This is a genomic window from Microbulbifer flavimaris, assembly GCF_001641755.2.
Classification (GTDB): Bacteria; Pseudomonadota; Gammaproteobacteria; order Pseudomonadales; family Cellvibrionaceae; genus Microbulbifer; species Microbulbifer flavimaris.
Window position 1 is genome coordinate 346,029 of record NZ_LRFG02000002.1, and the last position, 57,671, is coordinate 403,699.

Below are 57,671 nucleotides of genomic sequence, written 5' to 3' on the forward strand. Positions count from 1 at the left end.
TGTAGAGGGAATTGGTAAAGTAGACCCGTTTGCCATCACGACTGATCTCCACCATCTGCGGCCCGCCCAACAGCGGGCTGTCTGATTTGGGGTGCGCCTTTTTGTTGACGACTCCGCCGATGGCAACCTTGCCGGAAAGCTTCGGGTTGAAAGGATCGGAAACGTCGTACTGCAGCAGCTCACCGGTGCCCCAGCAGGACACGTACAGGAAACGGTCATCGAGGGAGAGATCGATATCACTCACCAGCGGTGGCACAGCGGCGAAAGGCTTTAACGCCGGAGGCAACTGCTCCTCTTTCACGGGCACCGGTGGGATCGTGATGACCTTTTCCATTTGCCACTTTCCGTCCTTCTGGTGCCATACCCAGATGGAGGCGGAGAGGTCCTCGGTACTGATAACGACACCGGCAAACCCGTAGCTCTTGCGCGGATCGTGGGCCGGGCGTAACTCCAGCACCATTTGATGCTCGGCACCCAGGTCAATGGTCTGGGCTAGTTTGCGCTTGCGCAGGTCCCAGAAATGCAGGCGGTGCCCGTATTTATTTGCGAGTAAATCTTCCGGTACCAGTCCGTTTTCAAACTGGTGTGGCTTGGCCCACTCGCTGCTGACCAGCACGTCCTCCGCCAGGTGCCACCAGAAATCGTAGGCCAGCTCCTGGTCGCCACGATCTATCTCCCACGGGCCTTTCACTTCGAAGCTGAAGTGATCCAGCATGAAGATACCGCCGGGACCATCTTCGCCACTGGCGGTACCCATGGCACTGACGTAGATCGCATCCGGACCACAGTGCACGGTATGGGGACGACTGTAGCCGGACTTGGCCATCACTTCTTCCGGCTCAATCACCTTGGTAATCTGCGGATTGGTCGGGTCCGGTTTGGTATCGATGATATAGAGGCGCGAGCTGCGAATACCGGGCACCACCAGATAGCGGCGCTCAAGGTGCGGATGGGGAGCAAAAGGACACAGGGCCGAGCTACAGGCATTCCAGCCGAAGTGGTGCAATTCATCGCCAACGTGTGGCAAATCCATTTTGTTGAGCACCGTGCCATACGAATCCGAACTCTCATCCAGGTCCACAACACAGATGGCATCCGGCTGATCATTACGCCCGTAGTTCAGTGCAGCAACATACGCGTGGCGCTCCGGCGGTGCCTGCATTGCCATTTTGGGGGAGGGATAGAAAGAGGGGTCGGGTTTCCAGAGCGCCATGTCTTATCCTCGAATGGTCTGAACAGACAGGATTGATCGAAGCGCAAGCAGTATAGGGAACACGCCGTTGCTATAGACGACGACAGATAATTCACAGGCAACAATGGGCGCGCACGTTACCCAATGACCGAGCCCTCCGGTATTGACCGATGCTGGCCACTGCCGTTTTTTATCGGTCTAGCAAGCAGACAAAAGCAGCAAGCCGGGCAAAGCCCGGCAATTCAACAGGTAACAAACGACCGGTGACTCGCTACGGTGTTGAAACAGCGACGGCCGGAGCGCGTTTTTTCCATTGCCTTTTTTCCCGCGCCTTACGGCGTTTCTCCCGACGCCTGTACCAGAGGGTGAGCCCGGTAACCGACAGTATCAAAGGACTCAGGCCCAGTATGCACCAGAGTACCCGGCTCCAGACTCCGGCAAAGTCCCCGAAATGCAGGCGGCGGTAGCTGTCGACCACTTTGACACCAAGACTCTGCTCCCTGATATCCGCTGCCGCCTGAAACTCGCCGCTGTGCGCATCGAAGGTCACACTGCTGGCATACTGGCTCAGCAGCGGGTTTCCGCTGGGCACGTCACCCCAGAAGGTGATATTCACTCCCGGCTCCCACGGCATGGTGATATAAGTTGGCTCGAAACCGGCGATGTGCTCACCGGCCTGATCATGCAAGGCCTGTAGCGAGAGCCTGTCGCTGTATAGTCGCTGCTCCATGACCTGATGCGCGTGGCCATCGGCGTGCTCTTCCATTTCATGGGCAAAGTGCGTGATATTCCACCAGGCCCCGGTGAAGCCGAGAATGAGTAAAACCGGCGCACCAATAGTGCCAACCAGTTTATGCAGGTCAGAAAAATAGACCATTAGTCGCGCATCCCAGCACAGGGTGAAAAATCGCTTCCAAAAATTGCGATACAGAATCAGGCCGGTGATTCCCAGCAGGCACAAGAGAATCGAAAACACACTACTGATCAACATACCCCAGTCACCTAGCAGCAGCGTATAGTGCAGGTCCAGCAGCCAGTCGGTCAGGTGATGCGTCAGGCCCATGGGTGGCCGCAACGGCTCACCGGTGTACTGATTCAGCAGAGCATAGGTCCATTCGTCCGTGCCACGTTCCATGGTGTAAACCAGATCTGCCCGCCCCCTATCCTGAAATAGCGCCCATCCGACAATTTCATGATTGGGAAAGCTGCTGTTCACCGAATCAGCCAACGCATCCAGGCTCAGGCGCTCGCGACCCGCGGCATCTACCCGAACCCGATCTTCGATCAACAGTGCGTCAATCTCATGCTTGAACACCAGAATGCTGCCGGTGATACAAATCACCAGCAGTGGGACAAAGGCAATCAGGGCCATCCAGCCGTGCAATTTAAACAGGATTTTATTCATGCTTTTTTCGGGGTCATCAAACCAAAAAGGGAGTGGCGGGAATTCCGCCACTCCAATGCTGAGTCAATCAACGTTGTGGATACTCTGAATCAGTGACGCCAGTTAACGGAGGCGCTGAAATTGCGCGGTGCACCGTAGAAAGCCTGATCCCAGTAGAGGCTGTTTATAAACTTTTCGTCAGTCAGGTTGGCGGCATTCAGGGCAAAGCTGAGATTCGCGCTATATGCATAGCTGGCAAATGCGCTGACATTGGCATAGCTCTGCTGGCGCACAGTGATGCCGTAAGCCGTTGTGCGTTCGATATCGTCCTGCCAGTTAACACCGGCACCGACTTTCAGCTGCGGCATTGCCGGCACTCGGTAATTGGCATAGGCGCGCAATACCCGCTTGGGAACGAAGCTGCGAGCTTCATTACCCTCACGATCCTCGATATCCAGCTCGGTATAGCCCAGACTCGCCTGCAGGCCCTCGCTCAGCTGGCCAACCAGCTCCAGCTCATAGCCCTGGCTCTCATAGTCCCGCCCCTCGTAAATCGTTGCACCGAGGTCTGCATCAAAGTACGCGGACTCCGAGACATTCCGGTGTTCGGCGCGGAACACTGCGGCTGTGGCAACCAGTTTGCCGTCCATCAGCGCGGCCTTGACCCCCAGTTCGTCATTTGTCCCCTCAGCCGGATCCAGGCGCTTCAGATCGGCACCAATATCCCGATTGGGCATAAAGGTTTCGGTGTGACTCACGTAAGCCGAGACAGCGTCAGAGAAGGCGTAAACCAGACCGGCATAGGGCAGGACCTCTCCGCTAGCCCGCGCACCGTGATCCTCTCCGTAACTCTCACCCTCACTTTTCCAGTCGGTGACCCGCGCACCTGCGATCAGGGACAGGCGCTCAGCGAGCCTGAGGCGGGTGGCTGCGTACAGTGATTGCTGGCGATCACTCCAATCGCTACCGCTGAGCCCATCTGTAAATACAGGGCGCACCGGTGTTACGCCCGTCCACTCGGTAAAATCGCCAATGGCGGGAAACCCGTTGGTGTAATCGAACAGGGAATAGTCTTCTACTGAACCCTCGGCCCAGTTGTAGCCGACCAGAAGATCGTGATCCCGACCGGCGAGGGGAAAGCTTCCTGACAGGCGCAGATCGAGCAGGTCACGGCTCTCCTCGAGCCCATACTCGCTGGCGTAGCCGATCAGGCCTGCGTCGGTCGCTGAGTCGGGCAGGCTGTACTGGTAGAAGAGCTCGCTATCCCCCTCCACCTCGGTGTGGGTGTAATAGGCCCTCGCCTCCCAGCCGTTTGCGAACTCATGCACCAACTCCGCAAATGCGGTGGTGTCGGTATTGTCCCAGTAGGACCACTCGGCAGAAGTGCTGGCGGACACGTCGTAATCGGTCTGGGTGCCGTCGGTATAGTGCATCGGCAGCGCACCCCACAGCGGGCTGTCAGCATTGCTCTCCTGATGACTGATTCCGACAGTGGCCAGGGTGGATGCACCGAGAGCCCAGTCCACCACACCGTAGGCGACGTTCTTCTGCATGCCATAGCGGTCCAGGTAGGACTCCCGGTCTTCGCCGGCGACCACAAAGCGCCCGCGGACACCGCCCGTGAGGGTGCCGGAGACGTCGGCATCCAGCCGCTCCTTGTCCCAGGAGCCGGCAGTCGCGCCAAGCTGCAGGTTGAAATCATCGGTGGGGCGCTTGCGCACCAGGTTGATGGTGGCAGAGGGGTTACCTGCGCCGGCCATCAGGCCACCGGCGCCGCGCACTACTTCAATGCGTTCGAAGATGGCGGTATCGATTTCGCCATTGCTGTTACCGTAGGTGGCGGGAACACCGACGCCGTCCAGCTGGAAGTTAGTGATATCAAACCCGCGCGCGGTGTAGTAAGTGCGGTCGGTTTCGACACTCTCCACCATGATACCCGGAGTGGTTTCCAGCGCCTCGTTCAGGCTGTCGATTTCGAAGTCATCCATCAGCGCGCGACTGATCTGCGAGACCGACTGCGGTGTCTCCAGTGCACTCAGGCCCAGGCCCGTCGCGGTGCTCATTTCTTCGGCCAGGTAGCTACCCGCCTGCTCGCCGGTTACCTCGACGGTTTCCAGGCGCGCATCGGATTCTGCGGCAATCGCAGCATTCGTTACACAGAGTGCGGTCGCCAGCAGCGCCCGCGGGAAGATCCTTGTTGCCTTATTCATCTCAGTTCCCCTGTATTTGCCCCAAGTGAGTGGAGGCGAGTCTAGCCATACCGCAAACTTAATGCAACTCATTATCATTTGCATTGCCATAATTACAACAGTGAGCGACAGAGGGCCCAGGAGGGGGAAAGGTGGCGACAGGGGCGGGACCGAGAGGGAAATAAAAAAAGCCGGGCAAAGCCCGGCTCACGAAGTCATGGGAAAGCCGCCGGTTCAGTCGGCGTTTTTCAGGTGACGATCAAAGAAGTCCCGAATCATGCTGTACTGGTGAATCCGGGTCTGCTTACCGCGCAGGCTGTGCTTCTTACCCGGGTAAGTCATCAGTTCAAACTGCTGGCCGTTGTCCTGCAGCTCCTTGATCAACTTGGTGGTATTGGTGAACAACACGTTGTCGTCCGCCATGCCGTGGTAGATCAGCAGTGGCCCTATGAGGCCCTCTGCGTATGGGAATACGGAGGCGGCCTCGTAGGCCTTGGGAACCTTGTTCGGGTTACCCATATAGCGCTCAGTGTAATGCGTGTCGTAGAGCCCCCAGTCGGTCACCGGCGCACCGGAGACACCGGCCTTGAAATGATCGCCAGCCTTGAACATGGTCATCAGGGCCATATAGCCACCGTAGCTGTGCCCGAATACACCGATGCGCTCCGGGTCGACAAATGGCAGCGTGCGCAGGAATTCCACGCCCGCCACCTGATCGTCCACCTCCACGGATCCCATGGCCTTGTAGATGGGGTTTTCAAACTCAGTGCCCCGGTTGGCGGAGCCGCGGTTGTCCACGGTAAACACCACGTAGCCCTGTTGGGCCATGTACTGGTTGAACAGCCGGTCCCAGCTGTTAGTGACCAGCTGCACGTGCGGTCCGCCATACACGAACACCATCACCGGGTAGCGCTTGGTAGGATCGAAATCCGCCGGCTTATACAAGCGGTAGTAGAGCTGGTGCCCCTCCGGTGCACGGAAGGCACCAAATTCCGGCTTGATCCAGTCTTGCTTGTAAGCAAACAGCGGGTGATTCTCATCCACCCGGTTCTCCTCGATCCAGGTAATACGCTCGCCATCCGTGTCGTGCAGGCTCACCTGCTTTGGAGTCTGCACGTTGGAGAAGGTATCGATATAGCCGGAGGCATCATGGGCAAACTCGACCGAGTGCATGCCGGCGCGCTGGGAAATACGGCGGGGAGAGTCCTCTCTGGCTGACTGGAGATCAGTGACATACAGGTGACGTTCCATCGGCGTATTTCTGCGACCGGTGAAGTACACGCGTCCCTTTCCTTCGTCCACCGCTTCCAGCGCGTCTACGGTCCAGTTGCCGGTTGTCAGCTTCTGCAGCAGCTTGCCAGTCAGGTCATAGAGGTACAGGTGGCGGAAGCCATCGCGCTCCGAGGACCAGATAAAACGATCGCTGTCTTTCAGGAAATACAGGTCGTCATGCAGATTGACCCAGGTGTCGCTCTTCTCTGTCACCAGGGTGCGGCTGTCGCCGGAATCGATATCAACCAGGCGCAGTTCCAGTGTCTGTTGGCTGCGGTCCTGCCATTGATAGCTGAGCAGATTGTCCCGCGCCCACTTGACCCGCGGAATGTAGATGTCTGTCTCTTTGCCGAGATCGATCCACTGGGTTTTGCCCGTATCGATATCCAGTACACCGAGCTGGATCTTTACGTTCGGGCGCCCCGCTGCGGGGTAACGCTGCTGGATCATGTCGATACGGTCTGCGTAGATCTCGCTGCGGGTTACTTCATCTACCGGACTCTCGTCCACACGCAGGAAGGCGATATGTTTTTCGTCCGGTGACCACCAGTAACCGGTCATCCGATCCATTTCTTCCTGGGCGACGAACTCCGCCATACCGTTTTTGATCGGTCCCTCACCATCGGTGGTGAGCTGTCGCTCCTTCCCGGTCTCGAGATCGACAATGAAAATATCCTGCTCGCGGATAAAGGATACATAGCGGCCCTGCGGGGAAACCCGCACGTCGGTTTCAAACGCTTCGGTCTCCGTCAGGCGACGCGCCTCACCCTTGGCGAGTTCGTAGTAGAAGACATCACCGGCCAGGGGAAACAGCAGAGAATCCCCCTTTTCCGACCAGGTGTACTCCATGATGCCGGTGCCATAGATACGCTGGCGCTCACGACGGGCCTTCTCCTCGTCGGACAGGTTTTCCTCGCCCTGGTGCAAGCGGTCAGAGTCGACCAGCATCCGGGTTTCACCATCGGCGATGTTGTATTCCCACAGGTCATAGCGGTCGTAATCCTCCTCGCGCCCTTTCAGGAAGGTGACACGCTGGCCATCGGGGGAGTACTCCAGCGCGCGGGGGGCGGTGCCGTCGAGGGCGGGATCGGAGAACATCCGCTCAATGGTGAGCTGCTCGGCAGAAGATTGCGCGGCAATCATCCCCCCGAGCAGACAAAGAATCTTCTTATTCATAGTGCTCTCGTTTTCTACTTGCGGTGTGTCGCCAGGGTTTTCACGGACACGAGCAGCACAGTTTAATCGGCGACGGATTTGGCGGCCAGTTCGCTGACAAGAGGTCCCACCGCCCCACATCACGGCCGCAGTTGAAGCCTTCGCACTGCGCTGCTGTAATCACCGAATCACTCGGCCTTGAGACATTAAAGAAATGAATATCTCATCGAAGGACCTGAACCTGCTGGCGCTGTTCAAGGTGCTGTATGAAGAGCAGAACCTCTCGGTTGCCGCCCAGCGCATGGCCCTGAGTCAGCCGGCGCTGAGCCACCGCCTCAACAAGCTCCGCGATGAACTCGGGGACCCGCTGTTTGTACGGGCCGCGAGGGGACTCACCCCAACCCCCAGGGCCCACGCACTGGCGCCGGAAGTGGCTCGACTGGTGGCCGAGATCGAGGATTTTTACCAGTTCAATGAAGGGCGGGATTTCCTGTCGCAGCCGGACATCATTCACATTTACAGCACGGATTACGTGGAGCAGCTGTTGATGCCGGCGCTCATTCACCGCATTGCCGAACAGGCGCCCCAGTTGCAACTGGTCACCCACAACACTCGTGGGCAGCTACCGGCGAGGGAGCTGGAAAATGGCAGCTGCGACATCGCCATCGCTGGCTTTTACACCGACCTCCCCGGCACTTTTTACCAGCAGGCACTGCACTCTGAGGAATTCGTTGTGCTGGCCAGCGGGGCCAATCGGAACATCAAAAAGCAACTTACGCTGAAGATTTTCCTGGAGTGCCGGCACCTGGTGACGACATTGACCGGTGATCTGAATGGCGTAGTAGACCGCGCACTGCAAGCTCAGGGGAAAAAGCGCAGAGTGATCGCCGGACTGTCCAGCTTCCTCGCCCCGCCGGCTGTGGTCTGCGGTACCGACATGCTACTCACCTGCCTGCGTAGCATCGCCGAGGAGGCCTGCGAGCGCTATCCGGACCTGAAAATCTACCCGGTGCCGCTGCAACTGGAACCAGTGCAGGTGGTGCAGACCTGGCACCAGCGCACCCACCAGGACCCCATGCGCCAATGGTTGCGACAGCAGATCAAGGAAACACTCAGCACCTAGCCACTAACTGCACTCTGCGCATCTACATTCCGGTGGATTGCGACTCTCCGCCATCCACACCTGCCCGAGAGCATAGTCGCAAACCGCCACGCCATCGCCCTGTACTAACGCCTCGCCAAACGAGCACTCCAGTGATCATTGCGTGCTTCAACGCCCTCAGCGGTCTGGGCACTTTCTGCATGATCCGACAAGTCCACCCGGGCAGCTGGCGCCCGACCGGATTTATCCTCGCCAAAATAGAGCGTCTGGTGGGGGAATGGAATCTCGATACCCTCGCGATCAAATTTGAGCTTGATGCGGCGATTGAATTCCCGCCCCACTCGCCACTTCTCGTGCGCCAGGGTTTTTGTCCGCGCTTTGATCATGACTGCACTGTCTTCGAATGCGTCCACACCCAGCACCTCAAGCGGCTCCAGGATAAGCGCACCGAACTCGTCACTCTGCCGCATTTCCTCATCCACGGCATGCAGGCATTCAATCACCTCGTCGGTGTTCTCGCGATAGGCCACGCCGATATCCAGCATGTAATAGCTATAGTTCTTCGTCAGGTTATCAACCACAGAAATCTCACTGAAAGGAATGGTGTGGACAGTGCCGTCCAGTGCCCGCAACTCGATCTTGCGCAGTGAGATATTGGTAACCTCGCCGGTGCGGCCACCAACCGTCACGATATCTTCCACCTGCAGAAGATCCTCGAGCAGAATCGTAAAACCGGTGAGGAAGTCCTTGACCAGGGTCTGGGCACCGAAACCGATCGCAATACCGAAGACACCGGCACCGGCCAACAGCGGCATGACATCCACATCGAACTCCGACAGGAGCACCAGTATGGTCAATACCGTCAGCACAAATAACAGCAGGTTTCGGATCAGCGGCACGAGGGTTCGCACGCGGGCATTGGCTGACAGCATTTGCCCACCGAAATAATGCTCGATCACACTATTGATCGTCTCCCAGAGCGCACAGAACACCGCCAGCACGAGAAACAGTGACAACGTGACCTGGGCCATACTCTGCAGGGTTTCCCTGGAAATAAACGCAACCAGAGCACCACCAAAGAGCTCCACTACGGTATAACCAAACAGGATTACGGCCATGGCATAACCAAGCCAGCGCTGCAGCCTGAACAACACTGAAAAGCGTGAACGCGCAAGTCTCAGTCGCTTACGCGCCGGTCGCAGCTTTCCATCAATAAATGAGGCGATGTGATTATTGAATGCTACGCCCAGTAGCAGAATTGCAGAGGCGATGACCAGTAGCAGTAACTTCCCCGCTTCATTGGCAGAAAGGCCAATCCCATTGAGGAAGGACGAGTAGTCGCGCACTATTTCGGTGGCCACATCATCTACCGCGAGGGCATCACTGATTTTAAGCGCACCCCCTTCTGAAGTGGCCTCACCAGCCTCGCGAAGCCGCTTGAGGTTATCCAAAAATTGTTGGCGCCGGGCTGGATCTTCCAAAAGTGAAACCAGCTGGTCGATCTGGCCTGGGGACAGGCTGGCGTCAGCATGGCTGGCGCTTCCCGGAGACCCTCCATCCTTATTTCGCGGCGTTTCCGCCGCAACGTCAGGAGCCGCTTCAACAGGACTCCCTTCGGATTGGGCGGCGCTTTGCAGAGAAAAGACCAGCGAAACTAATAGCAGCAACCGCAAAAATATCACCATCCCAAGACGCTCATTCCCGCGAGTGAAAAAAATATGTCCCCCTTCAAAAGAATGTGATTAACCACCTTTCGGGTTCTCGAATGTCGACAATCCTGTCCGCCCGGAAGTTCAGCGAGAATTTACTCGAGTACTAAATCCACTCGAGTACTATCCGGCTCTCACTGAACAGATTTATCCTGAGCTCTTTATTCATGAGGATAACCGGCCATATATTCAACCCCCTTCCGGGGAATACACCACATATCACATTTTCATAAGCGCGGGGTAGCCCGCGGAATCCAGGCTAGTTACCATGGTGAAACGTCGAGCAGTCGATTGCTCCACGCTGTGCCGGGGCGAATCCGGCACCAAATGGTTCACCAATCGAGGAACTAAAGCATGATTATCATTAGGAAAATGGCACTGGTATTTTTCGCCGCACTGTTGAGTGTTGGCATCGCTGGCTGCGAGCGTGAAACCGGTGCAGAGGAAGTTGGTGAAACGATCGACGAAACCGTCGAGGATGTAGGTAATGCGGTGGAAGATGCCTGCGAGGAAGTGAAGGAGGGAGCCGACGTCGCAGATACCGACTGCTAACGGCTGACGAGGTCGCCACTGCAGGGAGAGCGGTGGCGACAGTTACTTTGCGGGCTTGCACTCTCATACTCCCCGCACCATCCGCCCGCCGCTGCCTGGTCTTAAGCCTGCAAGAGTCATTACCAGGTGATCACGGGCATAAGGGCAGAGACTCCCCCTGACTCCGCTAACCCTCAATCCGCTGCGGAAGCCTGCGCCAGGATTCTATCGCGAATTGCTTCACCCACCCCCTGGGCCGAGGCGGGATTCTGTCCGGTCACCAGGTTGCCATCCACCGTCACCGACTTGGCGAAGTTATCGGCTTTTTCGTGTATCGCGCCGCGCGCTTGCAATTTTGAAGCGAGCATAAAGGGCACAATATCGGCCTTTTCCACTGCCTTTTCTTCTTCATCGGTAAAAGTCGAGAGCCGTTTGCCATCCACAAACCAGCTGCCATCGCTGAGCTTGACGTTGACGAAGGCGGCCGGGCCGTGACAGACGGCGCCCACCACTTTACCGGCCTCCGCCATCTCGCGTACGGCATCCTGGACGGCACTGCTATCCGGCAGGTCCCACATGGTGCCGTGACCGCCGGGAAAATAGAGTGCCGAGTACTTTGTCAGATCGAGACTGCCGACCGCCGGTGTCGCCTTGATCTGATCAGCGACACCCGGGTCAGACAGAAACGCTTTGTTGGTGTGGTCTTCCAAATCCTCACTGCCGGGATCTACTGGTGCAGGTCCGCCCTCGGGTGTGGCGAAATCCACCCGAAATCCCGCCTCGCGAAGCACCCGCCATGGATAGGCCGCCTCTGACAGGTGGAACCCTGTTTTCTCACCGGTATCACCGAGCTCCTGATGCCCGGTCAGCACAAACAGCACGCGATGGTTTGCCATACTGGAACCCCCTGATTGAAATGATTGATCTGCCATTGACGGACTGGTCTGCCCGTCAACGACGCAACACCTCGCTGAGGCAAGTACAGCAAACCCTTCGATTTCTTCCAGTTTACCCTTTCAATAAATGCGATTTTCCGACACCGGCGTGCTTCATAAGATAGGCGCCAGCTAACAGGCAAAGGGCCTACGCCATGGATTACATTCGCCGGGCCGGTGAGCGCGGGCGTGCCAACTTCGGCTGGCTGGAAAGCAGACACTCTTTTTCCTTCGGCAGCTACTTTGACCCGCGCCATATGGGCGTTTCCGCACTGCGGGTCATCAATGACGACCGTGTACGCGGTGGGGGCGGTTTCCCAGCCCACGGGCATCGGGATATGGAAATTATCTCCTACGTGCTCGAGGGCGCGATCGAGCACCGCGATAGCACCGGCAACCGTTACGTGGTGCCTGCGGGTGAAGTCCAGCGCATGAGCGCCGGCCGCGGCATAAAACACTCGGAATACAACAGCTCCCGCAAGGAGAACCTGCGGTTTCTGCAGATCTGGATCGAGCCCAATGTCACTGGTATCGAACCCGGCTATGAACAGGCCCGCATCCAGCAACAGGGCCCACTGACAGCGCTGGTGACGGCGGATGGCCGCGATGGTTCACTGTCCATGCACCAGGATGCCAGCCTCTCACGATTGCGGCTTGCCCCCGGGGAGGAGTTCACCCTCGAAACCGGCGGCCGCACAGGCTACCTGCACCTGATCGATGGCGGCGCCCGCATTGGCGGAGACACCTTCAGTGAGGGGGACGGTATCGGTTTTATAACGACCCGGGAACAGTCAGTTATTGCTGGCAGCGACGGCGTTGAGGCGCTCTGGTTCGATCTACCGAAGAACGGTTGAGGGTGGACTTTACTTGGAAGGAGTCATCGGTTCCCCACTATTCTGGCTGTTTGCAGCCACCGGCATTGTCCTGACTGGCATTTCCAAATCCGGATTTGCCGGGGGCGCCGGGGTAGTTGCAGTCCCGCTGCTGGCGCTGGTCATACCGGTACCCACCGCGGTTTTCCTGATGCTGCCCTTGCTGCTTGTCATGGATGTGCGCACGATCCAGTACTATCGCCGGCACGCCAGCTGGCGCGAGCTGCGGGCCATACTGCCTCCGGCCATGGCCGGCATCGTTGCCGGGGGCCTGCTGCTGGGGGCACTGCCGGATACACTGCTGAAACTGCTGCTTGGTCTGGTGTCGATCGTATTTGCCCTGTGGCAGCAACTGGCGCCCTGGCTCGGCAACATGCGCGGGGCCAGCTGGTTGTGGGGCGGTATCAGCGGGCTCACCAGCACCCTGCTGCATGCGGGCGGTCCGCCGATCAATATCTACCTGATCGCAAGAAACCTGCCCAAACTTACCTGGCTGGCCACTGCGGGCATATTCTTCGGCGTGATGAATGCCATCAAGGTGGTGCCCTATGTGCTCAGCGGTCAGTGGCCGCTGTGGCTGGTGTGGCTCTCGCTGGCGCTGGTACCCATCGCATTGCTCGGGACCTGGCTCGGCCGGCGCATTCAGGGGCGCATTTCCGATCGACAGTTTACGCTCAGCTGCCGCGTCCTGCTGCTGGCTTCCGGCCTGCTGCTGGTGCTGCAGGCGCTGGCGCAGTATTGACTAGAGTAAAAAGAGTTAGATGGAGGCCTTATGTCCAAGTTGCCACTTCGAATCGATCTCGTCTCAGATGTGGTCTGCCCCTGGTGTGTGATCGGGTATCTGCGCCTGCAGCGTGCCCTCGCTGACTATCGGGAGCAGTTTGAAACCTCCCTGCACTGGCACCCGTTTGAGCTGAACCCTCAGATGCCTGCTGAGGGGCAAAACCTGCGCGAGCACCTCGCGGAAAAATATGGCACGACCCCTCAACAGAGCATCGACGCCCGACAGCGCCTGACGGATCTTGGCGCCGACCTCGGCTTCACCTTCGATTACAGCGACGACATGCGCATGTACAACACCTTCGATGCCCACCAGCTGCTGCACTGGGCCCACCCCTATGAAAAGCAAACGGAGCTTAGCCTGCGACTGTTTGAGGACTTTTTCGGCCAGCGCAAGGACGTCTCCAATCGCGATGTACTGGCGGATGCCGCCCAGGCCGTTGGGCTGAATCGCGATGAAGCGCTGCAGGTCCTGGAGGCCCAGGCTTATGCCCAGGAGGTGCGGGCCCAGGAGCAGCAGATCATGGCCCAGGGCGTGCAGGGCGTGCCGCTCTTTATCTTCAACCGCGAGTATGGGATAAGTGGCGCCCAGGAGGTGGAGACCTTCAAACAGCAATTGCAGCAGATCATTGATGAGCAGGATGCCGGCTGAAGGCCATCGACAGGACACACTTGAAACAGGACAACACGTTAAAAAGAGAGCTGAAAATGCCGGTGCAAAATAAAAAGGTGCTACTGACGGCCCTGGTCGCTACGCTGATCACCCTGCAGGGCTGTGAAACGGAAGAGAAAGCCACGGAGGCGGCAAAGCGCAACGGGCAACCCGCCGATATTTTCCTCGCCAACATTGCCGCACTCTGTGGCAAGGCTTTTTCAGGACGTATTGTCGCGAACGAGCCACGCACCGACCAGCCGGACTCCTTCGAGGGCAAAGCGCTGGTGATGCACGTGCGCGGCTGTGAGGAGCCTGCGCGGCAACTGCGCATCCCCTTCCACGTCGGCGACGATCACTCCCGGACCTGGGTCCTGACCCGTACCGATAACGGCCTGCGCCTCAAGCACGACCATCGGCACGAGGATGGCAGTGAGGATGCGGTCACCATGTACGGTGGTGAAACCAGCGATCCGGGCAGTAGTACCCGGCAGGAATTTCCGGTGGATGCGGAATCCATCGCGCTGTTCCAGCGGCAAGGCCTGGGCGCATCGGTGGAAAACACCTGGGCCATGGAGATCCATCCCGGTGAGATGTTTGCCTACGAGCTGACACGCCCCAGCGGGCGCCGGTTTCGGGTGGAATTCGACCTGACCGAAGAGAGTGACCTGCCCCCTCCGCCCTGGGGCAGCTGAATCACACCGAAGTGGCCAGGCAGGTCAGTCGCGCTTGGGCAGCCCGTCGTCAATATCGACTATACGCTGCCCGTAATAAAAGTGGCTCTTTGACGCCAGATCCTCCGGCATTTCCCCCTGGTTCTGCCGCCGCACCAACAGCTGCGAGACGATGCGCCAGTCCATGGCGTTGCTGTTGAATACGGTCTCGCCACAGTTCTTGCAGAAAAAGCGTTTCATCTTCTTTTCCGGGTGCGGGTAAACGGCGAGCTGATCTTCACCTTTGGTCACAGTCACCTTGTCCGCTTCCCAGGCATCCACCGAATGGTAGGGCACCTTGAGAAAGTTACGGCAATCGTCGCAATGGCAGAAGCCCTGGACTTTCGGTGGTCCCACACACTGGAATTCGATCGCACCGCAGTCACAGGAAAACTGGTAAGCCTTTGTCATATCGGCAGCTCGCTGTCAGCAACTCAATGTTGCCCTGCAGCTTAGCAGGTGCTGGTCCATCCCCGGGGCTGCTGGCCCAATGAGCATGACAGCTCCTGCGCAAGATGGCACTCAACTTGCTCTCTCTGGAAATTGACCGCGACCGGCAACTCAGGGCTTGAGCAGATAGTCGGCGTGGAAACGCAGGTGCTGCTCGATGAAAGAGGCAATAAAGTAATAGCTGTGATCGTAACCGGCATGATGCTCCATCTTCAGCGGATAACCTGCGGCTTCTGCAGCCGTTTCAAGCGCGTTGGGCTTCAGCTGCTGCTCGAGGAATTCGTCGTCTTCACCCTGGGAAATCAGGATGGGCTGCTGCTCCGTGGCCCTGCTCAATAATACCGTCGCATCGTACTCTTCCCAGCTCTGGCGATCGGCACCAAGGTAGGCACTAAAGGCCTTCTCACCCCAGGGACAACTGATTGGATTGCAGATTGGGCTGAACGCGGAGATAGACTCGTAGTGCCCCGGGTTACGCATGCCGATGACCAGTGCGCCGTGCCCGCCCATGGAATGCCCGGAGATCGCACGGCGGTCGGTCACTGGCAGGTTCGCCTCCACCAGTTGCGGCAACTCGTCCACGATGTAGTCATACATGCGGTAATGCGGCTTCCACGGCAGCTGGGTGGCGTTCAGATAGAAACCGGCGCCCTGCCCCAGATCGTAACCCTCGTCATCCGCCACATCATCGCCCCGGGGACTGGTGTCCGGAATCACCAGGGCAATGCCCAGCTCCGATGCCATCCGCTGCGCGCCTGCCTTCTGGCTGAAGTTTTCATCCGTGCAGGTCAATCCGGACAGCCAGTAGAGCACGGGGAATTTCTGTGACTTGTTCTCGGCCTGGGAAGGCAGGAAAACCGAGAAACGCATGGTGCAGTCGAGCACTTCGGATGCATGCTCGTAGCGTTGCTGGTGGCCGTCGAAAACCTTGGTTTCGCTGATCAGTTTCATGGATTGTTCTTGTTTCCTTTATTCCTGATGATCTGGTGACCTCAGTGCCGGTCAAAGTGAACCACGCTTCGGATACTGCGGCCCTGATGCATGAGCTCGAAGGCCTCGTTGATATCTTCCAGCGGCATGGTATGGGTAATGAAATCGTTCAGGGAAAATTCCCCGGCCAGATAGCGCTCGACAAACCCCGGTAGCTCGGAGCGGCCCTTGACGCCGCCAAACGCGGTGCCGCGCCATACCCGGCCGGTCACCAGCTGAAACGGCCGCGTGCAGATTTCCTGATCGGCTCCGGCCACACCGATAATCACCGATTCCCCCCAGCCCTTGTGGCAACACTCCAGTGCCGCACGCATCACTTTGACATTGCCGATGCACTCGAAGGAATAATCCACCCCGCCGTCAGTCATCTCGACAATGACTTCCTGGATCGGTCGATCGTGCTCCTGGGGATTTACACAGTCGGTGGCGCCAAGCTTTTTTGCCAGCGCAAATTTGCTGTCATTGACATCGATACCGATGATCCGCTCGGCGCCGGCCTGCACTGCACCGATTACCGCGGAAAGACCGATTCCACCGAGACCAAATACCGCAACCGTGGAACCCTTTTCCACCTTGGCGGTGTTTGTCACCGCCCCCATGCCGGTGGTCACACCACAGCCCAGCAGGCACACTTCCTTGAGTGGCGCCTTGGGATTGACCTTGGCGACGGAAATTTCCGGCAGCACTGTATATTCGGAGAAGGTGGAGGTGCCCATGTAGTGGTAGATGGGTTTGCCGTCGATGGAAAATCGGGTGGTGCCATCGGGCATGACGCCCTTGCCCTGGGTCTCGCGGATTTTCTGGCACAAATTGGTCTTGCCGGACTGGCAGAATTTACACTCGCCACACTCGGGGGTGTAAAGCGGGATGACATGATCGCCCACCTGCACACTGGTAACGCCCTCGCCCACCGACTCGACAATACCCCCACCCTCGTGGCCGAGAATCGTGGGGAAGATGCCCTCAGGGTCCTCACCAGACAGGGTAAACGCATCGGTATGGCAGACGCCGGAGGCGATCAGCTTAATCCGTACCTCGCCTTTTTTCGGTGGCGCCACCTCCACCTCCTCAATGGTCAGGGGCTTGCCGGCCTCCCAGGCCACCGCGGCCTTGCACTTGATTGGTGTGATGGTCATTGCGTCCCTCGCTGGCTGAGTGTTTCCCGACGGTAAGCGCTGTTGATCGCGGGCTACCGTCACCGGATCCTCCGTCCATGATACGCGGGTTCGTTGGACAGGAATGGGGATTGGCGCGCAAAGCCACTCCAGATTGCCCGGGCCGAGAGGGGATATCTATTGGGGAGAGAAAGGCGCCCGGAACTCAGGCTTCGGCGTCCCGCTGCTGTTTGCGCCACTGCAGCGGCGAAACGCCGTGTACGGCGCGGAAGGCCTTGGAGAATGCGCTGATATCGGTGTAACCGAGGGTGGCGGACAGCAGGTTGATATCGATACTGGAGGCACGCAGATGCCAGCGCGCCGTTTCCATACGGGCATCCTGCAGTAATTGCTTGAAGGAGGTGCGCTCCTCCGCCAGGCGCCGCTGCAGGGTGCGCCCGGGCATTTCCAGCAGCCCCGCCACCTGGGCAAGCGTGTGGCGCTGGGCGCCCAGGGTTTGCAGGATCAGGGCCTTGACCTGGGCGGCGACGCTGTGGCGATGTTTTTCCAGCAGCTGCCGGGTGAACTCCTCAAAGTACAGGCGCAGGCTGGTATTGGGTGCGCAGAGTGTGCGTTCCAGCACCTCAGCGTCGAACACCAGGGCATCGCACTCGCGCCCAAAGTACACGTCTGCATTGAAAAACTCCCGGTAGCGATCCGCCGCTGACAGGGCATCCTGACGGAAGTGCACCTCCCGCGGACGGATATCCTGCCCGGCCAGGTCCTGCACCAGTCGGTAACAGGCGCCGACAGACAGCTCCCGATACTGGATCGCGGCCACCGGTTCGACAAAATGGTCGAAGCGCTGGGCCAGCAAGGCATCACCCTGCGCATCAATGCGCCAGAATTCCGCCTGGTTATGCAGGGCCATATAACGCTGGGAACTCTCCAGCGCCGTGCGCAGGTTCACCGAGCCCATCAATAGCTGCCCCAACACCCCCAGAATCCGCACGCCCTGCATATCCGCCAGGCGCAGGCCAAAATCCGCACAGCGCAGCCGGTCAGCACAAAGGTCGAGCAGCTCCGACAATGTGGCGATTGGGATCAGCAAGTCCGGGCGGCGCATACAATCGGCGGGCAGGCCCACCTCCGCCAACAGCTCAGCGGGGTCGCCACCCAGTCTTGGCACCAGCAGGTTGAACCCCGCCAGGGCGCCGCTACGGATTTCGTAAATGGGCTTCAACGCTGCGTCCTATGGTCCAGGTCTTCTCACCGGCGAGGTCGAGCAATCACGACTTCTTGACGAACTTGGTCAGGATCACGATGCGCTGGCCATTGACCCGACCCTCGATATGCTCCGGGTTGTCCGTCAGGCTGATACCCCGCACTGCGGTACCGCGCTTGGCCACCAGGCTGCTGCCCTTCACATCCAGGTCCTTGATCACTGTGACGGTGTCACCGGCCTGCAGCACAACGCCGTTGCAGTCCCGCTGCACCACCCGTTCGTCATCGGCGGCCAGTGGTGCCGCCTCGGCCCACTCGCGCAGGTCGTCGTCCAGATAGAGCATGTCGAGCAGGTCCTGGGCCCAGGTTTCACTGGAGAGAGCTTTCAGCAGCCGCCACGCAGCCACCTGCACCGCCGGGACCGGGCTCCACATGCTGTCGGACAGGCAGCGCCAGTGGTTGCTGTCCAGCGCCTCGCCACCGGATAGCTGCAGACTGCAGGTTGGACACAGCAGGATATCCGCGTTGGTCCGTCCCCCGGAACCCGGCAGGGTGTAGGCACCGAGGCCGGCATTTGCCGCGCACAGCTCACAGCGGCCTCCGCTGCGCTCCATCAGTTCCCGATCGCTGCTCATTCCCCTTTCTCCCGGGTGACGGGCACCCTGCTTGTCACCCCACAATCCTTCTGACTTTGGGGGGCGGATTAAAAAAACGGGCGCATTATGCGCCGCCCGGCACTATCTGCCAATGCAGGCTGCGCCGTCGGTTTGCAGAGCCGGCGGGAACTATCGCCCCGCTATACTGATGGAGGCGCCCGCGCCAACTCACTTCGGTAATCGAGACCGCATGCAAGCCATTCCACACCGAATAACGGCGACATCACTGCTCTTGGCCCTATCAGTATTGTCGATACTGTCGTCAGGCTGTACCGGACCGGTCCGCTTTCCCGAGCCCCCGCCACGTACCGAAACCCTGCATCAGCCCGGCCCCTCGAATTCGGAACTGGCACGCGTAGTGGACCGCCTTACCGCTGCGCATCCCGGCCAGACTGGCGTCTACCCGGTGACCACCGCCCAGGATGCCCTCGCGGTCCGGCTGGCGGCAGTGCGTGCGGCACAGCGATCTGTGGATATCCAGTATTTTATTTTTCGTCGCGATGAAAGCGGCCGGCTGCTGACCCACGAACTCGTCGACGCCGCAGATCGGGGGGTGCGCGTGCGCTTCCTGCTCGATGATTTCACCACCGGCGACAGCATTCCGCTGCTGGCTGCCCTGGACCAGCACGACAATATCGAAGTCCGCCTGTTCAATCCCTTCCCCAAACGCAGCACTCGCGCGATTGAATTACTGGCCGACTTCTGCCGCCTGCAGCGGCGCATGCACAACAAGGCGTTTACCGTCGACGGGCGGGTAACCTTTATCGGCGGTCGCAACCTGAGTGACAAATACTTCGGTATCGACAACCAGCAGGTATTCCACGACCTCGATATGATCACCATTGGTGCGTCGTTACCGGCAATCAACCGGCAGTATGATGTCTACTGGAACAGCCCCTTCAGCTTCCCCCTGCGCACCGTCGTGGCCGGCAGCCTGTACCGCAACCACCGGGCAGAGCGCTACTCAGAGCTCCAACAGTCTGCGCATCGGTTGCTGTCGAGTGAATATGGGCAGAGCCTGCAACAATCACCCATTATCCCGGCACTCACTGCCAGCGACGAGCTCTGGTACTGGGGCACGGCAGAAGTTCTGGTAGATCCGCCACAAAAGATCGCAGCACCCGCCGGAGGCAGGGCGCGCTACGCGAGCGATCGACTGATGCGAGCCATTACCGGCGCGGATCACCGCTTGATCATCATCTCCCCATATATGCTGCCGGGCCAATACTACTTTCAGGCACTGCTCGAGGCGGCCAAACGGGGGGTAGAGATCCACTTGCTCACCAACTCACTGGCCTCGAGTGACCTAGTTCTTGTGCACGGGCCCTACCACAAATACCGTATCCCCATGCTCCGTGCAGGCATCCACTTGTACGAAATGTCTGCCACGCTGGACTTCGAAAACAACCACTGGCACGAGGATTCGCGCTCCCTCCTGCACGCCAAGCTCTTCGCTATGGATGAAAGACTGATCTATGCCGGATCCTTTAACCTTGACCAGCGCTCGCTCTACCTGAATACCGAGCTGGGGCTATTACTGGACTCGCCAGAACTCGCGGAGAAGATCACCAATAACTTTGTTGCCAATATCAAAGACAACGCCTTCGCGCTGTCACTGCACGAAGGCGCTCTGGTTTGGACGGCCCCCGACGGCAGCATCCTGCATCGCGATCCCGGTGCCAGCTCCCTGCAGAGGCTGGGGGCGCGATTAAGCAGCTGGCTGCCTATCGAGCATCTCTTATAAAACCCCGCCTGCCTCTCTGCGGTGGTTTAGTTTCCGACTGTTCAGGACACCTCACAGCTCCCTTCAGCCGCCTCCCTTCATCGCTCATCGCTCATCGCTCATCGTTCATCCCGAGGATCATCGTGAGCTATCAATGGTGCGCAGACACGGCTGAGGCAAACTCGCCGGACAGGTCGTGATTCACCGCATGGGAGATGTCCCCCATACTCAGAATTCCGACCATTCGCTTGTCACTGTTCATGACCGGCATACGGCGCAGCTGCTGCTGCTCCATCTTGCTGAGGGCGGCTTCCATGTCATCATCTTCCCAGAGCCATTCAATGCCTTCGGTCATTACGTCGCGGGCGGTTAGCATAGAGACATCACTCTCATTGGCCACGCCGCGGACGGCGATGTCCCGGTCTGTCACCATCCCGATCAGGCGATCGTTCTCCCCGACCGGAACAGCACCGATATCTTCCTCCCGCAGGATCTGCGCAATTTCGCTGAGGGGCGTATCCGGGTTGACCCAGGTGCACCCCTGGTGCATGGCTTCACCGACTCTCATGGCAGGCCTCCTTCATAATTAACCTTCTCGGGTTGCACTCTAGGGTCGACTGGCCGCCCCCGCGACAGCAGCCCGGGCTATCAGTGAATCTCAATGCGTTGCGTGCGCGGTTGGGTGACCTCGCGCTTCGGTGCCTTCAGTGTCAGCACCCCATCCCTGAAGCTCGCGTCAATGTCGCTTTCACTCACATCAGCCCCCAGATTGAAGCTGCGCATGTACTTCCCGTAGCGCCGCTCCTGACGAATTACACGGCCCTCCTCTTCCTGTTTTTCTTCCCGGTGTACTTCCGCTTCCAGTGTCAGCACGCCATCCTCAAGCGTTACGCTGATATCGTCCTTGGTCACTCCGGGCAGTTCAGCACTGATCTCATAGCTTTTCTCTGTTTCCCGGACGTCGATCCGGGGAGAGAAAAAACCCTCTTTCGCTTCGCCGCCCAACCGTGAGGGCGAGAGCATCTGTTCAAACATGTTGTCGAGATCCATCAGGGATCCCCTCGGAATCAGGCTCATGGTGCTCACCTCTCTTCAAGCTGCCTTCAAGCTGCGCTTTATTAATTGCGCTGTTCGTTCACCAATTCTGGTGATGTGCTCCTCCTGATGCCCCGATGCCTGCGACGGCAACGAGGCACCCAGAGCCCTCTCTTATCCGGATTTTAATCAGCGAACGGTTGATCCGTAGCTGCGTTCGATTGGCATCGGCACAGGTTTTAAGAACGGAGAGTTTTAAACCGGCAGTGCGTCTGCGCAGGTTACCGCACACAAAAACTGACCATGAACCCGATTGTCGTCACCCACCCCACCGCCGTTGCTCTCTCCGAGCACATCCCGGGGTGAGCCAGCCTCGACCGCACTAGAATGAATCTGTGCAATAAAGGAGGTTCCACCATGGCCAAAGCCTGGGTTTTAGTCGCCAATCACACCGATGCCCGCATGTTTGAAGCCGAGCACCGTACCAGCGCCCTGAGGGAGCTGGACGCGCTGCACTACCCCGAGGGACGTATGAAGGGGCGGGAATTGCTCGCCGATGCCCCCGGACGGGTTTTCGACCGCTTCGGGCACGCTTCCCGTGGCATGGGCAACATGGGTGACCTGCGCCGCGACGGTGCCGAATCATTTGCCCGAGAAATCGCTCACGCCCTCGAGCGGGGCCGCGAGGAGGGGCGTTTCGAAAATCTCTACATCGTCGCAGAGCCGAAAATGGTCGGCCCGCTGCGCAACGCACTGTCTGCCACCACCCGCGCGGCGATACAGGGCGAAACCGCCAAGAACGTCATCCACGACGCGCCCGAGAAGATCCGCAAGCAGTTGCCGGACTTCCTGTAATTCAGCTTGGCAATCAACTGCTCGTTTTCCTGACCGACACCGGCCGCTCCGCGGCCGGTGCTGTTTTTGGCTTTTCGCACCGCAGCGCTGGCAGCTTGGGCCAAACCAGCAGATCCGATACCATTGGGTCACATCCAAGCTAGGGAACAGGCAATGTTGCGACTCTTCGAAATCAACCGGGGCGCCCTGCGCGAGCAGTCCATCGAGGAGACGATGAGCCGGCAACAGCTGTCCGAAGCTGTCTGGATCGACCTGCAGGAGCCGGAGGAAAACGAACGGGACCTGCTGGAGCAGCTGCTGCGCACGGAGCTGCCGGAATCTGAGGATGTCGAGGAAATCGAGGCCTCCGCACGCTACTTTATTGACTCTGCCGGCGTGCATATCCACTCCCTGTTCCTGTCCCAGAGTGAGGGGCGCCACGACACCACCACCGTGGCCTTTATCCTGCAGCCACAGCGGCTGATCACTGTCCGCGATACCGACCTGGCAGACTTCCGTTTATTGCGGATGCGCGCCCGGCGCCGTCAGGTGGAAGCCCACAGTGCACAGGAGCTGATGGTTCAGGTATTCGACCAGAAGGTGGAGAACCTGGCTGACGCGCTGGAAGATATTCACGTCAAGCTGGGCGAGGTGAGTTACCTGGTGCTGGAAGACGAATCGGCAGAGCTGGAAGACGCCATCGACTACCTGGCCAAGCTCGAGGACAGCACCGGTAAGGTGCAGCTGTGCCTGATGGATACCCGGCGCTCCATTACGTTTCTGCAGCGGCATATCCGCATTGATGGCGATTTGCAGGAAAGTTTCCGCGACATCACCCGGGATATCGACACCCTCATGGCCCACACCGGGTTTGTCTTCAACAAGATCAACTTCCTAATGGACTCCACCCAGGGGTTTATCAATATCGAGCAGAACCAGATCATCAAGATCTTTTCCATCGCCGCGGTGGTGTTTCTGCCGCCGACCATGGTGGCCAGCATTTACGGCATGAATTTCGACGTCATGCCGGAACTGAAATGGGTCGGGGGCTATCCGTTTGCCCTGTTCCTGATGCTGCTGGCCGGCGTGGCGCCCTATGCCTACTTCAAGAAGAAAGGCTGGCTGTGAGGAAAGCAGGTTCCTCGGCAATGTCACCGAACTGCTAGAATTGAAGCACGCATACAGATAAATTCTCGCCGCCGGTCTCGCCGCAGTGGAGCGCTTTATGGGCACTGCCGTCAACAAACCCTTCCACCTCAGACAATGGCTCAGCGTGCAGCAGGCGGTCACCCACCTGAGTGCCGTGGCGGAGGAACCCTTTACCAGCGCCGACCTGGCAGATCTCGCAGAGCAGCATCAACTCGACCTCTACTGGTATCGGCCCGGGCAGCAGGTTGCCTACCTCGACCGCCCGGCAGTACTGGAACTGAGCCACCCCCTGCGCCTGTGCGCGGAAAACCCCAGTGACTGGAAAGCCATTGTCGGTATTCTCCGACAGCGCCCCGCCCTGCCCGCCTACGAGCAGGATACGCCACTGTTGGAGGACGAGGACGGTAACCGCCTGCGTATCAGCTTCGACCACCGCCGGCGCCCGGAGCCTTTCAGCGGGCGCTGGTACCCGAGCCTGGCCGAGCTGGTGGTCAGGCGCGGTGATATCGAGCAACTGGAACCCACCCTGTTTTCTGCCTCAGAGGCAGAGCACGCCCTGGAGAAACAGCAGTTGCTCAATGTGATCTGGGAGCTGGAGAAGCTCGCCCTGGACGGCGAGCACCATTCCACCAGCTGGCTCGCCGAGCAGATCGCCCGCCGCTCCAGCGCCCTCGACCGGCAATCCCTGGAGCGCATCCTGACCGCAGCGGAACGCGAGGGCTCCCGGGGCACTCCTCACTGAGCCAACACGGATTCCGCTCGCCCCTCGCACTCCCCCGCCACAACCTGCGAAATTATCGACAGGATCATTCGGCTTTTTTCGCTTTTACCGAATCGAGTAATTTTTATAATCGTTGCCACTGTGAAAACCTTTCCGGCAAGATCGCATAATTTTTAAACGGAACGAATAAAAGTGGCAGCGAAAAACAGCGAATCCGCCTACGGCTGGGTGGCCATAGCACTGCACTGGCTCATGGCACCGGTAGTGATCGGTCTCTTTGCGCTTGGCTGGTGGATGCGTCAGCTCTCTTATTACGACCCCTGGTACCGGCAGGGCCCCGAGCTGCACAAGGCGATTGGCATCCTGCTGCTGATCGCACTGCTGCTGCGCCTGGCGTGGAAGTTCCTGAATATCTCCCCGGCCGATGTTCCGGGCACACCGCGCTGGCAGGCTCTGGCCGCAAGACTTGCTCACGGCGGCATCTACCTGCTGCTGTTGGCCATCATGACTTCCGGCTACCTGATTTCCACCGCCGACGGCCGCGCAATCGACGTATTTGGCCTGTTCAGCGTACCGGCCAGCATCCAGGGCCTGCCCAACCAGGAGGATATTGCCGGCGAGATCCACGAGATCCTGGCCTGGACCCTGATGGGGCTGGTCGCACTGCATGCCCTCGCCGCACTGAAACACCACTTTATCGACCGCGATGCCACTTTACTGCGCATGCTGGGCAAGCCCGGCAAGCCAGAAAGGCAGCGCTCGATAATCGATGAACCGAACCATGAATCGAAACATAAACCAACCCAAGACCTGAGCGCCTCAAAATAAAGGAGCATTATCCATGAAGAAAATTGCCATTTTCCTGTTCGCCTCACTGCTGGGCGCCACCGCCCAGGCAGCCGAGTATGTGATCGACACCAAGGGCGCCCATGCCTTTATCCAGTTCCGTATCAAGCACCTGGGCTACAGCTGGCTGTATGGCCGTTTCGACGACTTCAATGGCTCTTTCCAGTATGACGAGAGCAAACCCGAGGACTCCTCCATCAATGTGAATATTGATGTGAGCAGCCTCAACAGCAACCACGCCGAGCGCGACAAGCACCTGCGTGACGAGGACTTCCTGTACGTGGAGAAGTACCCCACCGCCACTTTCAAGAGCACCAGCTACGAGCCACTGGAAGATGGTAAAGGCAAATTGACCGGTGACCTGACCCTGCGCGGCGTCACCAAGCCGATCACCATCGACGTCACCCACGTTGGTGGCGGCAAGGATCCCTGGGGCGGCTTCCGTCAGGGTTTCACCGGCTCCACTGAGTTCAAGCTGAAGGACTTCGGCATCGACTACGACCTGGGTCCGGCTTCACAGACCGTGGAGATGATTCTCGACGTGGAAGGTATTCGTAAGTAACACACGCGCGATCTTACGCACGACGGAGCCCGGCACTTGCCGGGCTTTTTTGTGTTTGGGAACAATAGGTAACGGCGGCCAGCGCGCTTCTCCTCAGAGGCTCAGTAGTCGGGATGAAGCCGACCTCTTGGGCGGTGAAGCACCGGGTTCCAGTATCTCGAAACGCTGTGAATACGTCCCTGTACGCTCCGTCGGCGGCGTCCCTGCCGCCGACGGTTCGAGATACTGGAACCCGGTACTTCCCCTTATATTCTGACCGAAGGCGCTCAAAAGCGAATTACCTGACTTTCAAATGTCACTTTGATTTTTTAGTTGGCTTCAGGGCGGCTGAGCTGAAGCAAGGCAAAAACACTGGATGCGAAGGGCAAGTGCTTGGCTTGGCGTTTTAAAACCTTCTGCACCAGGGATGGTGCAGAGGAGCTACAGGGAGGTATTCATGCGTTTTTAAAACGCCAAGCCAAGTGGTTGCCCGCCACCAAAGGCTGGACCTGGCAACCACGTTCAAAGGAGTTATGCACTAGCCCGACTCGGCTCCGGTACGCCCACCGCAAAGCGCGCAATCCCGTACACAGCGAGACCCGCCAGAATACCCGGCATGCCCTCGTAGATATGGCTGTGCCAGCCCACCCAACGCCACAGTAGCGCCACCGCGAGCCCGACCAGGCTCATCAGGATATAAACACGCTGTGTTGGTCGACCACCCAGGGCAAGTACGATCAGAACCGGGGCAAAGGCGGAAGCCAGGGACGACCAGGACATCACCACCAGGCTGAAGACACTCTGTTGATTCACAAGCGCCCAAACTACCGCCGCCGCGGTGATAGCCACCGTGGTCAGTTTCAGCACCCAGGTTTTTTCCGTGCGCTGCGGGTGAATGTCGTGGGTAATGGCCGCAGAGCAGCTGAGCACCAGGGAATCTGCCGTGGACATGGTGGCTGCAAATACCCCCGCCAGAATCAGGCCCACCATCACCGGGGATAGCAGTTCCATCGCCATCATCGGCAGCGCCAGCTCCGCATCAAAGCTACCTGCATCGGTCAGCATGATCCGCGCCAGCATACCGACGCCGGTGGCCATGAAATAGAAAGCAGTGAACCAGAGGTAATACCAGATGCGCGCATGAATCATACGGTGATGGGATTCGAGCGCCATAAAGCGCACCATTACATGGGGCTGACCGATCACCGACAGGCCGGCAAACAGCCAGCCCACCGCAAACAGCACACCGCCCGCAAGCCCAGGCAGCAGCATATTGTCCGGATACCAGTCCAGGAAGCCGTCAACCTGACTCATGGACTGCACTGCAGCGCCGATGCCGCCGACGGACTGCGTCGCCACTACCAGTAGCGTTCCCATGGCCACAATCATCACGATGGATTGTGCCGCGTCGGTCCAGATAGAGGCTCGAATACCGCCCGCCAGACAATAGGCGGCCACGATGATGCCGCCGATCACCGCCCCGCTCCAGATGGGCAAGTCCAGCAACACATACAACGCCTTGCTACCCGCCACCAGCTGGGCGCTGGCATAGGCCAGCAGGAAGATCAGAGAAAGCACCCCCGCGAGGCGCTGCCAGTAAACAAAGCGGGGACCGGTCCAGCAGCTGATCACCCCGGCGTAGCTGGATTCCCCGGTCTTGTGCGTGGCACGACACAGGGACTTGTGCACCCACAGCGAGCCGAGAAAATCACCCAGGATCCAGCCCACCATCAACCACACGGACGCGAGGCCGGTAGCGTAGGTGTACCCGATGACACCAATAAACATATAACCACTGTTATTGGTGGCGACGGCGGAGAGCCCCACCAGGAACGGGGAGACATCCCGGCTGGCAAGGTAGTAGTCCTGCTTGGTGCCGCGGCTTTTCAGATAGGAGCTGACGCCGATGGCGGCAAACATGGCGAGAAAAAACAGAAAACTGGCGAGCACGGGTCTCTCCTTTCGTCGTTATTATTTTCGGGATAGGCGGGCTTCCCTGCGCGCCCGCCGTATACGGCCACTGCCGGTATACGGTATCAGGAAACTTCCTGCTTTTCGGCATTCTCTTCTGAGTCACGTTCCATCCCGGTGGACTCAATGCCCATCAGGCGCGCAAACGGTGGATACTCGTGCAGCCCGTCCAGGGCTTCGTCTTCCATTGCTTCATCACGGTAGGCCGTGGAGATTTCCAACGCCTTGGACAGGTAATCCACCGCTTCCTCCCAGTGCTCCTGGCTGGCATGAGCACAGGCCAGCTGGTAATAGGCATTGCCATTCTCCGGGTCGATTTCCAGCGCGCGCAGGCACAGGTGGATGGCCCACTGGGGCTCGCCCAGTTCCAGCACCGCATCGGCCTTGTAGGTGAGCGCCTCCCCGTCGTCGGCGCGCACAGCAAGAATCTGGTCGTAAACCGCAATCTTGCCCACTGCCGTGTGCTCGCGGCCGGCCCGCAGCCACAACGACTGGATCTCTTTGGTCAGCTCAATCTCGTCCCGGTTGTCTTCGATATGACGCGTCTTCTCGCTGAGCTGCTCCTCGATGCTGCGCAGGCGCCCCTCATACTCACTCACCAGCTTGGAAATCTCCTCGTTGGCGAGTCCGTGCACCTTTTCCTTGATATCACGAATCGAGGTCCAGCCCACCAGCACCAGCAGGGAACTGACGCCGGCAATCAGGTAGAAAAAATAAGTGACCGTATCGGTGGCGTAACTGATGGCCTTGTCGGCAACGTTGATCTGCCGGTCGACAAACTGCTCGGTGAGGTTTACCCGCTGCGCAGCCATGTCCTTGCGCAACTGCTTGAGTTCATCGAGCACGTAGCGCTCTACAAACGGGTTGTAGAGCGGCTCCTGCAGGTTGTCGACACGCTCCTGCGCGGCCTGTTGCTGCGCGCCCTGCGGCTCGGATTGCGTATCATCCTGCTGATCCTGGGCCCAAACGGAAAGCGGCAGCCAAAAGGCTGCCACTGTGAACATCAATGCGGTAATCAGGCCGCGCATATCGCCTCACCGTGGTCGTAGACTTCAACCAGGGCGTGGTGAAGACTTTTCACCGCTTCCTCGTAGTCGCTTTCGTTGACCACGAACTGCATATCCACCTGGCGCATGGACTGGTGCACCGCCAGTACGCTGATACCGGAACGGGCCAGTGCCGCAACGGCGCGGGACAGCATGCCCGGCACCTTCATGTCACTGCCGATAGCGGAGACAACCGCCACTTTGCGCACCTGAATATCACAGTCCGGATACTCCTCACAGACCGCCGCGCGAATACGCTTCACCGTCTTCAGGTTGGTAGCCAGGAAGTTGGTGATGGTGTTCGCGTTGATGTCCTTGGTTACCACGCTCCCTTTGAAACGACGGATGATGTCGTTAATGGTGCGATCGTAAGTGGTCATCAGGCCCATCATGTCCTGGTCAAAGCACTCCACCGCATAGATATTCTTGCGGCCGGCAATAATCTCGACACAGGGCGTCTCACTCACATAATCCCCTGTCACCAAAGTACCGGAGTGCTCAGGCTCAAAGGTATTCATGATTCGCAGCGGAATTTCCTGCTGGCGCAGGCCCTTGGCCGCGCGGGGGTGGATCGCCTCCATACCCAGGTTGGCCAGCTGATCTGCCACGTCATAGTTGGTGCGGCCAATCGGAACCGCTTCATTCTCCCCAACCAAGCGCGGATCGGCGCTGCTCAGGTGGTATTCCTTATGAATGATAGCTTCTCTTGCACCGGTGACCACCGCGATGCGGCTGAAGGTCATCTCGCTGTAACCGCGCGCAAAGGTACCCATCAGGCCCTCGCGGGTATGGGCATAACCGGTAGTAATCGGCAGCTCGGTGGCCAGGTCGATATCCTTGAACGCGCGTTCGATACGCTCGTCCAGAGTCAGGTGCTCGCCATCGCGCCAACCGGTCAGATCCACAAAGCGCGCATTGACGCCCTCCTGCTGACGCAGCAGTTCAGCGGTATTCCAGGCACTGTGCGCCTCACCGATGCTGGCCAGCATCTCGCAGACAACATTCAGGTGCCCTTCCAGGGCGAAGTGACCGTGCTGGCAGACCCGCTCAAGGTCCCCCAGGCAACGTTCGGCATCTTCCAGGCGCTCACCGATAAAGTCGTTGGCGCGGGCCAGCTGCTCGGCATCGGTAAACAGCTCGGCATTGATCTCGTGCACGCGGTTGCGCACCGCCTCAATGGCCTCAACCCAGCTGTGATCCTCGTTGGCATCGGCAAACAGGGCAAAGATACCCGGGCGACCGGACTTCTTGTGCTCCAGCAGCATGTCGGTGATGCCACCGTATGCGGAAACCACAAAGACGCGCTGATAAAGCCCCTCTTTGTCGGTCTCGCCGTTTTTGAAAATGATGTTGTCGCGAACTGCGGCATAGTCACTCATTGACGTGCCGCCGATTTTTTCTACCGTATGGAGATTCATGGTCTTCCTGTAAGGTTTGTCGTTGTCTCGGGTGAAAAAGCGGCGCCCTCAGGCGCCGCTTCAGGACACAACACCTTTACTTGTTGTCGGAAACCTCTTCGGCTTCCAGTTCGTAAGCGCCTTCCGCGTTGTGGACTTCCTTGCCGTGCAGCGGTGGGTTGAAGACGCAAGCCATTTTCATTTCTTTCCGGGCGCGCAGGATGTGCTTGTCATTCTTGTCGAGGATATAAATGGTGCCCGGCTGGATCGGGTAAACCTTGCCATCCTCTACCGTTTCCACTTCACCCTCACCGGAGATGCAGTACACAGACTCCAGATGGTTCTGGTAATGCAGGTTCAGGTTGGCACCTTCGTAAATCGTGGTGATATGGAAAGAGAAGCCCATGTTGTCGTTTTTCAGCAGCAGGCGGGTGCTCTCCCAGCCCTCCGAAACAATACGACGATCACTTTTTTCGGCTTCGTGAAGATTTCTAACAATCATTACTGGTCTCTCATCAAATCCTGTTAATTCGGCAATCTCAATGGCTGGGCGCTGCGATCAAGCAGCACCAGCCAGAGTCTCTTCGATGCTTTCATCGGAGAAGAAGTCGTGCTCTTCCGGCACGTCATTGCTCTTCAATACTTTCTGTACAGCGGCTTCAACGATGTCCAGGCCGCGTTTCAGGTTTTCGTCGCTGGTGGTCAGCGGGCACAGGGTTTTCACAACCTGGTCGTCAGCACCACTGGTTTCGATTACCAGACCGTGCTTGAAAGCTTCCTTGGTGATCTGGCCAGCCAGGTCACCACTGATGCAGTTCAGACCGCGCATCATGCCGCGACCGCGAGTGGTCATGTTGCCGTCACCGTATTTCTCGACGATGGCTTCCATGCGCTGCTCGATGTACTCACCCTTGCGCTGGACTTCTTTGGCGAACTTGTCGTCGCTCCAGTAATGATCGATGGCAGCCTTGGCGGTAATGAATGCCAGGTTGTTGCCACGGAAAGTACCGTTGTGCTCACCCGGCTTCCACTGGTCCAGCTCCGGGCTCATCAGTACGACCGCAAACGGCAGGCCGTAGCCACTCAGGGATTTGGACAGGGTAATGATGTCCGGCTTGATGCCCGCTTCCTCAAAGCTGAAGAAGCTACCGGTACGACCACAGCCCGCCTGAATGTCATCGACGATCAGCAGAACGTCGTGCTTGCGGCAGACTGCTTCCAGGTTGCGCAACCATTCCATGCTGCACGCATTGATACCGCCCTCGCCCTGCACGGTTTCAACCATGACAGCTGCCGGGTGGTCCACACCGGAGGAGGAATCGGACAGCACTTTGTCCAGGTAGGCAGTAGTGTCGATGTCCTCACCCAGGTAACCCTCGTAAGGCATGCGGGTGATGCCACTCATGCTGACGCCGGCCGCACCGCGGTGGTGGGAGTTGCCGGTGGCAGCCAGTGCACCCATGCTGCAGCCGTGGAAACCATTGGTGAAGGAGATGATGTTCTCGCGACCCTTGTACTTACGGGCGATCTTCAGCGCCGCTTCGACGGCGTTGGTGCCGGTAGGGCCAGTGAACTGCATGACATAGTTCATGTCGCGCGGCTTCAGGATCTTCTCGGAGAAGGACTCCAGGAACTCGCCCTTGGCCTTGGTGTGCAGGTCCAGGCCGTGGGTAATGCCGTCGGCCATGATGTATTCCAGCAGGGCTTCCTTGAAGACCGGGTTGTTATGACCGTAGTTCAGGGTGCCGGCGCCGCCGAGGAAGTCCAGGTACTGGTTACCTTCCTCGTCATACAGGTATTCGCCCTGTGCCTTGTTGAAAATACGCGGGAAAGCGCGGGCATAGCTTTGTACTTCTGATTCGATCTCGTCAAAAACTTTCATGTTGGCAACCTTTGGTTGGTTAATTTCAGTTCGCAGTAATTAAGAAAAGGGGTGCGTGTTACCCGCCTCAGCCCCGGGTCTCTACGTCGAAGGGGCCGATTCGGAGCAGCATCTCGCTGTCGTGGGCGCCCTTGAAGTGACGCTCGCGGTCGAACATCACAGACTCTTCAAGCTCGGCACCCAGCTTGCGGGCAAGACCGCGGAACAGGGCCCAGGAGGCTTCGTTGTCGGGGGTAATCGTCGTTTCCAGGTAGCGGACCTTTGCGCAACCCGAGCGACCGAGGATGTCGCGAATCATGCGGCCGGCGAGACCCATGCCGCGGCCTTCCTCTGCTACCGCCACCTGCCAGACAAACAGGGTGTCGGGACGCTGTGGGATCAGGTAGCCGGAGACAAAGCCTCCCAGTTCACCGTCAATTTCGGCGGCGACGCTGGTGTCGGCAAAGTGGCTGGCCTGCAACAAATTGCAGTAGATGGAGTTTTCATCCAGTGGAGGGCAGCGTTTGATGAGCTGGTGCACTGCGGCACCGTCTTCACTGACCGGTCTGCGCAGCAGGGCTTCCTTCTTTGCGGTGGAACCCTGCCGCGCGGTGACCTTTTCTTCCGGAGACTCGTCAGATTTGCTATCCGAGCTTCCGCTCTGCGGCTTGCTAACGCTTGTGGCGCTCAAATCAATACCTTTAGTTGTCAAATAGTTCGTTGTCGTTCAAATGAGGCCTTTTGCGCCTCACCTTAAACAAAAAAGGTCAAATTTGACCTTTTATGAAGATAATTGTTTACTGCTCTAAACAATTTTTTGCATAGTACTCTAAACAACGACGACAACGCAAGGCGCGCCCCAATGGAAGCTGATCAAAAAGTACGCAACACCCGCAGTGAGACAGACGCCTCAGCGCCTGCCAGCGGCACTGCGCGCAGAAGGGATTCAGCAGCGCACACAACAATTGACAATCTCCGGGCAGGGCATAAAGTCGCGCACAGGCAACTTTCCCGCCGCGAACTGCAGAGCCTGCTCCTGATGGACAAAATTGAAGAAGTATTGATCACCCTGCGGCGCCTGATCCGCGCCACCGACCTGCACTCCAAACAGCTAGTAAAGACCGCCGGCCTGACCGCGCCGCAGCTGTTGCTGCTGCAGGCGATTCGCGAGAAGGGCCAGGTGACCATCGGCGCCCTGGCCAAGGAGATCAGCCTCAGCCAGGCGACCGTGACCACCATCCTCGACCGCCTGGAGAAACGCGGCCTGGTCTACCGGGAGCGCTCTTCCGAGGACAAGCGCAAGGTGCACGCCTACCTCACCGATAAGGGGATGGAGTTCATCCGCGATGCCCCCACCCCTCTGCAGGAGCACTTCGTGCGACAGTTCCGCGACCTGCGTGACTGGGAACAATCCATGATCATCTCCTCCCTGCAGCGGGTGGCCCTGATGATGGACGCCGAGCATATCGATGCCTCGCCGGTGCTCGATGTGGGCGACCTGGACAGAAAGGACAGCCGCCAGCTGCCGCCGGAGCAACAGGCAAAAACGGGTAGCGGCGATTCCTGACCGTCGTAAAATTCCTTGCCATTCAGTGACATAGCCGAACTTTTATTCGGATAACCACCTCGTTGATGCAAGCTTTCGTCGATTTATTCAAATTGCTTAAGCAATCATTGCATTCCCGCCCGAGTCCGGTATAAAAAGGCCCAACAACACTGGGCGGCCTCCAGTCACGTACTGCAGCCGCCGATCAAGACAGGGCGCGAAAAAACAAAAAATGTCCCGGAACTGCAACTCCCGATAAGAGGAACCAGTCTCCGCAAGAGGCCATGAGCCTCGCTCAAATGGGACCAGCAGCGCCAGCACAAGGCCCGGCCGGAAATAGCCGGCCACTCCAAGACCCTACGGGTTACCCCCGTTGCGCGCAGGCTATAGACCCGCGGCCCTGATCTGCCCAGTGTGAACGGAAATCGCCAACAAAAAGAGTTCCCGGCACCAAGCGGGATCTCAAAAAGAAGGCAGGGCGAGGGGATCACATCATGGCCTGTTTACAGCATCCGGACACGGAGCAGTCCGTCTATCTGCTGGCACACCACACCATCGGCCGCCGCCAGGGCGCGGCGGACACCCGCATTGCGAGCGCGGAAATCTCCGGGATTCATGCTGCCATCCAGTGGACCGGTACCCACTGGAATATCCGCGACCTGAGCCGCAACGGTACCTGGCTCAATGGTCAGCAGCTGGTGCCGGCGCGCAATTACCAGTTACAGCTGGGTGACAAGCTTGCCTTTGGCCGCGCCAATAATCCCGCCTGGCTGGTAGAGAACCTCGATCCGCCTGCAAACCTTCTTGTCGACCTGATTTCCGGGGATGCCCAGGAACTGGAGCAGTATCACCTGCTGCCGGATGAGGACGACCCCATCGCCAGCCTGCACTTCAATCCGGTCTCCGGCCAGTGGCTGTTCGAACTGACCGGTCATGACGGTGCGGGCGAACACGCCGCCCCGGTCAAGCATGGCCAACGGCTCGACTGTGGAGCCCACAGCTGGCAGCTTTTCCTCGCCAATAACGAGGGCGCCACCAGCGAGGTCGCCCTGCAGCAGCTCTCTGTGGCCGATTTCAACCTGCGCTTTGCCGTCAGCCACCATGAAGAACACGTGCAGCTGCGCATCGCCCGCGATGACATCGTCATCGACCTGCCAGCCCGCAGTCACAACTACCTGCTGCTCTATCTGGCCCGGGCGCGTATCCGTGATATGGAAGACGGCGCCGACCCGGACGCCCAGGGCTGGATCCCGATCCAGGTGGCCACCCGCGAGCTGGGGATTACCGTCAATCACCTGAACACCCAGATATTCCGCGCCCGCAAACAGATCGGCGACGCCCTGCCCGACGCCATCGACACCTCCAACCTGGTGGAGCGGCGCTCCTGGGAGATGCGCCTGGGCTGCCGGCAGCTGGAGATTTACAAGGGCTCCAGCCTTGAAGCGAGTACCGCAGCAGAGACAGAACCCACCGCCTGACAGCGGTGATACCCGGCTGTGGGGAGGTCGGAACAGGAAAGAGAAATACTCATGGCCAGGGATGGCAGAGCGCAGCACAAGGGCAACTCAGCCAGACCATGACGTCAGAGCAGCAACCGTTTTACATCGGCCGCTACAAGGTGACTGCCCGCCTGGGTGCAGGCGGCATGGGCGTGGTTTACCTGGCCACCGATGAACGCCTGCACCGGCAGGTCGCCATCAAGTGCCTGCAGGAAAACCCCACCAGCACCAACGCGCCGCAGCGCATCCGCCAGGAAGCGCTGCTGCTGGCGCAGCTCAACCACCCAAATATCGTCCAGATCTATGACGTTGTAGAGAACGGCGACGACCTCGCGCTGGTGATGGAGTATGTGAACGGCTGTACCCTGAACCTGTGGCAGCGCGAACACACACCCAGCCTGCGCCAGATGGTGGCCCTGCTGAAACAGATCTGCCACGGCCTGGCCCGCGCCCATGGTGCCGGCATCATCCACCGGGACCTGAAAGCCGACAACATCCTGGTGGACGAAAACAATACCGCCAAGATCACCGACTTCGGCATCGCCAAGCACTGGCGCGAGCACAGCGACCTGACCCGCGAGCAGCACATCGCCGGCAGCTGGGGCGCCATGTCTCCCGAACAGGCACTGAACAAGCCGCTGGATAACCGTTGCGACCTGTTCGCCCTGGGCGTGCTCGCCTACCGCCTGCTGTGCGGCCAGAACCCGTTTGGCGACCATGAAAGCGCGTTCGTGATCGTCGATCGCATCGTCAACAATCCACATCCACCCGCCAGCAAACTGAACCCGGACCTGCCCGCGGCACTGAGCCAGCTCCTGGACTGCCTGCTGGCCAAGGACCCGGACAAACGGCCACTGCACGCCAGTGCCGTGGCCGAGGAGCTGGGCAACATCCTGCAGCAACTGGCCGGCGATGCCGGCGAGCGCACCGTCAGCCTGACCGCCACCGTCACCGCCGAAGCCTTTCACTCCCGTCGACGGCGCTTCGGCAACCTGCGCCACTGGCTGGCGGGCGGTGGCATTGCCGCCGTCGCCGGTTCTGTCCTGGCCGGCGCCCTGCTGCTGGGGCAATCGAAGCCTGCGCTCTCCGGGCAGTACATCGCCATCGTCGCGCCGGCAGAGAGCCAGCTGCAAACCCGCGAGAGCCGACAGCTTGGCAACAATGTGCTCAGCGCCCTGAAGCAGGACCTCTCCAACCGCGAGGGCCTGCTGCTGGTGCCCTATTCCGAATCCCGGCAGCTCGCCGGCAAGCCATTGCGGGATCAGGCCGAGGCGCTGAACGCCGACCTGCTGCTGCACCCCTCCCTGAATTGCAATATCGAGCAGTGCGAAACGTCACTGGAACTGATCGACGCCGACAGCCTGGCGGTGATCGCCAGCCGCAGCACTTTACTCGCCGTGGACGAGAGCACCGAGAGCCGCGCGCGCATGCTGCAGCAGATGAACAAATTGCTGCCGGCCCACACCCCCCGCTCCCGCACCGTAGCATTTGATCTCAGCGACGCCGATTACCAGCGCTACCTGCGCGTGTTCGAACACCGCGATGACGACGCCCATGTGCCGCAATATCTCGACGAACTGGAGCAACTGCAGCAACACTCGCCCGCCTTCACACCGCTTTACCGCCTGTTCGCCGAGCTGGCCATCGACCAGCGTTACAACAGCCGCGACCCGGCAACTACCCAACGGCTGCAGCGGTTTATTGACCGCGCACCGGCAAAAATCAGCGATCACCCGGATGTTATCAGCGCACGGCTGCGCCTCGCCGTCTACCGCGAGGACCGCGCGCAGGCGGAGCACCTGCTGGAGCGCCTCAAGCTGATCCTGCCAGACCGGGCCAACTACCACTTCCTCAAGGCCGCCTTCCACCAGCACCTGGGGGATTACGACGAGGCACTGGCCAACGCCGATCGCGCACTGACCCTGCGTCGCAGCTACACCCATATGGTGCAGAAAGCCATGGCACTGAGCGCGGGCGGACAGATGGATGCTGCCAAGCCGCTTCTGCAGCAGGCGCTGGCCATGAGCGAAAACAACATCGACGCCCTGTCGCTGCTGGCCGCCAACGAGCTGGACGCCGGCCGCCCGAAGACAACGCTTCGCCTGCTGACGCGCGTGGGGCTTGAAAACCTGGGGCCGATGGATCTCTACAACCTCTGCCTGGCCCATTACATCGAGCGCCAGTTCGAACGGGCGGACCAGTGTTTCGCCAACCAGTCGGAACGATCGCCGGGGGATGCCGAGACCCTGCTCTACCGCGCCGAGATCGCCAACGCGCAACAGAAACCCGAGCGCGCCAGAACATTCGCCGAGCAGGCCCTGGCCACGGTGAAAGGGCGTGACGACTGGGAAGGACTGCTGATGCAGGCCCGCGCCCATGCCGAACTGGGCGATGCCGCACCGGCGATCGAGAAACTGATCCGTATCGGGCGCGATGCCCCGGATGATATCTACGTGAACTTCGCCCGCGCCCAGGTGTACGTCACCACCGGTGACCTGTACTCCGCCAAGGCGCACCTGCGCAAGACCCTGGACCTGGGGCTCTCCCCCATCTGGTTTCAGACCGCGCCGTTTGCGCCGGTGTGCGGGCAGGAAGGGTTCGCCGACCTGCGCCGGGACTACCCGGACCTGTGCAGCGGCACCCGCATCGCCGACAGCCAGGTAGCGGGCACTGGCGGGGGCTGAAATTAAACGGCGCTGTGGCACGCTTGCGCAGAATTAGTCGCCACGGCAGAAAACAGTTAAACTGGCGCCTGCTCTCTCAGGGACGACGGGAGCACCCAAACAGGCTGGCAAGAAGAATAAACCGCCATGGAAATCGCCGAACCCGAACAACAGCAGCTTGGCCGCTACCGCATCGAGCGCACCCTGGGCGCCGGTGGTATGGGTGTGGTTTACCTTGCGCACGACACCAAGCTGCACCGCCCGGTGGCCATCAAGAAACTGCGCGACGACGCCACCAGCGCCACCGCCCGCGCGCGCATCCAGTCCGAGGCGCAGCTGCTCGCACGCCTGAACCACTCCAACATCGTGCAACTGTACGACGTGCTGGAAGAGCGCGACGGCATCGCCCTGGTGATGGAATACGTCGAGGGCACCACCCTCAAGCAGTGGATGCGCGAGGCCAGCCCCAGCCTGCGGGACAAGCTCAGCCTGCTGATCCAGCTCTGCCACGGCCTCACCGAAGCACACTCGCTCGGCATCATCCACCGCGACCTGAAACCGGACAACATCCTCATCACCCGCGGCGGCGCCGACGGCTTTACGGCCAAGATCACCGACTTCGGCATCGCCAAATCCCTGCAGGCGGACGAGAGCATCACCCGCGAGGACCACGTGGCCGGCACCGTCGAGGTTATGTCACCGGAGCAACTGCAGGGCTACCCGCTGTGCCCGCGCAGCGACCTGTTCAGCCTCGGCACCATCGCCTACGAACTGCTGTGCGGCAGCCGCCCGTTCGATAAAGGCGACAGGGGCGAAAACGGCCCCATGGCCCTGGCCCAGCGCGTCGTGCACGACCCGCACACGCCGCCGCAGCAGGCCAACCCGGATCTGCCGGAACCCTTCGCCGCCCTGCTCGACCGATTGTTGAGCAAGAACCCGGAGCAGCGCCCGGAGTCTGCCGAGCAAGTGGCCGAAGCGCTGGGCTTTTTGCGCACCGAGGGCTCCAACACCATCACCGGCGACTACTCCGAAACCGTCACCCGCCTGCTGCGCAAACCGCCCAACAAGCGCAAGCGTCTGCTGGCCACACTGGCCGGCCTAGTCGTACTCGGCAGCGCCGGCTACTGGGGCTGGAAGGAAATTACAAAATTAGAGCCGCAATATATCGCTGTGCTACCGGTACAGATCGAAGGTGAGATCCGGGGAGGCCAGGAACTCAAATCCCTTACGAAAACAATGGTTAAGCAGGCACTAATCGGTTCAACATTGAACTTAAAGACCTCAGCACTTGTTGCTTATGAACCAGAGAAAGCTTCAACCCTCGAAACACAGCTCAGCGCCCTCAGGGATAAAGGGGCTACTGGTGCTATTTCCGCGAAACTTGATTGCGCACAGCAACGCTGTGACATCAACATAGAATTGATAAACCCAGCTAATGAAAAAATAATCAATCAAGCCGGATTCACCATTCTCCCACTTAAGAGACCGGAATCGTCCTATCGAATATCAAGCGCTGCGCGGGAGCTTTTTACCAAGAAATACCGAAAAGAAACGCTCCCCCCTCCCATGCAGAAAGACGATTACGATACCTACCTTGCTATTGCTTCTCGAATAGAGAATAAAAATTCGTTCGCTTCGGATGAAGCCAGCCTTGTAAGGCTACTCAACAAGTACCCAACCCACCCAAACCTCTACAGAGCAGTTGCGTGGCTTGCCATCAATCTATATATCGCGAATAACAACCTGGACTTTATTACTAAAGGCTTGGTAAACCTTGAAAGGGCGAAAGCACACAACGTCGATCAAGCACTGATTCTAGAGCTGGAGTTCCTGCTAAAGAGCCAGCAAGAAAACCCAGAAGGTCTAGACAGAATGATTGCAGACCTTCAGGCTCTAGACTTTCCATCTGCATCCTTACTGACAGAATACGCTCGACTTTTGTACAGAAAGGGAGACCACAAGGAAAGCCTTCAAATTGCGAAAGATGCTTCCGTAATTAACCCTACTCCCGAAAGCCTCTACTTATTGGGTATAAACCAGTACATTCAGGGGGAGTACGAAAAGTCCATAAATACACTAATGAGGTGCATAACACTTAACCCACAGCACTGGAGTTCGCAGTCGCTACTGGCAAGCATTTTTGTTGAGCAAGGTGATTACTTCAAGGGAGAGCAAGTTCTACTTAAAATACCAGCTGAGCAACTGACATGGTATGAGCATACAAATTTTGGCACCATTTATTTTTTCCAGAAAAAGTACAAAAAAGCGCTTCAATCATACAATCAAGCGCTAATCATATCGCCTGACAACGCGACAACCCTCGGAAATATAGCGGACACTTATTTGTCGCTAGGTGACCATGAAGCGGCAAGAGAAACATTTCTGAAGTTGAAAAACGTTACCGCCAGCGCCAGCGACGCAGAAGGGAAAAAGTTCTTTGCGTTATCGTTGGCATATCTCGGAGAAATTGACCCCGCTATCAAGCTCACACATGCTCTAATCCAAGAATATCCAAACAACACAAACATAAAGTACATGGCGGCGCAAATATATGCTCTTGCGGGAGAAAACCGCTCAGCATCTTATTACATCGAGGAGCTGATAAACCAAGGCATGGACAGAGAGTGGTTCTCACTGCCAGTATTTAGCCAAGCCTGTGTAAGCGCGAGCGCAGCCGTAAAGGCTGCGCTATGCCAGTAATTAGACTGGCCTCACGGCCATGGTAGGGTCTGCCGACAATACGACAGCTCCAGTAGCATCTTGAGCGGCCCACTTGAAGGAAAAGCCATTGGCGGACTGCTTATTGGCCTTCAGCTCAATCTCGAGGAACTGCGGACTGCCGTTCATCTTCTTGGCTTTCTTGATCGCGCCCAGACCACCGTTCACTTCGTCATAGGTCTCAATGCCATCGTCATTGCCGCCGATCTTCTGGTGATCCGCAAAGACCTGCTCGGTACCAATTAGCTCAACGACCAGCGTGGCCTTGCCGGAATTGCCCGGATTCGCCTTTGCACCTTCGAAAATGATGTGGATAGTCTCGATGGCTTCACCACTGTTCTTATCCTTGAACTCCCACTGCTGGTCAGCGCCGGTGGGCTTGAGGGTGAAGTTGAAAGTTACATCCTGCTTTTCCGGTACAGTGTAAGCGGTTGCTACGTCTGTCATGTTCCACTCCTGGAAATCTTCTGGTTGTTGTTTCCCTGAATACCGCGCAGGGCAATGATTCTGTTCGTCACCGGCGCCCCCAAGACCCCGGTGGAAATTCGCGCTGGATAGGATAATGCTAACCGCGACCGGAACTCCATCACAAATTCATAAAAAAACCGGCAGTCAGAAGCCTGACTGCCGGCCTTAAATGATGGTCCCAGCCATCGACGGTTACAACAACACTATCAAGAGCGAAATGGAGCCTCCTTGCCCCCGCCAGGCCCTTCCCCATAACGCCGGCAGCTTGGGCTCTGTGGTTGCCGGGCCGGCCTGGCGATCCAGCTTGCGCTGAATCCTTTTTCCTTTACCGAGCTGTGCCACTGGGTGCACAGGATTCCGGTCCTTCGGAAAAGCGTTGAGGAGTGGCATCCTGCCGGGGCACCGCGTAAACCCCCTACGCTGCCCGCTCCTCAACCTCGATGTGTACTTTACGGATGGAGCCATTACAGGTCGATCACACGCCATTACACGCCATTACACGGCACCACTTTCGGCCAGTTCAGCACGAATAAAGTCACAGCACCCAATGCGAAGGCGGGGCGCTGGGGCGGGCATTTCGAAACCGTCGGTGCCAGGGACGGCACCGACGGAGCTACAGGGATGTATTCATGCGTTTTCGAAATGCCCGCCCCGGTGCCCTGCCGCCACCCCGCCCAGAACAAACACCGAACCAACGTTCCCCGCCAGCCAGCTATAACAAAAGGAAGGACATTCACTGCCTGATCCCACGCAGCACGGACAGCGAGGCCATGACCGACCCCATCGACGACGCCAAACGCCTCTCCCCCAGACGCAACAGCTCCCACGCCACCAGCATGGCCGAGCTCGCCTATGAACAGCTGCGCCATTTCGGCATTGCGCCAGAGAGCGAGCACGGCGCCCTGCTGCAGGATGCGGCGCAGCAGCTGTACCGCGCCCAGGGTAGCCTGGCGGAACTGTGCGCCCGCAGCGCCGAACTGCTGAAAGGCCTCGATCGCAACGACCGCATCGCCTATTTCAACGCCAAGCGCTTTATGAGCTTCCAGCTGGCCAAGATGCTGCATGATCTGCAGGGTCCACTGCGGGAGAGCTTCCGTGCGTTACAAGGGGAGGAGGATTTCAACGCGACGACAAGGGGCGGCTATCCGCTGTTCGACAATATCCCCGCGATCTTTGCCGCCACCCCGGTGATCGCCCGCACCGCCACCTATATCTACGCCTGCACCGAATGGATCGACGACGCCTTTCGCGGCCGCGAGCCCAGCCACGATATCTATTCGCGCCTGCTGAACCCCACCTCCATCGCGCTCGCCAACGCCATGGTCACGCTGGAATGCGGACCGTATGCGGGGGAATACCTGGCGTGGAATTTCAATTCCGGCATGGCCGCCATCGACGCGCTGCTGGCCAACCAGCTGTGCCGTGGCGACATCCTGATTGTCTCCCGTCATATCTACGGCGGCGTGCACCAGCTGCTGTGTGACCACTATGCCCGCGCCGACAAGCTGGGAATTATCCTGGTGTGGTTCGATGGCATCACCGGGGAGGACTTCCAGCAGTGCCTGGACGCCGGCCGCCACACCCACCGGGATGCGCTGGCCAATGGCGCGCGGATGCACGTGTATATCGAATCCCCCTGCAACCCCCACGGCACCATGCTGGATGTGCCGGATATCTGCACCATCGCCCACGACCACGAACTGCTGGTGACGTTGGACTCCACCCTTGCCACCCCCTACCTCCACCAGCCCCTGCGGCGCACCGACCGCAACCGGCGGCCGGATTTTGTCGTGCACTCCTACACCAAAGATATCGACGGCGGCGGCACCGCTACTGCGGGCGTGGTGATCGGCCCGGTGCACCGCATGTTTATCCCCAAGGGCGACACCGTGCAGGGGCTCGACTGGAGCCAGTGCCTGTTCTGGGACGTGTATTACATCAAGGGCGCCTTCCTGGATGCGGACAAGGCCTGGCAGGTGCATGAGGGTATGCGCACGCTGGAAATGCGCATGTTGAAGAAGTGCATCAATACGCTGTGCCTGAGCCACTTCCTCGCCAGCCACAGCAAGATCCGCGTCAACAGCCACGCGCTGGAAACCGACACCAACGCGCCGCTGCGGGAAAAACTGCTGCGCTTCAAATTGCCGGTGCCGCTATTCACTATCGACATGGAAGCGGCGCAGATTCCCACCGATGCCTTCAAGCGCTTCTTCGACGCGCTGGAACCGGCCTTCGGCCAGATGGTGAGTCTGGGCCAGACCAACACCATGGTGCTGTGTCCGGCGTTGACCTCGCATTCCGAGCTATCGCCGGAGGACCAGCGCGCGGCGGATATTTACCCCACCACGCTGCGGATTTCTGTCGGCGACGAGGACATGGCACAGCTGGTGGCACACCTGATCAGCTGCGCCAAGCTGCACCTGGACCCGGTGAGCCCGCATTTCAGCAGTGGCTTTATGGGGCCACGGGAGGCGGACGAGATTTTTGCGCGCTTTTACCTGGAAGTACACGAACGGGTAGCGCGGCATTTTCCGCGGGTGGCGGATTATTTGTGAGTGATTACTTGAGGGTGCAGTGCGCTGTTCACTGGATACCGGCCTTCGCCTGTATGACGATATTCGTTGTTTGCCACTTCTGTCGTCACCCCGGCGCAGGCCGGGGTCCAGGTGTCGCGGGGTTGCGACTTTGCACAGGGTCTTGTGCCACATCCGCTGGATACCGGCCTTCGCCGGTATGACGACATAAGTAGTTAATCACTCGCGCGGTAACGGCCATTACTACTCCGTCATCACCCCGGCGAAGGCCGGGGTCCAGGTGCCGCAGCGTCCCGACTTCGCACAGAGCCATGTGCCCCATCCGCCGGTATGACGGCATTCGTTGATTCCCTCTCCCCTCGTCACCCCGGCGCAGGCCGGGGTCCAGGTGTCGCCGCGTTCCGACTTTGCACAGGGCCTTGTGCCACATCCGCTGGATACCGGCCTTCGCCGGTATGACGATATCCGTTGTTTGCCACTTCCGTCGTCACCCCGGCGCAGGCCGGGGTCCAGGTGTCGCGGGGTTCCGACTTTGCACAGGGTCTTGTGCCACATCTGCTGGACACCGGCCTTCGCCGGTATGACGATATCCGTTGTTTACCACTTCCGTCGTCACCCCGGCGCAGGCCGGGGTCCACAAACCCGGTGCGAGGACTGACAGTCACTGTGCTAAATGCCGCCAGTAAGTACTCGCTTTACACAATCGACAGGAAACTCCGCGCACTCTGAACTAACTTATGGGTGCACGCATTACCGCCACCGCACGCAGTGAGTGCGGCCTGGCGGAGCATAGAGCAAAGATAAATTGGACGATGCCCGACACCGGGGCGATGCTTGTTGCGCCTGCCCTTATCCCGTAAGATCAAAGCCTTTCTGCCCATAATTTAAACAAAGCAATGCCGAATCTTCGCGCCCGACTGCTGGCCCTGTTGTTGTGTTGGTTTCCCGGCTTCGCCCTGGCGCAAAGCTACGAACAGCTTTACAGCGACTACCGCGGTGCCCTGTACCAGATCCGCCTGATTGAAAAATCCTCCAACTCCAAAGCCGGGCTCGGCTCCGGTTTCCAGATTTCCCCCGACGGGCTGATCGCCACCAATTACCACGTGGTGGCAGAAGCAGTCAGCGATCCGGAAAAATACCGGCTGCAATTCCGTTCCGTGGACGGCGCTGAGGGTGCGCTGACCCTGCTGGATATCGACGTGATCAACGACCTGGCCATCCTGCGTATGGACAAGCCCGGCAGCCAGCACCTGATTCTCGCGGATAAAACACCACGCAAGGGCGAGACCATTTTTGCCCTGGGCAATCCGCTGGACCTGGGCATGACCCTGATCCCCGGTACTTATAACGGCATCGCCAGCGGCAGCTTTTACGACCGCATCCACTTCGCCGGCTCCATCAACCCGGGCATGAGTGGCGGCCCGGTGATCAACGCCGCCGGTAAAGTCGTGGGTATCAATGTGGCTACTGCGGGCAACCAAGTGAGCTTCCTGGTGCCGGTGGAAAAACTGGCCTCACTGCGCCAGCACCTGGGCATCGAGGGCAAGGCGAAAAACCTGCAAGAGGTGACCCACGAGCAACTGCTGGAGAACCAGCAGGACATCATCGACCAGGTATTGACGGCAGAATGGAAACTGCGCCCGCTGGGCGATGCCGAGGTGGTGGGCGAAATCGTCCCCGCCATCCAGTGCTGGGGCAATACCCAGGAGGGGGACGATAATCCGGTCACCCGTATCGACAAGGGCTGCACTGGCCAGGATGTGGTGTACCTCTCTGAAACCTTCAATACCGGCCGCATCGAGTACGAATTCTTCTGGCTGGAAGCGAAGGACGGCCTGCTACCGACACGCTTCTACAACTATTACGAAGAGCAGATGAGCCGCTTCGCCCCAGGTAATGATGCGGGCGAGGACGATGTGACCGAATTCAAGTGCCGCCAGGCCTTCACCGAGCAACCGCGACCCGCCGGTGAGAACGGTGAGGAGGGCGAGCCCATCGTCGCCCGCACCAGTTATTGCGTGCGCCGTTACAAGGAGTTCCCGGATCTGTACGACGTCTTCTACCTGAGCCTCAGCGTCGACAAGGAAGACCGGGCACTGGTGAGCCATTTCACCCTGTCCGGTTTCACCAAGGAATCTGCCGCCGCATTCTCTGAGAAGTTCACGAGCGAGATCCAATGGCACTGATTATCGAAGAGCTGAACCGCGCCCAGCGAGTGCAGGCCCGCTACCGCATGGACGGCGACCGCTTCACCATCGGCCGCGGCTATGACAACGACGCCATTCTCGAAGACGCGCATGCCGACGCCCACCATGTGGAAATCGTGCGCGGCGAAGACGGCGGTTACCTGCTGCGGGACAGGAACTCCACCAACGGCACCCAGCTGGTGCGCAACCAGCGCGACGCCGATGTACAGGCCGGCGAGGTACAGGAGCGCCGTATCGTGTCCGGCGACGAGATCCAGCTGGGCCGCACCCACCTGCGCCTGGTGGACAGCGAGGCGCCGATGGCAGAGGCCGTGCCCCTGCACTCGCTGGAAAACCTGTTCTCGCGCCTGGCCAGCCCGGCCAAGGCCGTGACCCTGCTCATCCTGGCGGGCCTGACCACCCTGCTGATCGCCTACCTGGGTACGGCGGAGGAAGTCCGCTGGACCGGGGCGATCAATCTGTTCTTTGGCAGCATTATCGGCCTGCTGATCTACGCCGGCGCCTGGGCGCTGATCGGGCGCGTGGTGCACCACGAGTCGCTTTTTTTTACCCAGCTGGCCATTGCCGCCCTGGGGGCGCTGCTCTTTGCCGGCTGGGAATGGTTCAGCACCTTCCTGGATTACAACTTCGCCATGGGCAACCTGGTGGAAATCATCAATGTGGCCATCCTGGCCATACTGCTGCCGGCGATGCTGTGGTCCGCTATTTACCTGGCGACGAATATAACGCCGAAGTGGCGGCTGGCGGCCGCGGTGGCCCTGCCGTGGGGCTTCCTCGGCCTGACGCTGATGGAGCAGATCGGCGATATGGCTCAGTTCGACGGCATCCCGCAGATCAGCACCGAGATCAAGCACAAGGACATGCTGCTGCGCTCGCCGGTGCCACTGGACGAATTCGTCGCCAAGAGCCCGTCACTGTTCGATATCGAGATCGAGCAGGAGGAGACGGGCACCGAGGCCGAGAGCCAAGCCGAACCGGAAGCAAAAGCCGCCAGCGGCGACGACAACACCTATCACCACACTGCCGGCAGTCGAGAGGAGGCAGCGACTTGACCAACCCATTCTGGAGCCCCGCCCTGGCGGACCTGCAGCCGTATGTCCCCGGGGAACAGCCCCGTGGCCGCAAGCTGATCAAACTGAATACCAACGAAAACCCCTATCCACCCTCGCAGCACGCCATGGCAACCCTCGCCGACCCGGCGCTGCCGGAGGCCCTGCGCCGCTACCCGGACCCGGAGTCTGTGGACCTGTGCGCGACCATCGCCACGCACTGTGGCGTACAACCGGAACAGGTGTTTGTGGGCAATGGCTCCGACGAGGTGCTGGCGCACGCGTTTTACAGCTTCTTCCGCCGCGAGGAACCGCTGCTGTTCCCGGACATCACTTACAGCTTTTACCCGGTTTACTGCAATCTGTACGGCATTGAGTACTGCACACCGGCACTGCGCGACGACTTCACCGTAGATGTGGATGACTACGCCGGTCCGGCGGCCGGTGTGATCCTGCCGAACCCCAATGCCCCCACCGGCCGTATTCTGCCGCTGGAGGAAATCGAGCGCCTGCTGCAGCTGCACCCGGCCCGCGTGGTGGCGGTGGACGAAGCCTATATCGACTTCGGTGGCGACAGCGCCGCCACATTGATTGATCGCTACCCCAACCTGCTGGTGATTCGCACCCTGTCCAAATCCCACGCCCTGGCGGGACTGCGCCTGGGTTATGCCCTGGGTCAGGCCCATCTGATCGAGGGGCTGCAGCGCACCAAGAATTCTTTCAACTCCTACCCCATCGACAGCGTCGCCCAGCACCTTGGCGCTGCCGCCATCAGTGATGAGGCATGGCTGCAGGAGAGCAGTGGCAAGGTTATCGATACCCGCACCCGGGTTGCCGAGACGCTGCACGAGCTGGATTTTGAAGTGGTGCCGTCCATGGCCAATTTCGTTCTGGCCCGCCCGCGCGGCATGGGAGCGGAGGCGGTCTATGGCGCACTGCGGGAAAAGGGCATACTGGTACGGTATTTCAACAAGCCCCGTATCAGTGAGTACCTGCGCATTTCCATCGGTACCGATGAAGAAATGGATGCTCTGCTCGGGGCGCTGCGGGAAATCCTGGCGGCGCCGGGCACTTCGCAGAATCGCTGAGGTCTGTTCTTATAATGGAACTGCTGGCGCGTATTGATACGCAGCACCACCCGGCTGTATCGCTGGCATGACTTGTACTGCTTGTACTGAAAAGGAACCTTACCCGCGGGCCTATGCTATTTAGACACCTCACATCGCTGCTGACAGCTCTTCTGCTCGCCCCTGCCGCGCTGCCCACCCAGGCGCAGCAGCAGGAAGGCAACCCCTGGGCAGAAGTGGAGCGCCCCTCCTCCCAGCAATCCGCCAGCATCGGCAGTTATACCAACGGCTGCCTGGCGGGCGCCGAGCAGATGTCAGAACGCGGTGAGGGCTTCCAGCTGGTGCGCACAGGCCGCAACCGCCACTTCGGCCACCCGGACACCATCCGTTTCCTGGAGGAATTTTCCCGCCGGGTCGCCCGCAACGACCTGGGACGCATCCAGATTGGCGATATGTCCATGCCCCGCGGCGGCCCGTTTAATTCCGGCCACCGCAGCCACCAGATGGGGCTGGATATCGATATCTGGTACAGCCAGGACTGGCGCGCGCAGAAGCGCCCACTGACCGAATGGGAGCGGGATAATATCTCTCCCAAGCCGCTGGCGGATGAACAGGAACACCGCCTGGTGGACGAAAACTGGGATCCGCGTATACCCAAAATCCTGCGCATTGCCTCCGAGGACGACCGGGTCGCGCGCATCTTCGTCCACCCCACCATCAAGCGCAAAATGTGCCAGCTGGCCGGCGACGACAACGAGTGGCTGCGCAAGGTGCGCCCCTGGTGGGGGCACAATTATCATTTCCACGTGCGGCTCGCCTGCCCGGAGGGTGACCGCAGCTGCAAACCACAGCGCCCGCCCAGCGGCGATCCCTGCGGACCGGACCTGGACTGGTGGTTTAGCGATGAGTTCTACGCCATGCTGCGCGGCGAAACACCGGCGCCGGAGCGGCCTGAGCCCAAGCCCCTGCCGCGCCAGTGCCAGCAGGTGCTTATCTCCCCCTGATTCCCCGGGGCGGCAAACTCCGACTAAGCTGAATCTCGCCGACAGGCCACAGAAACAAGGCCGACGATAAAAGGGAATTCCATGAGCCAGCTAAATCCGATCCAGACGCTACTGATCTGCGGCGGTGGCAGCAGTGAGCACGACGTGTCACTGCGCACGGCGGACTTTATCGAGCAACAGCTCCAGGGCTTCGACGACATTCACATCACGCGGGTGGAGATGGACGCAAACGGCCGCCTTACCGATACCAGCGGCGGCGTGCACTACCTGAGCCAACAGCGCCAGCTGGTGGCCGAAGACGGCAGCACCCGGGATGTGCACTATGTAATCCCCGCCATTCACGGCTACCCGGGGGAGACCGGCGACCTGCAGAGCCAGCTGGAACTCTTCCGCATCCCCTACTTCGGCTGCGGGCCCGAGGCCAGCAAACTCTGTTTCAACAAGATCACCACCAAGCTGTGGCTGTCGGCACTGGGTATCGACAACACCCCCTACCAGTTTCTGTTCAGCAACAACGGCGAGGAAGCTGCCAAGGCCACCATGGCCCTGCAGGAATGGGGCGCGGTATTTGTGAAGGCCTCCAACCAGGGCTCCTCTGTCGGCTGTTTCAAGGTGACGGATGAGAAAGAGATGGCGGAGGCGCTGGAGCAGGCATTTGCCCTTTCCCCCTATGTACTGGTGGAAAAGTGCCTGAAAGTGCGTGAGCTGGAAGTGGCCGCCTACAGCTACGAGGGCGAACTGGTGATCACCCCGCCCGGCGAGGTTTGTGCGCCGGAGGATACTTTCTACAGCTATGAAGAAAAATACGCCGAAGCCAGCCGCGCCAAAACCTTCGTCGAGGCAGAAGGCCTGAGCGAGGCACAGCTGGGCTGGATTCACGAAGCGTCCAGGCGGGCGTTTATGGGGCTACAGCTCAAGGACCTGTCGCGGATCGACTTCTTTCTCACCGATGAGGGCGATATCTACCTCAACGAGGTGAACACTTTCCCCGGCATGACGCCGATTTCCATGTTCCCGAAAATGCTCGCCAATGCCGGGCACGATTTCAGCCGCTATCTCTCCAACCTGATCCGCGCAGCTGTCGCAGCCTAGTAGACCACTCGCCAGCGATGCGTGTTACCGCCACCACATACTGGACCCCGGCCTGCGCCGGGGTGACGACGGAGCGAGTGAAACGCCACCGCCTACACACCGATCACCAACACACCGATCACGCCCAGCCCTCGTCATACCGGCGCAGGCCGGTATCCAGTGAATCTGGCACCGGGCTGACTGCAAACTGTGGATTAGATCGGCCCCGGCCTGCGCCGGAATGAGGAAGAGTCCAGGTCGCTATCCGGCGTTCAGACCAGCCAGCCCTCCTGACGCACGTTGGCAAACTGGCCGCGCAGGAACTCCATCTGGTCACCGCGGATCCGGTCGCTGTTGATCAGGGCCAGATACTCGGCCGGATTGGGGCAGAACGGCAGGGCCAGCAACTCCATATCGATATCCTGCAGCAGACGGTTGCCCTTGTGCTGGTTACAGCGGCGGCAGGCAGTCACCACGTTCTCCCACACATCCTTACCACCGCGTGAGACCGGCTGTACGTGATCGCGGGTGAGCTCCGCCAGGATGAAATCCTTGCCGCAGTACAGGCAGGTATGGGCATCGCGGAAAAACAGCGCCCGGTTGTTCAGTGGCGGGCGACGGCGCGGGCGCGCCATGCGCTCACCGCCACAGGCGATGATGGCGGCCAGGTCCAGCGTCGAGCGCTCGCCCAGGCGATTGATACCGCCGTGCACACGCTGCACCACACCACCCAGTGACCAGGTCACCAGCTCACGCACATAGAGGCAGGCCGCCTCTTGCCAGTTGAGCCATTCCAGGGGCTGCCCGGCCAGGTTCAGCCGCAGGATTCTCGCTTCTCTCACTTGCATGTCCGCTACTCCCCGGTTTCCCTGCTCCACGTTAACCGTTTCCCTGCCCGGGCTGTGCGGGCCGGTACAAGGGGCGCAAAAAGTGCGCGCCTGAAAAGCAACAGGGCCCCACCGGTTGACCGGCGGGGCCCTGGATAGAATTCGAGGTAGAAAGGGCTGCCACTCGCGTAGACATTGTGCGCGAGAAAAGGACATAACCTATCGGCGCTGACTTACTGAATGCTTCACCCTCCGCCGGTCGCCTGAAAAAAACTGACCGGTACGGTTTGATTAAAGCGGATAATTATTACAGTTTCCAGACCGCCCCTCCCCCGCGTAGCCGGGATATGGCGGCAGATTCATGCTTTTGGAATCCCGGCGTTGTATCCGGGGCTGAATGTAAAAACACCGCCGGGGCAATCCGGCCCGGGCGGTGCGTCTCACAGGATGGTGCCCGGTTCCCTTGGGCAAGTGGCTCAGTCCCTTTGAGCCTGTCGCTCAATTCCCTTGAGCGTGTAGCTCGTTTCCCTCGAGCTTGCGGCGCAATCCCTATTTCCCTTGCCGCTGTACTGCAGTCCCTTTTGCTTCCGTGCTCCTTTATCGTCCCTGACGTTTCGCTTCCATGCTTGCCGGCGTCCTTGCCTTGTTTGCTTCCGTGCTTCCTGGCGTCCCTGCCTTTCCGCGTCCTTGCAATTTCATTATCGGCAACCCGGCAGAAGCTGCCAGAGGAAAAAAGCTGAATTTGATGTGCGAAATATCGCGCAGGCTGCGGATATTGGCTTGGCTATACAAGATAAGCGGGAGGGTAATACGAGAAGAAAAGCGAGGGGTAAAATGTAAAACACCGCCCAGGCAATCCGGCCCGGACGGTGCGTCTCACAGGATGGTGCTCAGTTCCGTTGAGCTGCGGAGCAGTCCCTTTTTCCCTTGCCGCGGTTTTTGCAGTCCCTTAAGCATCCTTGCACCTTCATTATGGACATTAGCGGAAAGATTTGTAGGGGAAATCGGCTGAATTTCTTGTGCGAGATATCTCACAAGGTGGAGACATGTCTCACACGAGCCTGGAGGAAGGACGAGGCGACGCCGCATGTGGTACAAAAGGCCCACGTCGCGAACGGCCTTACTATAGGCGTAATAATTACCGGATCAACCTTCACCGTGAATAAACTGTTGAAATACGCGCTCATTTTTATCGCATTTGTCATCCTGGGCGTAGTATCCCTCGTCGCATTTATCCCGGGGGTCAATGTGCCCTGGCAGCAACTGACGGGTACCGCGGACACCGACGATGAGACGGTGAAGCGCCAGCTGAGCGCAGCAGACGGCTTTGGCGTCACCCTGTTTGCCGATGACGTGCCCAATGCACGCTGGCTGGCAATCACTCGCAATGGCGATGTGCTGGTCTCGCAACCGAAGCGCGGACAGGTCAGCCTGTTGCAGGCGGATGCCGATCAGGATGGCCGCACCGATGGCCAGCGGGTGCTGATCGACGGATTGCGCCGCCCCCATGGCCTGTTCCTGCACGAGGACTGGCTGTACATCGCCGAAAGCGATGCTGTGGGCCGTGTGCCATTCGACCACTCCGACGGCCGGCTCGCCGGGCGCTACCAGCGCATCGTTGAGGGCCTGGACGACAGTGGCAACCACTGGACCAAGACGATCGGCCTGGGCCCGGACGGCCGGGTCTACCTGAGCAGCGGCTCCAGTTGCAACGTATGTGAGGAAGAGAACCCGCGCCGGGCCACCATCATGCGCTTTGATCTCACAGGCGGCGAGCCGGAAATATTCGCCAGCGGCCTGCGCAACAGCGTCGGTTTCGACTGGTCGCCGGTGAGCGGTGAACTCTACGCCACCGACAATGGCCGCGACTGGCTCGGCGACGATTTCCCGCCGGACGAATTGAACCGGGTACAGCAGGGCGCCTTCTACGGCTGGCCCTATGCCAACGGCAACCGGGTGCCAGACCCGGACTTCGGCGCAAACGCTGACGCGGAAATCCAGCAAAAGATCGCGGAGTCAGTGCCGCCGGTGCACGGCTTTCCCGCCCACAATGCCCCGCTGGGCATCCACTTTCTGGAGAGCCCCACCCAGCCGGCACAGTATCGCGACGCGGCTCTGGTCGCCCTGCACGGCAGCTGGAACCGCAGTGAAAAAGATGGCTATAAGGTGGTCTCACTGCACTGGAATGACAGCGGCGACATTAGCCAGCGTGATTTCCTCTGGGGTTTTCTCGGTGACGACCGGGAAACGGTCTATGGCCGACCGGTGGCATTCGCCGAGGATGGCAATGGCAACATTTATGTCTCCGACGATTACGCCGGGGCGGTCTATCGCGTAACCCCGGGCAGAAAGGGCAGCGGCGCCACCGTCGCCGCTAACCGGCCGCCAATTCAGGCACCGCCGAAACCCCAGCCGATCGATAGCGGCGCCGCCCAGCGGGGCGAGGAGCTCTACCAGCGCTTTGACTGTGCCCGCTGCCATGCCGAACAGGCCCCGCTGCGAAACCTGACGAAAAAGTACACCGTGCAGACGCTGGCGGACTACTTCGACAGCCCCACACCGCCCATGCCCAAGTATGATTTCAGCGCGACACAGAAACGGGCGCTGGCCCACTACCTGATCTCCCGCGAGCACGGGATCGACAACATCAACCCACTCAATTGACCACCTGTGCGCCAGCGGCTAAGGTTGCGCGCACGATGAATCCCGGGCATTGAGGTCTCAGTCACCAGCCCGTTGCCAGAGACAAAGGCAGGAACCCAATGGCGGCAAAGAAGAAAGCAGCAACCTTCGAGCAGGCGCTGGAAGAACTGGAACAGCTGGTGGAACGGCTGGAGGCGGGTGACCTGCCCCTCGAGGAAGCCCTTGCCGACTTCGAACGCGGAGTGAAACTCACCCGTGAATGCCAGCAGAAGCTGGCCAGCGCCGAGCAGAAGGTCAAAGTACTGATGGAGCAGAACGGCACCGTGCAGGAAACGCCTTTCGAGAACGGCGACAACGGCGAAACCGGGCAGGATCTCTAACGCGTGACTCTCACCAACCAGGCGTCCCTGCCAGCTTTCCTGAAGGCAGCGACCGAGCGGGTGGAAACCCGCCTCAAGGCAGCCCTGGCGCCCGCGGTGCCCGCCGCCGATACGCTGTTTGCTGCCATGCACTACGGCGCCCTGGGCCCGGGCAAGCGGCTGCGCCCGGCACTGGTGTACGCCTGCGCGGGTATCGTGCAGGGTGAGCATTTCGATCCGGCCCGCTGCGACAGTGCCGCCGCCGCACTGGAGTGCATTCACGCCTACTCCCTGATTCACGACGACCTGCCGGCAATGGACGATGACGACCTGCGCCGCGGACGCGCCACCTGCCATATAGCCTACGACGAGGCCACTGCGATTCTCGCCGGCGATGCACTGCAGACCCTGGCATTCGAGTTACTGCTGCACTCGGAGGCGGAAGCCCACCTCAAGGTGCGGTTGATGGAAGAACTGGCCGCCGGCTCCGGCGCCCGCGGCATGGTATCGGGCCAGGCCATCGACCTGGCGGCGGTAGACCACCAGCTCGACCTCGAGCAGCTGGAGCAAATGCACCGCCTCAAGACCGGCGCCCTGATCTGCGCCAGCGCCCGTATCGGCGCCCTGCTCGGCGGTGCGGACGAAGTGCAACTGGGGGCCGTGAGCCGCTATGCGGACGCCATCGGGCTGGCCTTCCAGGTGCAAGATGACATTCTCGATGTTACGGCTGACACCGCCACCCTCGGCAAGACCCAGGGCGCCGATGCCGCGCGCAACAAGCCGACTTATGTCTCCCTGCTGGGGCTCGATGGTGCCCGGCAGAAGCTGGAGGGACTCTATCAAGAGGCCCTGGACGCGCTGGACGCCGTGCGTGGTGATACAACCCTGCTGAAGCAGCTGGCCGACTATGTTGCCCATCGCAGTCACTAATACCGTTAGTTAACGGCTACTGGGGACAGGCAGCGCCGGTTCCGGCCCCGCCACCTCGCGTCACAGCAGGTGGCGCAGTCCGCCCCGTGGCCCGTTCAGGATGCAATCTCCCCCCTGCGGGCATACAATCCCTTTTCACACTTTTGTTGCAATTGATACGTTCGATGTTCGACGAAATTCCCCGTACTCGACCGCACACGCCGCTGCTCGATGCTATCGACAGCCCGGCCCAGCTGCGCGCCCTCGATGAGCGCCAGCTGCCGGAGCTTGCCAGCCAACTGCGCGAGTACCTGCTTTACTGCGTGGGCCAGACCGGCGGCCACTTCGGTGCCGGCCTCGGCGTGGTGGAGCTGACCATTGCCCTGCACTACATCTACAACACCCCGGACGACCGGCTGGTGTGGGATGTGGGCCACCAGACCTACCCGCACAAGATCCTGACCGGGCGCCGCGAGGAGATGCTGTCGATCCGCCAGCAGGGCGGCCTGTCCGGCTTCCCCAAGCGCAGCGAGAGCCCCTACGACACCTTCGGTGTCGGCCACTCCAGCACGTCCATCAGCGCCGCCCTGGGTATGGCGCTGGGCTCACCGGACGAGCGCAAGGTGGTGGCAGTGATCGGCGATGGCGCCATGACTGCGGGCATGGCCTTTGAAGCACTGAACCACGCCGCCCATACCGGCAAGGACATACTGGTGGTGCTGAACGACAACCGCATGTCGATCTCCAAGAATGTGGGCGGCCTCGCCACCTACTTCGCCAAGATCCTCGCCAGCAAGACCTACCTGTCCATGCGCGAGGGCAGCCGCAAGATTTTGTCCAAGATTCCCAAGGCTTGGCAGCTGGCACGGCGCACGGAAGAGCACGTAAAGGGCATGATCACCCCCGGCACCCTGTTCGAGGAGCTGGGCTTCAATTACGTGGGTCCGGTGGACGGCCACAACATGCACGATATGGTGCACACCCTGCGCAACCTGCGCAGCCAGCGCGGCCCGCAGTTGCTGCATATCGTCACCACCAAGGGCAAGGGCTTCGGCCCCGCCGAGGAAGATCCGGTGGGCTACCACGCACTGAACAAGCTGGAACCGGAGCCCAAGGTACAGGTGGCCGTTTCCAATAGCGGCAAGCGGAAGCTACCCAAATACCAGGACATCTTCGGCCAGTGGCTGTGCGATACGGCCGAGCAGGATGAGCGCCTGGTGGGCATTACCCCCGCCATGTGCGAGGGGTCCGGCATGGTGGAATTTGCCGATCGCTTCCCGGAGCGCTTCCACGATGTGGCAATCGCCGAACAGCATGCGGTGACCCTGGCTGCCGGCCTGGCCTGCGAGGGCCAGAAACCGGTGGTGGCGATTTACTCCACCTTCCTGCAGCGCGGCTACGACCAGATGGTCCACGATGTGGCCATCCAGAACCTGGATGTCACCTTTGCCATCGACCGCGCCGGGCTGGTGGGCGAGGACGGCCCCACCCACGCCGGCAGCTTCGATCTCACTTTCATGCGCTGCCTGCCCAATATGGTCATCGCCGCGCCCAGTGACGAGAACGAGTGCCGCCAGCTGTTGTTCACCGCCTATGCGCACGAGGGGCCGTCCGCGGTGCGCTACCCGCGTGGCACCGGCCCCGGCGTGAAGATTGAGCAGGACATGACGGCACTACCCATCGGCAAGGCCCGCCCGGTGCGCGAGGGCAGCCAGGTGGCGATCCTCAATTTCGGCACTCTGCTGGAACCTGCGCTGGCCGCAGCGGAGAAACTCGGCGCTACCGTGGTGGATATGCGCTGGGTCAAACCCCTCGATGAGACACTGATCGACCAGCTTGCCGCAAGCCACCAGCTACTGGTGACTCTGGAGGAGAACACCATTGCCGGCGGCGCCGGCAGCGCGGTGATGGAATACCTGAACAGCACCGGCACACTGATCCCGCTATTACAGCTCGGCCTGCCGGACAGGATCATCGAGCACGGCAAGCATCCCGACCTGCTCGCCGGTATCGGCCTCGACGCCAAAGGCATCGAGGAAAGTATCCGTCGGCGCCTGCAACAACTCGACGACAAGCATTTTCGCGGACAGGCCGCGGCGCTCTGAGCTCTTGGCTCTCAGGCCGCGGGCTGGCCGCAGCTCTGCCCGAATTACATCAAAAAATATCTTCATAAGATCCGATCGCTTCAGAGAACACTGCGATCGAACTGCGACCAGATTGAAGGGGGGACCATGTCCTTACTGCGCAAAACCGCACTGGCCGCGGTGGCCTGCTTTGCCACCGCCGGCGCCGCCGCCATGGAACAGGAGGCCTTTGACAAGGCTTTTGACGCCCTGCCGAAAAAAGGGGCCGAGGCGAAGCTGGAGGCCCTGCAGGACCTTCGCTATCAGTGGCTGATGGAGAGCTTTCCCAACTGGGCCACCTACCAGGGCTACCCCGGGGTCAATGACCGCTGGACGGATGTCTCTATCGAGGGCATCAAGCGCCGCCGCGAACAGACCCGCCGCCTGCTGGCCGCCAGCCGCCATATCGAGGCGGACAAACTGCCGGAAGCGCGCCAGCTGGATCACCAGTTGCTGTATCAGGACCTGCTCACGGAAGTAAAAGGTTTCCAGTTCCCGGAGCACCTGCTGCCGGTAACCCACATGTCCGGTATTCAGCGCAACGTCCCCGGTGTGCTGGCGGCCATGCCCAGAGACAACGCTGCAGATTATGACCAGCTCATCGTGCGCCTGGACGGCCTGCCGCGGTTGATTCAGCAGACGCGCACCCTGATGGAAGAGGGACTGGAACAGCAGATCACTCCGCCGCAGATCACCCTGCGGGACCTGCCGGCGCAGATTCGCGCCCTGATTCCCGCAGACCCGAATGAAAGCCCGCTGATGAAGGCTTTCGTGGAAATGCCGGAAACCATATCGGCGTCACAACAGAAGCGCCTGCGCAACCGCGCTTTCGCCCTGTATCACCGTGAGCTGGTACCCGCCTGGCGTGACCTGGCGGAGTTTGTCGAGCGCGAGTACATCCCCGGCGCACGGGTAAATACCGCCTTTACCAGCCTGCCGGACGGCACGCGCTGGTATGCC

The 57,671-nt window shown here is 59.7% G+C and carries 48 protein-coding genes (2 of these 48 cut by a window edge); 27 read left to right on the forward strand and 21 right to left on the reverse strand.

Features of this window, described 5'->3' with window-relative positions:
• The 4 genes from AWR36_RS06370 to AWR36_RS06385 all read right to left on the reverse strand — a co-directional run.
• Positions 1-1,213, reverse strand: the 5' portion of a protein-coding gene (locus AWR36_RS06370) for a selenium-binding protein SBP56-related protein (protein ID WP_067082730.1). The gene continues 185 nt to the left of window position 1, outside the view; only the first 1,213 of its 1,398 coding nucleotides appear in the window; it begins with the start codon at positions 1,211-1,213; its stop codon lies off the left edge, out of view.
• A 250-nt stretch (positions 1,214-1,463) separates the two neighbouring features.
• On the reverse strand, positions 1,464-2,597 hold the full coding sequence (locus tag AWR36_RS06375; protein ID WP_067104589.1) for a PepSY-associated TM helix domain-containing protein: 1,134 nt from the start codon (positions 2,595-2,597) through the stop codon (positions 1,464-1,466).
• A gap of 89 nt (positions 2,598-2,686) precedes the next feature.
• Complete coding sequence (locus AWR36_RS06380; RefSeq protein ID WP_067082741.1) at positions 2,687-4,786, reverse strand: TonB-dependent siderophore receptor; 2,100 nt, start codon at positions 4,784-4,786, stop codon at positions 2,687-2,689.
• Positions 4,787-4,999: 213 nt separating this feature from the next.
• Entirely contained in the window at positions 5,000-7,213 is a 2,214-nt protein-coding gene (locus tag AWR36_RS06385; protein ID WP_067082745.1) for a S9 family peptidase, read from the reverse strand.
• 193 nt (positions 7,214-7,406) lie between these two features.
• Between AWR36_RS06385 and AWR36_RS06390 the strand changes: the two genes are divergently transcribed.
• On the forward strand, positions 7,407-8,315 hold the full coding sequence (locus tag AWR36_RS06390) for a LysR family transcriptional regulator (protein ID WP_067082749.1): 909 nt from the start codon (positions 7,407-7,409) through the stop codon (positions 8,313-8,315).
• A gap of 104 nt (positions 8,316-8,419) precedes the next feature.
• Here the strand turns inward: AWR36_RS06390 and AWR36_RS06395 are convergent, their stop codons facing one another.
• Entirely contained in the window at positions 8,420-9,745 is a 1,326-nt protein-coding gene (locus AWR36_RS06395; protein WP_067082756.1) for a mechanosensitive ion channel family protein, read from the reverse strand.
• Between the two features lie 612 nt (positions 9,746-10,357).
• Here AWR36_RS06395 and AWR36_RS06400 point away from each other — a divergent pair.
• On the forward strand, positions 10,358-10,555 hold the full coding sequence (locus tag AWR36_RS06400; RefSeq protein ID WP_067104543.1) for a hypothetical protein: 198 nt from the start codon (positions 10,358-10,360) through the stop codon (positions 10,553-10,555).
• 173 nt (positions 10,556-10,728) lie between these two features.
• On the opposite strand, the gene AWR36_RS06405 is transcribed toward AWR36_RS06400, so the two are convergent.
• Positions 10,729-11,430: a type 1 glutamine amidotransferase domain-containing protein gene (locus AWR36_RS06405; protein ID WP_067082762.1), complete on the reverse strand. Its 702-nt coding sequence runs from the start codon at positions 11,428-11,430 to the stop codon at positions 10,729-10,731.
• Between the two features lie 194 nt (positions 11,431-11,624).
• Between AWR36_RS06405 and AWR36_RS06410 the strand changes: the two genes are divergently transcribed.
• From AWR36_RS06410 to AWR36_RS06425, 4 genes are read left to right on the forward strand one after another with little or no spacing between them, the layout of a single operon-like run.
• Complete coding sequence (locus AWR36_RS06410) at positions 11,625-12,323, forward strand: pirin family protein (protein WP_067082768.1); 699 nt, start codon at positions 11,625-11,627, stop codon at positions 12,321-12,323.
• A 13-nt stretch (positions 12,324-12,336) separates the two neighbouring features.
• The gene (locus AWR36_RS06415) at positions 12,337-13,083 is read left to right on the forward strand and encodes a sulfite exporter TauE/SafE family protein (RefSeq protein WP_067082772.1); all 747 of its coding nucleotides are present in this window, start codon (positions 12,337-12,339) and stop codon (positions 13,081-13,083) included.
• A 30-nt stretch (positions 13,084-13,113) separates the two neighbouring features.
• The gene (locus AWR36_RS06420; RefSeq protein WP_067082778.1) at positions 13,114-13,773 is read left to right on the forward strand and encodes a DsbA family oxidoreductase; all 660 of its coding nucleotides are present in this window, start codon (positions 13,114-13,116) and stop codon (positions 13,771-13,773) included.
• A 56-nt stretch (positions 13,774-13,829) separates the two neighbouring features.
• The gene (locus AWR36_RS06425; protein WP_067082779.1) at positions 13,830-14,468 is read left to right on the forward strand and encodes a hypothetical protein; all 639 of its coding nucleotides are present in this window, start codon (positions 13,830-13,832) and stop codon (positions 14,466-14,468) included.
• 24 nt (positions 14,469-14,492) lie between these two features.
• On the opposite strand, the gene AWR36_RS06430 is transcribed toward AWR36_RS06425, so the two are convergent.
• The 5 genes from AWR36_RS06430 to AWR36_RS06450 form a co-directional block, all read right to left on the reverse strand.
• Complete coding sequence (locus AWR36_RS06430; protein ID WP_067082783.1) at positions 14,493-14,897, reverse strand: GFA family protein; 405 nt, start codon at positions 14,895-14,897, stop codon at positions 14,493-14,495.
• Between the two features lie 150 nt (positions 14,898-15,047).
• Entirely contained in the window at positions 15,048-15,887 is an 840-nt protein-coding gene (fghA, locus tag AWR36_RS06435) for an S-formylglutathione hydrolase (RefSeq protein WP_067082785.1), read from the reverse strand.
• Positions 15,888-15,928: 41 nt separating this feature from the next.
• On the reverse strand, positions 15,929-17,062 hold the full coding sequence (locus AWR36_RS06440; RefSeq protein WP_067082787.1) for an S-(hydroxymethyl)glutathione dehydrogenase/class III alcohol dehydrogenase: 1,134 nt from the start codon (positions 17,060-17,062) through the stop codon (positions 15,929-15,931).
• Between the two features lie 184 nt (positions 17,063-17,246).
• The gene (locus AWR36_RS06445) at positions 17,247-18,263 is read right to left on the reverse strand and encodes an AraC family transcriptional regulator (RefSeq protein WP_067082791.1); all 1,017 of its coding nucleotides are present in this window, start codon (positions 18,261-18,263) and stop codon (positions 17,247-17,249) included.
• Between the two features lie 46 nt (positions 18,264-18,309).
• Positions 18,310-18,879, reverse strand: coding sequence for a PhnA domain-containing protein (locus tag AWR36_RS06450; protein WP_067082793.1), 570 nt, complete (start codon positions 18,877-18,879; stop codon positions 18,310-18,312).
• Positions 18,880-19,258: 379 nt separating this feature from the next.
• On the opposite strand from AWR36_RS06450, the gene AWR36_RS06455 reads away from it, so the two are divergent.
• Positions 19,259-20,644, forward strand: a complete 1,386-nt coding sequence (locus AWR36_RS06455) for a phospholipase D-like domain-containing protein (RefSeq protein ID WP_067082795.1) — start codon at positions 19,259-19,261, stop codon at positions 20,642-20,644.
• A gap of 130 nt (positions 20,645-20,774) precedes the next feature.
• Here the strand turns inward: AWR36_RS06455 and AWR36_RS06460 are convergent, their stop codons facing one another.
• Positions 20,775-21,191, reverse strand: a complete 417-nt coding sequence (locus AWR36_RS06460) for a CBS domain-containing protein (protein ID WP_067082797.1) — start codon at positions 21,189-21,191, stop codon at positions 20,775-20,777.
• An 80-nt stretch (positions 21,192-21,271) separates the two neighbouring features.
• Positions 21,272-21,700, reverse strand: coding sequence for an Hsp20/alpha crystallin family protein (locus AWR36_RS06465; RefSeq protein ID WP_067082800.1), 429 nt, complete (start codon positions 21,698-21,700; stop codon positions 21,272-21,274).
• Positions 21,701-22,075: 375 nt separating this feature from the next.
• On the opposite strand from AWR36_RS06465, the gene AWR36_RS06470 reads away from it, so the two are divergent.
• The 5 genes from AWR36_RS06470 (at position 22,076) to AWR36_RS06490 (ending at position 25,770) form a co-directional block, all read left to right on the forward strand.
• A complete protein-coding gene (locus AWR36_RS06470; protein ID WP_067082802.1) occupies positions 22,076-22,513 on the forward strand; it encodes a host attachment protein in 438 nt (145 codons plus the stop codon).
• Between the two features lie 153 nt (positions 22,514-22,666).
• A complete protein-coding gene (gene corA, locus AWR36_RS06475) occupies positions 22,667-23,620 on the forward strand; it encodes a magnesium/cobalt transporter CorA (RefSeq protein ID WP_067082810.1) in 954 nt (317 codons plus the stop codon).
• A 97-nt stretch (positions 23,621-23,717) separates the two neighbouring features.
• Entirely contained in the window at positions 23,718-24,383 is a 666-nt protein-coding gene (locus AWR36_RS06480) for a hypothetical protein (RefSeq protein ID WP_067083948.1), read from the forward strand.
• A gap of 171 nt (positions 24,384-24,554) precedes the next feature.
• On the forward strand, positions 24,555-25,190 hold the full coding sequence (locus AWR36_RS06485; RefSeq protein WP_067082813.1) for a cytochrome b: 636 nt from the start codon (positions 24,555-24,557) through the stop codon (positions 25,188-25,190).
• A gap of 13 nt (positions 25,191-25,203) precedes the next feature.
• Positions 25,204-25,770, forward strand: coding sequence for a YceI family protein (locus AWR36_RS06490; RefSeq protein ID WP_067082816.1), 567 nt, complete (start codon positions 25,204-25,206; stop codon positions 25,768-25,770).
• A 510-nt stretch (positions 25,771-26,280) separates the two neighbouring features.
• On the opposite strand, the gene AWR36_RS06495 is transcribed toward AWR36_RS06490, so the two are convergent.
• The 6 genes from AWR36_RS06495 to ectA all read right to left on the reverse strand — a co-directional run bounded on the left by AWR36_RS06495 (position 26,281) and on the right by ectA (position 32,715).
• Positions 26,281-27,699, reverse strand: a complete 1,419-nt coding sequence (locus AWR36_RS06495; RefSeq protein ID WP_082679445.1) for a sodium/proline symporter — start codon at positions 27,697-27,699, stop codon at positions 26,281-26,283.
• Positions 27,700-27,785: 86 nt separating this feature from the next.
• The gene (locus AWR36_RS06500; protein ID WP_067082819.1) at positions 27,786-28,748 is read right to left on the reverse strand and encodes a tetratricopeptide repeat protein; all 963 of its coding nucleotides are present in this window, start codon (positions 28,746-28,748) and stop codon (positions 27,786-27,788) included.
• Entirely contained in the window at positions 28,736-30,184 is a 1,449-nt protein-coding gene (locus AWR36_RS06505) for an aspartate kinase (RefSeq protein ID WP_067082823.1), read from the reverse strand. The genes AWR36_RS06500 and AWR36_RS06505 overlap by 13 nt, the downstream gene beginning before the upstream one ends.
• Positions 30,185-30,260: 76 nt before the next feature.
• On the reverse strand, positions 30,261-30,665 hold the full coding sequence (locus AWR36_RS06510; RefSeq protein ID WP_067082827.1) for an ectoine synthase: 405 nt from the start codon (positions 30,663-30,665) through the stop codon (positions 30,261-30,263).
• A gap of 57 nt (positions 30,666-30,722) precedes the next feature.
• On the reverse strand, positions 30,723-32,045 hold the full coding sequence (gene ectB / locus AWR36_RS06515; protein WP_067082831.1) for a diaminobutyrate--2-oxoglutarate transaminase: 1,323 nt from the start codon (positions 32,043-32,045) through the stop codon (positions 30,723-30,725).
• 67 nt (positions 32,046-32,112) lie between these two features.
• Complete coding sequence (gene ectA, locus AWR36_RS06520) at positions 32,113-32,715, reverse strand: diaminobutyrate acetyltransferase (protein ID WP_176491105.1); 603 nt, start codon at positions 32,713-32,715, stop codon at positions 32,113-32,115.
• 348 nt (positions 32,716-33,063) lie between these two features.
• On the opposite strand from ectA, the gene AWR36_RS06525 reads away from it, so the two are divergent.
• From AWR36_RS06525 to AWR36_RS06540, 4 genes are all read left to right on the forward strand, one after another.
• On the forward strand, positions 33,064-33,591 hold the full coding sequence (locus AWR36_RS06525) for a MarR family winged helix-turn-helix transcriptional regulator (RefSeq protein WP_067082834.1): 528 nt from the start codon (positions 33,064-33,066) through the stop codon (positions 33,589-33,591).
• A 473-nt stretch (positions 33,592-34,064) separates the two neighbouring features.
• Positions 34,065-35,048, forward strand: a complete 984-nt coding sequence (locus tag AWR36_RS06530; protein ID WP_082679446.1) for an FHA domain-containing protein — start codon at positions 34,065-34,067, stop codon at positions 35,046-35,048.
• A 98-nt stretch (positions 35,049-35,146) separates the two neighbouring features.
• Complete coding sequence (locus AWR36_RS06535) at positions 35,147-37,753, forward strand: serine/threonine-protein kinase (RefSeq protein ID WP_067082837.1); 2,607 nt, start codon at positions 35,147-35,149, stop codon at positions 37,751-37,753.
• A gap of 126 nt (positions 37,754-37,879) precedes the next feature.
• On the forward strand, positions 37,880-40,432 hold the full coding sequence (locus AWR36_RS06540) for a serine/threonine-protein kinase (RefSeq protein WP_067082840.1): 2,553 nt from the start codon (positions 37,880-37,882) through the stop codon (positions 40,430-40,432).
• Here the strand turns inward: AWR36_RS06540 and AWR36_RS06545 are convergent, their stop codons facing one another.
• Entirely contained in the window at positions 40,433-40,897 is a 465-nt protein-coding gene (locus AWR36_RS06545) for a hypothetical protein (RefSeq protein ID WP_067082843.1), read from the reverse strand. It lies immediately after the preceding gene.
• A gap of 791 nt (positions 40,898-41,688) precedes the next feature.
• Here AWR36_RS06545 and AWR36_RS06550 point away from each other — a divergent pair.
• The 6 genes from AWR36_RS06550 to AWR36_RS06575 all read left to right on the forward strand — a co-directional run bounded on the left by AWR36_RS06550 (position 41,689) and on the right by AWR36_RS06575 (position 49,871).
• A complete protein-coding gene (locus tag AWR36_RS06550) occupies positions 41,689-43,473 on the forward strand; it encodes a trans-sulfuration enzyme family protein (RefSeq protein WP_067082848.1) in 1,785 nt (594 codons plus the stop codon).
• An 875-nt stretch (positions 43,474-44,348) separates the two neighbouring features.
• Positions 44,349-45,638, forward strand: a complete 1,290-nt coding sequence (locus AWR36_RS06555; protein WP_067082852.1) for a S1C family serine protease — start codon at positions 44,349-44,351, stop codon at positions 45,636-45,638.
• Positions 45,629-46,711, forward strand: a complete 1,083-nt coding sequence (locus tag AWR36_RS16345) for an FHA domain-containing protein (protein WP_067082857.1) — start codon at positions 45,629-45,631, stop codon at positions 46,709-46,711. The genes AWR36_RS06555 and AWR36_RS16345 overlap by 10 nt, the downstream gene beginning before the upstream one ends.
• The gene (gene hisC, locus AWR36_RS06565; protein ID WP_067082861.1) at positions 46,708-47,796 is read left to right on the forward strand and encodes a histidinol-phosphate transaminase; all 1,089 of its coding nucleotides are present in this window, start codon (positions 46,708-46,710) and stop codon (positions 47,794-47,796) included. Before AWR36_RS16345 ends, hisC begins: the two co-directional genes overlap by 4 nt.
• 113 nt (positions 47,797-47,909) lie before the next feature.
• Positions 47,910-48,779, forward strand: a complete 870-nt coding sequence (gene mepA, locus AWR36_RS06570) for a penicillin-insensitive murein endopeptidase (RefSeq protein WP_067082863.1) — start codon at positions 47,910-47,912, stop codon at positions 48,777-48,779.
• A gap of 81 nt (positions 48,780-48,860) precedes the next feature.
• Complete coding sequence (locus AWR36_RS06575; protein ID WP_067082867.1) at positions 48,861-49,871, forward strand: D-alanine--D-alanine ligase; 1,011 nt, start codon at positions 48,861-48,863, stop codon at positions 49,869-49,871.
• 251 nt (positions 49,872-50,122) lie between these two features.
• Here AWR36_RS06575 and AWR36_RS06580 read toward each other — a convergent pair whose 3' ends face one another.
• On the reverse strand, positions 50,123-50,698 hold the full coding sequence (locus AWR36_RS06580; RefSeq protein WP_067082870.1) for an HNH endonuclease: 576 nt from the start codon (positions 50,696-50,698) through the stop codon (positions 50,123-50,125).
• A 1,137-nt stretch (positions 50,699-51,835) separates the two neighbouring features.
• Here AWR36_RS06580 and AWR36_RS06585 point away from each other — a divergent pair.
• From AWR36_RS06585 to AWR36_RS06605, 5 genes are all read left to right on the forward strand, one after another.
• Complete coding sequence (locus tag AWR36_RS06585) at positions 51,836-53,341, forward strand: PQQ-dependent sugar dehydrogenase (protein WP_082679447.1); 1,506 nt, start codon at positions 51,836-51,838, stop codon at positions 53,339-53,341.
• Positions 53,342-53,439: 98 nt separating this feature from the next.
• Positions 53,440-53,700, forward strand: a complete 261-nt coding sequence (xseB, locus tag AWR36_RS06590; RefSeq protein WP_067082877.1) for an exodeoxyribonuclease VII small subunit — start codon at positions 53,440-53,442, stop codon at positions 53,698-53,700.
• A gap of 3 nt (positions 53,701-53,703) precedes the next feature.
• Positions 53,704-54,609 (forward strand): polyprenyl synthetase family protein, encoded by a 906-nt coding sequence (locus AWR36_RS06595; protein WP_067082880.1) that lies wholly within the window; start codon positions 53,704-53,706, stop codon positions 54,607-54,609.
• A gap of 164 nt (positions 54,610-54,773) precedes the next feature.
• Positions 54,774-56,693 (forward strand): 1-deoxy-D-xylulose-5-phosphate synthase, encoded by a 1,920-nt coding sequence (gene dxs / locus AWR36_RS06600; RefSeq protein ID WP_067082883.1) that lies wholly within the window; start codon positions 54,774-54,776, stop codon positions 56,691-56,693.
• A 126-nt stretch (positions 56,694-56,819) separates the two neighbouring features.
• Positions 56,820-57,671: the start of a DUF885 domain-containing protein gene (locus tag AWR36_RS06605; RefSeq protein ID WP_231745269.1), read on the forward strand. 1,008 nt of this gene lie beyond the right edge of the window; only the first 852 of its 1,860 coding nucleotides appear in the window; the start codon lies at positions 56,820-56,822; the stop codon falls past the right edge of the window.

What these genes read in the sequence shown, in the direction of transcription:
- AWR36_RS06375 (WP_067104589.1), bottom strand. Translation starts at nt 2,597, where the DNA reads ATGAATAAAATCCTGTTTAAATTGCACGGCTGGATGGCCCTGATTGCC.
- AWR36_RS06380 (WP_067082741.1), bottom strand. Translation starts at nt 4,786, where the DNA reads ATGAATAAGGCAACAAGGATCTTCCCGCGGGCGCTGCTGGCGACCGCA.
- AWR36_RS06385 (WP_067082745.1), bottom strand. Translation starts at nt 7,213, where the DNA reads ATGAATAAGAAGATTCTTTGTCTGCTCGGGGGGATGATTGCCGCGCAA.
- AWR36_RS06390 (WP_067082749.1), top strand. Translation starts at nt 7,407, where the DNA reads ATGAATATCTCATCGAAGGACCTGAACCTGCTGGCGCTGTTCAAGGTG.
- AWR36_RS06400 (WP_067104543.1), top strand. Translation starts at nt 10,358, where the DNA reads ATGATTATCATTAGGAAAATGGCACTGGTATTTTTCGCCGCACTGTTG.
- AWR36_RS06405 (WP_067082762.1), bottom strand. Translation starts at nt 11,430, where the DNA reads ATGGCAAACCATCGCGTGCTGTTTGTGCTGACCGGGCATCAGGAGCTC.
- AWR36_RS06410 (WP_067082768.1), top strand. Translation starts at nt 11,625, where the DNA reads ATGGATTACATTCGCCGGGCCGGTGAGCGCGGGCGTGCCAACTTCGGC.
- AWR36_RS06420 (WP_067082778.1), top strand. Translation starts at nt 13,114, where the DNA reads ATGTCCAAGTTGCCACTTCGAATCGATCTCGTCTCAGATGTGGTCTGC.
- AWR36_RS06425 (WP_067082779.1), top strand. Translation starts at nt 13,830, where the DNA reads ATGCCGGTGCAAAATAAAAAGGTGCTACTGACGGCCCTGGTCGCTACG.
- AWR36_RS06430 (WP_067082783.1), bottom strand. Translation starts at nt 14,897, where the DNA reads ATGACAAAGGCTTACCAGTTTTCCTGTGACTGCGGTGCGATCGAATTC.
- fghA (WP_067082785.1), bottom strand. Translation starts at nt 15,887, where the DNA reads ATGAAACTGATCAGCGAAACCAAGGTTTTCGACGGCCACCAGCAACGC.
- AWR36_RS06440 (WP_067082787.1), bottom strand. Translation starts at nt 17,062, where the DNA reads ATGACCATCACACCAATCAAGTGCAAGGCCGCGGTGGCCTGGGAGGCC.
- AWR36_RS06450 (WP_067082793.1), bottom strand. Translation starts at nt 18,879, where the DNA reads ATGAGCAGCGATCGGGAACTGATGGAGCGCAGCGGAGGCCGCTGTGAG.
- AWR36_RS06460 (WP_067082797.1), bottom strand. Translation starts at nt 21,191, where the DNA reads ATGAGAGTCGGTGAAGCCATGCACCAGGGGTGCACCTGGGTCAACCCG.
- AWR36_RS06465 (WP_067082800.1), bottom strand. Translation starts at nt 21,700, where the DNA reads ATGAGCCTGATTCCGAGGGGATCCCTGATGGATCTCGACAACATGTTT.
- AWR36_RS06470 (WP_067082802.1), top strand. Translation starts at nt 22,076, where the DNA reads ATGGCCAAAGCCTGGGTTTTAGTCGCCAATCACACCGATGCCCGCATG.
- corA (WP_067082810.1), top strand. Translation starts at nt 22,667, where the DNA reads ATGTTGCGACTCTTCGAAATCAACCGGGGCGCCCTGCGCGAGCAGTCC.
- AWR36_RS06480 (WP_067083948.1), top strand. Translation starts at nt 23,718, where the DNA reads ATGGGCACTGCCGTCAACAAACCCTTCCACCTCAGACAATGGCTCAGC.
- AWR36_RS06490 (WP_067082816.1), top strand. Translation starts at nt 25,204, where the DNA reads ATGAAGAAAATTGCCATTTTCCTGTTCGCCTCACTGCTGGGCGCCACC.
- AWR36_RS06500 (WP_067082819.1), bottom strand. Translation starts at nt 28,748, where the DNA reads ATGCGCGGCCTGATTACCGCATTGATGTTCACAGTGGCAGCCTTTTGG.
- AWR36_RS06505 (WP_067082823.1), bottom strand. Translation starts at nt 30,184, where the DNA reads ATGAATCTCCATACGGTAGAAAAAATCGGCGGCACGTCAATGAGTGAC.
- AWR36_RS06510 (WP_067082827.1), bottom strand. Translation starts at nt 30,665, where the DNA reads ATGATTGTTAGAAATCTTCACGAAGCCGAAAAAAGTGATCGTCGTATT.
- ectB (WP_067082831.1), bottom strand. Translation starts at nt 32,045, where the DNA reads ATGAAAGTTTTTGACGAGATCGAATCAGAAGTACAAAGCTATGCCCGC.
- AWR36_RS06525 (WP_067082834.1), top strand. Translation starts at nt 33,064, where the DNA reads ATGGACAAAATTGAAGAAGTATTGATCACCCTGCGGCGCCTGATCCGC.
- AWR36_RS06530 (WP_082679446.1), top strand. Translation starts at nt 34,065, where the DNA reads ATGGCCTGTTTACAGCATCCGGACACGGAGCAGTCCGTCTATCTGCTG.
- AWR36_RS06535 (WP_067082837.1), top strand. Translation starts at nt 35,147, where the DNA reads ATGACGTCAGAGCAGCAACCGTTTTACATCGGCCGCTACAAGGTGACT.
- AWR36_RS06540 (WP_067082840.1), top strand. Translation starts at nt 37,880, where the DNA reads ATGGAAATCGCCGAACCCGAACAACAGCAGCTTGGCCGCTACCGCATC.
- AWR36_RS06545 (WP_067082843.1), bottom strand. Translation starts at nt 40,897, where the DNA reads ATGACAGACGTAGCAACCGCTTACACTGTACCGGAAAAGCAGGATGTA.
- AWR36_RS06550 (WP_067082848.1), top strand. Translation starts at nt 41,689, where the DNA reads ATGACCGACCCCATCGACGACGCCAAACGCCTCTCCCCCAGACGCAAC.
- AWR36_RS06555 (WP_067082852.1), top strand. Translation starts at nt 44,349, where the DNA reads ATGCCGAATCTTCGCGCCCGACTGCTGGCCCTGTTGTTGTGTTGGTTT.
- AWR36_RS16345 (WP_067082857.1), top strand. Translation starts at nt 45,629, where the DNA reads ATGGCACTGATTATCGAAGAGCTGAACCGCGCCCAGCGAGTGCAGGCC.
- mepA (WP_067082863.1), top strand. Translation starts at nt 47,910, where the DNA reads ATGCTATTTAGACACCTCACATCGCTGCTGACAGCTCTTCTGCTCGCC.
- AWR36_RS06575 (WP_067082867.1), top strand. Translation starts at nt 48,861, where the DNA reads ATGAGCCAGCTAAATCCGATCCAGACGCTACTGATCTGCGGCGGTGGC.
- AWR36_RS06580 (WP_067082870.1), bottom strand. Translation starts at nt 50,698, where the DNA reads ATGCAAGTGAGAGAAGCGAGAATCCTGCGGCTGAACCTGGCCGGGCAG.
- xseB (WP_067082877.1), top strand. Translation starts at nt 53,440, where the DNA reads ATGGCGGCAAAGAAGAAAGCAGCAACCTTCGAGCAGGCGCTGGAAGAA.
- dxs (WP_067082883.1), top strand. Translation starts at nt 54,774, where the DNA reads ATGTTCGACGAAATTCCCCGTACTCGACCGCACACGCCGCTGCTCGAT.